The organism is Paenibacillus sp. MMS20-IR301, assembly GCF_032302195.1.
Taxonomy (GTDB): Bacteria; Bacillota; Bacilli; order Paenibacillales; family Paenibacillaceae; genus Paenibacillus_AQ.
On sequence record NZ_CP135275.1, the window covers coordinates 2306860 to 2363584 of the forward strand.

A 56725-nucleotide genomic window follows, 5' to 3' on the forward strand; every position below is an offset into this window, starting at 1 on the left:
GCCGTCCGCCTGGATGGCAATCAGCGGCTCATTCCGCAACGGGTTCGATCTGGATGAATGGACGGCCCGCGACAATGAGGGGACTGAATATGAAGTTTTCCGCTGGGGCTCTTACCGGGACGGGGACCCTGTAACCTTCGGGCAGCGTGATGAGAATACCGACCTTGTGTATCTGATTGTTGACGGCATGACTTCGGTACCCGGGGAGCTGACGCTCATCCGTACGGTTACGGAGATGAACTTTACAGATGTGGACTGGAGATTTGAGCTGCCGCGGGGAAATGCAACTTCGCAATAATATTCGCGTCTATTTTCTACAACAGGGATTTAATCCCAGACACAGGAAATGGAGTGAATCTATGAACCGCAGCATCAGGTTAACCCTACTATTGCTTCTCTGCATAATTGTACTCGGCGGCTGCAATTCACAACAGAACGCTTCACCTGTCCCTTCCGCTTCGCCTGCTGCCCAGGATTCCTATGATTCTTTCCTTGGTGTCCGGCTGATCGGGAAGCAGGGGAACATTATTCAGGAATGGGCTGCAGATAACATTAACCTGTTTCAACCTGTGCAGACCGGTCACGGGCAGGAGGCTCAGCTGTTTATCTATCGCATGGCTAATGAGCAGCCTGAGCTTCTGCTGGAGGATGGAACGCTTATGTCATGGCCGGCACCGGATTGGACAGGCGCAGAGACCGGCTATGGCAATGATTATGGAAATAACGTACTCTATGCAGACAGGCTGCTGAATGATGAAATATTTGCAGTCAATGGAAACCGGACTTTATACCTTGTCAATATAAAAAGCGGAGCAGCCCAAAAGCTGTACTCAGCTGAGCGGCCGATTTACGGGATGTCTGCTTCACCGGATAACAGTATGGCCGCCCTGCTGGTTGCTTCAGAGCCGTACATCGGCCCTAACGCCGATCTGATTGTACTGGACCGAAAGGGAAATTCATTAGTCAATATTCAAAAGGCCAGTGTCCAAAGCCACAGCGACGGATTTCTGTTCATCTATCCCATGGCCTGGAAGGACCCTGTAACACTCGCCGTTCCGGCGGGCGGATACGAGCAGTATGGTAATGGCGGTGTGAATCTGGTGAATATACAGACCCGTCAGATGGAGTTCCGGGAGAAACCAGCGCTCTCTCCTGACCTGCTGCACCTCTTTGAGGAAGCTGCCGGACAGGTAAAATTCCCGGCTGAGCTGCATTTCCTGCCTGAGCCGGGAGAGCATCCTGTATATTATGCGGTTCAGGGCAATCACTCGGATATCTGGCTGCTTAATCAGCAGACAAGGCAAGCAGTGAAGCTCGGAAGCGGACGCCTGCTGAAATGGACCGGTGACGGAAATCTGCTTGTAGGTAAAACAACCATGGATGTAATGGAGTTCTATATTGGAACAGATCCGTTTTGACGCGATACCGTCTCCCCTTTGACCAATTCCGGAACAAGCTTCAGGCTTCTGCCGGGTCCGCCGTTCATCACTTCTACCAGCAGTTCAGCCGCGCGGGTTCCAATCGCTTCATAATTATGGCGTATGGTCGTGAGGGGAGGATTGGTGTACGCGGTGAAAAAAGCTCCGTCATACCCGATTACCGAGAGATCGCGGGGCACCGTCAGCCCTTTGCGGCCAAGCTCCATAATAGCCCCCATAGCCATAAGATCATTGGCGCAGCATACAGCCGTGATCCCGGGTTCTCTGTTCAGCAGAGTAAGGATTGCGCCGGCCCCGCTGCTGCCGCTGAAATCTCCGGCTTCCACGAATGAAGCGCCATGCTCCGCCCCTGTGCCGGAAAGTACGGCTTCCCTGAAGCCCCGGTACCGCTCTTTACAGATAAACAAGTGCTCCGGCCCGTTAATATAACCGATATTCCGGTGCCCCTGTTCCGCCAGGTAAGCGCCGGCCATCCGGCCGCCCTCAAGATCATCAGAAGCCACCAGCGAACAATGCGCTCCCAGCGCAGAGCTCATATTGACTGCCGGAATCTGCAGCCTAAGCACCTCCTTGATAACAGGATGCTCTTCCGCGAACGGCGGCATAAATACACAGCCCTGCAGATTGCGCATTCTGATCCAATTGGACAGGCTGCCCGGTTCATAATCCCGGAAGGGTACCGAGAATATCAAAATATCCTTCTGATACAGGCGTAAGGCTTTTCTAAATGCTGCGAAAATATCTTCAAACTCCCTGTTCGATTCGCCTTCAATCTCCGGCATGAACACACCGACAAGATTGCTTTTGCGGGTTACCAGCTGCTTAGCCCCGAGGTTCGGAACGTAACCCAGCTCTGCTGCCGTTTCCTGAACCCGGGCTATTGTTTTGGGATGCACTCCATAGCTGCCGTTCAATGCCCTGGATACCGTGCTGACCGACAGTCCCAGTCTGGCAGCGATATCCTCCAGCTTCATTTCCATCTCAGCTCATCCTTTCCTTGCTTCTGCCAGAATCCGTCCGGCCTTGACCTTTGTGAGTCCTTCCGCCGGATGCTTGACTCCGGTTTCCAGTTCAAGCTTTTGTAAGGCGTCCAGCTGAGTCCCAGTAACCGGCTGGGCCTGAATCAGAGCATCCAGGTTGTCATGGGCTATTTTACGGGCAAGCTCCGGGTCCTCCAGCAAATCAATGAACTGGTACATTGCTTCAACCGCCTTCTTCTCACTTTCAAGCCCATAACCCGAGTCTGTACTCAGCATGAACCGGTCCGGATATTTCTTCACCACCGGGATGAAGCCTTCCGGGTTGTCTTTAATCATGGTGAACCCGGCAAAGAAATCCGCATACAAATTAGGATGTGCCGCTAACAGCCGGTCAATCTCCTTCGGAGAATTATAGGCATTGATATGTGCAAAAATAAATACCGTATCCGGGTGCTCAGCAAGCGCCTGCTCCAGCTTCTCGACAGGCTTGCCGCTTGGCGGATCAATATGCAGCAGCAGCGGCGCTTTATATTCGGCTGCCAGATCATAAATCTGCGGCAGGTAGCCGTCCATCGGATCATTTGCCTTCCAGGCTACTTTAGACACCACCGGTGATACAGTAGAAGCTGCCGCGATCTCTCCGAGGCCAAAGAAGCCCTTCTCCAGATTCTCTTTCACAACTGACAGGCTGCCTGGATCATGCAGATCAAAGCCTGAGAAGTATGGAATGAACAAGTCCGGGCGCTGCTGATACGCACTCCATGAAATCCGGTCCGTCATGACCGCACTGGGCTCTGAGACATCTCCGAACAGTACCACCTGCTGCACGTTATAGGTTTTCCAGGTAGACAGCATCCCCAGGTATCTCACTCCGCTGGCATCATGATTATGTGCATCAATCAGCCCGAGTCCGCTATACTTGGCCGCCAAAGCGGCAAGCTCATCTGGCTTGGGGGTGGCAGGCTTCGCCGTTTCGCCCGTTCCTTCATTCCCCGCTGTTACACTTTGTACCGCTTCCGGGGAATGTACAGCCTGAGTCTGAACAGCTGCCGCCCCTTCCTGTGTAGAATCATTCCCTGCAAAAAAGAATGCCAGTCCCCCTAATACAATCACAATGCCGGCGAGTCCAACGATCCATCTTCTGTGCTTGCGCATCGAATACAGCCCTCTCTGTTTCGGAAACGTTCCCGATATTTGGAACAAGTATAATATTTTCCAAATAACCTGTAAATACATTTTCGGAAACGTTTCCGACTTTGACAGAAAGAAAAGCTTCGGCAGTTAAGCAGGGTACGGATGCGGCCGCTCCGGACAGGCCTCCGGAATTTGCATTACAGCAAGATACCGGAGCACAGCCGTCCAGATCAAACGCATGGAATTTACACAGCTTATGGACGCTGCCCGTAAGCTTTGCCCTCTTTTACCGTCTGTACCTGATACATATTTACTGTTGTGCTGAGGATATACGCCGGCTTTTCCTGTCCTCTGCTGTTCTTGTGACCCTGGACATGCGCATCGCTCTTCTCCCAGTTCTTCCACGCCTCCTCCGATTCCCAGCGGATCAGAATGAGTACCTCCTCCTGGTCTTTGGCCTTCTTATTGACCATGACACTGAGATCGATCAGGCCGTCCATCTCCTCAATCGCCCCAGGCTTACTGAAGCGTTCTACTACGGTGGCGCTGTTGCCCTGCTCAACGATAATTGATCTGGTTTGAATGTACATATGCTCATTTCCTCCCGGGAACGCTGCTATACAGGCTTTGCAGGCTGTTATAGCAAGCTTAGATTTATTAACCCTATTCTAATTGATAATCGTTATCATTTCCAGCGGGACTGTTAGATAAAGTTTGATTATAACCGAGTTCTCGCTAGGACCTCAGCCGCGTAAGAGGTTACAGTATTAACAGCAGACTATCAAACTATGGAAAGCAGGCAGAAGATGAAGACAGAACTGGGACTTACAAATGCGGATGAAGCTTATATAATCAAAAATATGTACCCGCTCTATCTGCATGATTTATCCGGGCATTACGGGCTTACAGCAGGGCATATCCCGAACCGGCATGGCATATTTGAAGATGATCCGGAGTGCCGCACACTGGCGGAACAGTATGAAGCCCAGAATATATGGTGGGACAAGCCGGGGGTGCTGTACCCTTTTCTGATCCGGGCCGATGAGCATCCTGCAGGATTTGTGCTGATCGCTACGCCGCCGCATTGTGCCCAGGGTATACAATATTTCGTTAATGATTTCTTTGTGCTGCAGCCCTTCCGGGGCACAGGCACCGCAGAGCAGGCTGCTATTCAGGTATTTGACAGGTTCCGGGGCGAATGGGAGCTGTTCACGAATCCGGCAGATAAGAATATAACCGCACAGGCCTTCTGGAGAAAAACTTTAACCCGCTACACGCGGGGCAGATTTGCAGAGAGAACCGGGGAGACGTTCGACGGACATAAGCTGGCTTTCCGGTTTAATAATATGGAAGAACAAGCCGGACAGTGTTAGAGGTAAAAAGCTGACCGCCTGTATCTGGGGCTGTCAGCTTTTTTTAGTATAGAGCTGCTGCTCACTCCGGCCAAACCGGAATGCTCAGTTCATATTTCTCTTTGCCGTTATCGTTTCTCATTATAAGCTTAATAGACTCCGGCTGATCCAGCAGATTGCTGGCGAATCTGCGTTCATATCCCTCGTAGTTCCCGAGACCCGTCGACATCTTCAGCTGTACGGTTCCGTCCTTGGTAACGGACTGAAGCTCATCCCCGGTGGCGGCAAGGAATGTCTTCTGCCGGTTCTGCCAGGTTACATCGGACTCATTCTTGATTACAACTTCCGACCGGATCAGCAGAGGGGAGATTTCCACCTTCGCCAGGGTCATTTCTATCCCGTCCAGAATGAAGTCTTCCTTCGGCTCAACAATGATTGTCGGCTGCTGCTTGAACTTCGGGTCCAGCTTGAAGCTGATATGGAGTCTGGGCGAATAATGCATATCCTTGGCAATGGTCCCGGTCTTCGGGTCCTTCAGCTTGCCGGGATCTACCGACGAGATCTGGAAGTCTGCCTCAAGCTTGCCCGGGAACGGCTTATTCCGGTCCAGGCTGATGACGCCGCGGCCGTAATAGATACGGTTCTCCTCGGGTCCGGTCCGCTCATCATGGGCACCGATCTGGTCTTCGCTGTCCAGATAAAATCCGGTGCTGAGATCCTTAATCCTTGCACTGCTAATATTGTAGATTTCCTGTCCTGCAGTGACCTTGGCTGTGTACAACAGGATGATCCGGTTCTCATCCGCCATAACCGCATTCAGCGTAATCTGGTAGCCTTCAGCCCCGGCACTCTGATTAATCATCTGCACATAATTATGCCGGATGGCCGAATCCAGTGTCGGCGCTTCATGATCAAACGGATAGAGCCGTTTGAACATCTCCAGCCCGCCCCAATTGACTGCTGCACGCGGGGCTTCAGGCTGCGGAGCGGAATCCTGAAGAAGCGGGAGGAAAAACAGGATCACCGCAACCAGCGCAGCTGCAGCCAGCCCGACGAAAGAGCCCCGTTGTAATCTTCTCCGCCAGCTTTCCCAGCCTCCCTGTTCTATGCCCGACTGAACCGCCCGCCTGATGGCCAGACTGCCGGTGTCCGCCTCTGCTTCTCCGTGAATACGCGCTGCATCTGCCAGCAGCAGCTGCTCTTCCCTGCTATTGTTCATCCCACTCACCCCGGTTCTTCATGATTGCCCGCAGCTGCTTCAGTCCTTTGTGCTGCCAGGTTTTGATTGTCCCCTCCGGCTTCTTCAGCAGCAGAGCGATTTCACTTAGAGTCATGTCGTTATAATATTTCAGCAGCAGCACATGACGGTATTTCAGCTTCACCTGTGAGAGCACCCACTGCATTTCCATCGTATGAGTGCTGTTATGAATAACGGGCTCCATCATGTGCTCGGCTGCAGTCGGTACCGTTCGCTTCCTTCTGCGCTGCTCGTCAATGCAGACATAGATCAGGATCCGGATCAGCCACGTCTTGAATGCCAGCGGGTCCTTCAGCGTCTTCCGTTTCATCCAGGCCCGGTAGGAGGTTTCCTGCAAAGCTTCAAGCGCGTCGTTACGGTTCCCCAGGTAGCTGTAGGCAATATGGTACAACTGGTCGCTGTAACCCATTACCGCCTCGGCAAAATCCGCTTCTTCGTATGGTACCGCAGCCGTCAGCCGTTTCATTTCTGCCCCGGACATCGTCATCTCTCCCTCTCCTCTCCATCATGATTACATGAATTAGACGGAGAGCTGATCCAAACAGTTTTAGGTGGCAGCACAAAATTCAAATTAACTCCACCAAGCAGAGCTTTAGTTCTGGTGCCAGTGACGTATCTTAGCAAAAAAAGCCGCAGCCCCCCCGGCTGACCGGGAAGCTTGCGGCCTTTCCTGCAAGCGGCAGCCAGAACGCTGCCGCTTGATTATGCTAATCTTCTGTCCGCTAGTTTCCGGCCTCTGTCTCTACAGAACCCAGTTCCCCTGGCGGAACACCGGCTCGATAGTCCCGCCCTCCAGCTCACCGTCGATATCCAGCTCGGCTGAGCCGACCATGAAATCGACATGTGTAAGGCTGACATTGGCGCCTCTGGCCAGCAGCTCTTCGCTGGTCATGGATGTCCCGCCTTCAATATTCACCGGGTAGGCACTACCCAAAGCGAAATGGCAGGAGGCATTCTCGTCGATACCTGTGTTATAGAATACCCTGTTCAGCCTGGAGATTGGGGAGTCGTGCGGCACAAGGGCTACTTCTCCCAGATACGCGGCACCTTCATCGGTATCCAGCAGCGTGGTCAGATGCTCCCGGCCGGATTCGGCATCATAAGCCGTAACCTTGCCGTCAGTGAAGGTAATTGTAATTCCGTCCACCAGCCGGCCGTTCAGGTTAAGCGGAAGCGTGCTTGTCACCGTTCCGTTTACACCTGTGCGGTGCGGCATGGTGTAGATTTCTTCCGTAGGCATATTGGCTACAAAATATATCCCGGCCGCATTCTCCCCGCCGCCGCCGCGCCACAGATGGCCTTCCGGCAGCTCCACCCGCAGATCTGTACCCGGCGCACGGTAATGCAGGCTCTTGTAGCGTTTCGCATTCATCCGGTCCTGGCTCACCTTCAGCTCACTGATATGCTCCCGCCAAGCGGCGACCGGATCTTCACTGCCTACACGGTTCATCTGGAATACCGCTTCCCACATAGCCTCAATCCGGCGCTCTTCCGGCAGATCTGCGAACACCTTGTCCGCCCAGGCGCGTGTCGGCGCCTTGATGAGCGACCAGCTGATTCTGCTGTTGCGGGTATAGTTCTGATATTTCCTGCGCGCCAGCGCTGCTGCCTTAACCGCAGTCGATACCTTGGCAGAATCAATCCCGCGCAGCAGCTCCGGGTCCGGAACCTTAATATGTAATATCGCTCCGCCCTCTTCGGCGAAGCCTTCCAGCATATCGGCATGCCACTGCGGATAATACCCGAAGGAATCTTCAGGAGCCTTCTCATAACGGATGCGTGTTACAGCTTCATCATCCCAGTCCACCAGCACATATTTGGCTCCTGCTTCATAGGCTTTGCCTACGATCAGCTGGGTAAGCTCTGCCGTCTCCAGCGGGGCATGAACCATCAGCACCTGTCCGGGCTGAACATTCACGCCAACCTTTACGACCAGTTCGGCATATTTCTCCAGCATTACAGCAAAATCACAATCCTTCATGTCTTCTCTTCCTCCGTATCTCTAATGTCTAGGGGCCCTGTAAACAAACTCCTCTGTTATTTTAACGCAAAATACAGCAGGTGGCGATGGTTTACCAGCCCTGCCTGTGTTAATTGACCGCTGTCCATGTTCCCGTATATACACCATTCTCATCACTGCGGATCATAATGCGCGCTTCGCTGATAACTGAACGGCTCCGGTAAACAGACACTGTAAGTTCACACCCGCTGCTGAACTGCGGCGCGGAAGCTTCTGTCAGCGGAGTCCAGTAGATGGTATCCCCCGGTGCAACGGTGACCTCTGTGCCCAAGCCGCGTACAGTATAGTCCGGCGGATTCCAGCCCACGAAACCGCCGCTGTCTGCACTCAGGCTAATCTCATCCGCCCCTTCAGCTGCTATAATCAGCGGAAATCCCGGAGACTTGCTGTCAGTAACGCGGTAGCTGTCATAGACAAATGTAACATTCGGCTGTACCTTCTCCGCCAGCTGCATGGCTGCATCCTTTGCTGCTCCGGCAGGAGCTCTAGAAGATATAAGTTCTACGGCAATCAGACAAAGTATGAGCAGTCCTGCCGCCATAACGGCCAGATACCGGGTCTGCTTCTTTCCGGCCGGGAATTTATCCATTATTCCATCCTCCATCATTATCAGGCTATTGAGGCTGCTGTATAGTAAGACGCGCCGCAAGCATGTTTGTTTCTTTTTTCCATGTACAAAAAGCTTTCCCGGGTTAACAGATTCCGGAAAAGCTTTATACTGGAGCAATCTGCTGCCGGCCCTGCTGTTATTGCTTATCCACCTGCAGCAGTGTTACCGGCTTAACGGTATACGTGTGGGCAATCTTCTCTTCAGCAATCACCTTCAGCTTAGCCAGGCTGGCCACCTTGGCCGGATCTGCCCTGGAGAGCAGCCGCCACAGCTCAGGATCAGACAATGTCTGATAGAGCTTGTCATCATCATATTCCTTGCGCTGCTGCGTCACCAGCTTCACCTTATAGCTGCCGATTACCGCCTCCGCCTGGCCCTGCCCGTTCAGATGATCCAGAATCTCCTGCCGCAGCCCGGCCAGCTCCTGCTCCTGCTCCTTCTGCTTTGCTTTGAGCTTATAATACTGCTTAACCTTCTTTTCCACTTCTGCTCACGCTCCTCTCCAGACATATGTATGCTGGAAAGAACGGCTAGAATGATTAAATCCATTGAGCAAGCTACTAAATAATTCTATAATGAAGTCGTTTCAAGCCAGAGGTGAAGAGGTGAATGACTCTGGTATGATAAGTATTCCGGTCCAATACATAAACCAGACAGCAGGTGTTTCATGTTCAAAACCTATCTTTTTCCAATATCCTATGCTTTCATGTCCTTTCCGTTTGCCGCACTGCTCTTTACACTGCCGTTCCTGATTGTACAATACCGCCGGTACGGATATATCAACAAAACCCGCGCGCTGGTACTGTATCTTCTGCTGCTGTATCTGCTGAATGCGTTCTTCCTGGTGTTGCTGCCAATGCCGGATTCACGCCATAATGCCCCGCCTTCCGGAAGCGTAATTCAGCCGGTCCCGCTGCAGTTCATCCAGGATATTCTGCGGAACACGCAGCTTACCCGTGATGACCCTGCCAGTTATTTTACGGTGCTGAGCCAAACGGATTTTCTGCTGGCGGCCTTTAATGTCCTACTAACAGTCCCCTTCGGACTGTTCCTCGGCTATTATTTCCGCACCCGCTGGGTCGTGTGTATTCTGCTTTCCTTCGTGCTGTCGCTGCTGTTCGAGATTACCCAGGTTACCGGTATTTACGGGTTCTTTGATCATCCATACCGGGTCTTTGACATCGATGACCTGATCACGAATACATTCGGCGGCATCGTCGGCTTCAGGATCGCCTTGTGGATCTCCGGGCTGCTGCCGCGGATTGAACAGCTGGACAGCCAAGAGGACTTATCCGCCAAAAAAGTAACCTATACCCGGCGCGGGATCGCCTGCCTGCTGGATGCGGTACTCTGGATCTCAGCAGTACTGCTCTTGAACCTGTTCTCCCTGAAGGTATCCTTCTGGGCAGTGAGCACGGCTTATTTCCTGCTCGTCCCCCTGCTTGCCAGAGGGCGGACCTTCGGCAAATGGATCGTCCGCATCCGGATTACCGCTGCTGACGGCGGACCGCCTAAGCTATGGAGGCTATGGGTCCGTTACGGGCTGCTGTACGGGGTGCTTGGCGGAATTAACTTTATAATGCTGGACACGGCGTTCGTGCTGAAGCTGGGACCAGCCTGGTCTACAGCAATACACAGCGCTGCCGCGGCGGCAGATCTGGTCTTCGCCATTCACTTTGTACTAAGGCTGTTCAGACGCGGCAAGCCGCTGTTCTACGAGCAATGGAGCAGAACGCGCACTGCCATTACCTGGCCGGAAGCCCTTCCGGCAGCCTCCGGGGAGCCTACATCAGCTTAATCATTAACGGCCGTTAACTTTAGAAAGGAGGCCATAGTTATGAATACTAATGAACCAGCTCAGCAGGCTTCTGTTCAGGATATACTGGATTGGATTATCGAAGCCGATATCGCTGCAATGCAGCATGAAATGAAACGGGGAAATCTGTCTTCGGAAGTGCTCGTTACAGTATATCTGGAACGGATCAGGCAATTGGACGGCCTGCTGCATGCCGTGCTGGAGCTAAACCCTGATGCACTTGCCGTGGCCCGGATGCTGGACCGGGAACGGGAATCTGGCGGATTACGCGGCCCGCTGCACGGTATCCCGGTGCTGGTCAAGGATAATATTGCCACAGCTGACAAACTGCATACCAGTGCGGGAGCCCTTGCTTTAGCCGAAGCCTACGCATCTGAAGATGCAGTTGTTATTACAAGACTGCGTGCAGCAGGTGCTGTAATTCTGGGCAAAACCAATATGACCGAATGGGCGAACTTCATGTCCGGCTCCATGTGGGCCGGATACAGCAGCCGCGGCGGGCTTGTGCTGAACCCCTACGGTCCAGGCGAATTATTCGTCGGCGGATCAAGCTCAGGCAGCGCTGCTGCCGTTGCCGCCAATCTCACAGCAGCTGCGCTCGGCACAGAAACCTCAGGTTCGATTATCAGCCCGGCGGCCCAGAACTCGCTTGTCGGCATCAAGCCGACCTGGGGGCTGGTCAGCCGGACAGGAATCATCCCGGGTATCGGCAGCCAGGATACTGCCGGACCGCTAAGCCGGACCGTCAAGGATGCCGCACTGCTGCTGGGTGTAATTGCCGGCTCCGGAGAACCGCTGCCGGCGGCTGCAGGCAGTGCAGCCGCCGCCGACTACTGTGTACATCTGCACAGCGGGTTTGTGCGGAGCAAACGCATAGGTATTCCGCGCTTTTATTACAGTGAACTGGATGATGAGGCCCTGCTGGTGATGGAGGCTGCCATAGCTGACCTGAAAGAGCTTGGAGCAGAGATCATTGATCACATTGAGCTTCCCGGGCAGCATGCGGAGTGGAACCCGGCAGTGCTGCAGTATGAGTTCAAGAGAGGGCTGAATGCGTATCTCGCCGGACTGCCTGAGTCCGCCCCTGTGCACTCCCTGCAGGAGCTGATTGACTTCAACCGGCAGCACAGCGGAACGGCGCTCAAATACGGGCAGGATACGCTGGAATGGCTGAATGTATCCGGGGACGGGATTACCGAAGAGGCTTATCTGGAGCAGCTTGCCCTCTCCCGTTCGCTGGCCGGTGCACAGGGGATCGATTATGCGCTGGAGCATTACGGATTGCACGCCATCCTGTTACCCGGATGTATGGGCGCTGACCTGGCGGCAAGAGCCGGTTATCCGCTGGTCACTGTTCCCGCCGGCTATACCGCTAACGGAATAATAGCTCCGGGCGGGTATGTCACGAAAGGTCCGCAGGGAATCACCTTCTGTGCTTCCGCGTTCAGCGAACCGCTGCTGCTCGGTATCGCCTATGACTTCGAGCAGGCAACCAGACACCGGGTTGCACCTGTCCTGGAGCCAGGCGGATTCGCTTCTGCCACCTGAACTAGGGTATAGTAGGTACAGTGGATTGAAGAATGATTCCAGGAGGCTACGAGCTATGTCACAGGATATTTGGATTAACCTGCCGGTCAAAGATGTTGAGCGGTCAACTGCCTTTTTCAATGCGCTTGGGTTTCAGGCGGTAAGCTTTGGTAACGAACGGGCCAAGCTTGACATCGGCCAGACAACGATATTGTTATTCCCGGAAACCACCTTTGAGAAATTCACAGGTGGAGCCATCGCAGATACCTCACATCATGCAGAAGTAATATTCTCACTTGGTGCGAAGAGCAGAGATGAGGTTAATGCAATCATTCAAAAAGTGGAGTTTGCCGGAGGCAGCATCTTTGGCCAGCCCGGGGAAACCGACGGCTGGATGTATGGTGCAGCCTTTGCCGACCCGGACGGCCACCGCTGGAACCTGCTGTACATGGATGAAAGCAAGATGCCGAAGCGCTGATCCAAACAGAAACCGAAAGCGAAGTTATCGTACGCAGCCTATACTTATATTTTCAAGAAGCCGGTCACCTGTTTAAGGTTACCGGCTTTTTTTATCTAATAATAATCGGAAATCAAAAAGCAGCTAAACTACTCTGAGGTCTGATCTTCCAGATGCAGCACGACCGGACAGTGATCACTGCCCAGCACACTGCAGGCAATCTCCGCATCCTTGAGACGCGGGGCTAACCGTTCAGAAGCCAGGAAATAGTCAATCCGCCAACCGACATTCTTCTCCCGGACCTTCGGCATATAAGACCACCAGCTGTAGGCACCTTCAAGCTCCGGATAGAAATATCTGAAGGTGTCCACGAAGCCCGCTTCCAGCAGTACAGTCATCTTCCCGCGCTCCTCATCGGTAAATCCGGAATTACCGCGGTTCGATCTGGCGTTCTTCAAGTCAATATCCTGATGAGCTACGTTCAAATCCCCGCAGACTATCACCGGCTTGACGGCATCCAGCTTGAGCAGATAAGCACGGAACTGGTCCTCCCATTCCATCCGGTAGTCCAGTCTTGACAGATCGCGTTTGGCATTCGGGGTATACACATTGACCAGGTAGAAATCAGCAAATTCCAGCGTTATAATCCTTCCCTCATCTTCGGTATCCTTATCCAGGCCATACCGTACAGACAGCGGCTTAATTCTGGTGAATACAGCCGTGCCGGAATAGCCCTTTTTAAGAGCATAGTTCCAGTACTGTGAATATTCCTCCCCATGGTCTAGCTCAATCTGCCCCTCCTGAAGCTTCGTTTCCTGCACACAAAAAATATCTGCGTCACTCTCCCGGAAATAATCATTAAATCCTTTAGTGACACATGCTCTCAGACCATTTACATTCCAGGACACCAGCTTCATCGTTGTCATTCTCCTTAACTCTACTAATATTAATTTCAGTGTAACATATTATTTGTCCTCCGGAACGCCTCCACATGATACAATGATTAAGCTTCACTGAACCGGCTCTGCGAGGAGCTGCGGCTAGGCAGTCTTCTGCTAAAGCTGTATATCTCTAATGAAAAATGCGAGGTTTCCTTAACGTTATGAGCACACCGAATCTGCTGCGCAGCTTTAACTTTCTGTACTTCGCCCTGCTGGCGATGTTCATCCCGTTCCTCCCGGTCTATCTGGACAGCCAGAACTTTAGTCCGGCACAGATCGGCCTTGTCATTGGCACCGGAGGCTTTATTACGATTATTGCCCAGCCGCTATGGGGCATGATCAGTGATAAAACGCGGACGATCCGCAATGTGCTTCTGCTTCTGCTGCTATGCTCAGCCGTCACCGGCTACCTCTTGTATAATTCGGGCAGCTATGTTCAGCTGATTCTGGTCGCCATGCTGCTGTACTTTTTCCTCATGCCGGTTGATCCGCTGACCGAGAGCCTTAATTTCCGCATTGCCGAGTCTTCGGGAATCAGCTACGGTTCCATCCGCACCTACGGGGCGCTGGGCTATGGAGTGATGTCGCTGCTGACCGGCTACTGCCTGCTCTATTTCGGCGCATTCGGCCTTGGGGTGCTGTTTGCCGGAACCAGCCTGCTCTGCTTCCTGCTCTGCTGGAGAATGCCGGACGCGCCGGTTACAGGCAAACCGGTCACGCTGGACAGCCTAAAACTATTCCTCAGCAACAAGGAAACGCTGCTGTTTCTGGTGCTCATCTTCATCAGCTCTGTTCCGGCAAGAATGAACGATACCTTCATCGGGGTGTATATTCTGGAGCTGGGCGGCAAATCCGCACTCGTCGGCCAGTCCTTTTTCATTGCGGCTATCAGTGAGATTGTTGTCTTCGCTTTAAGCTTCCGTTGGCTGAAAAAGGGGAAGGAGCTCATTATTATCACGTTCGCAGGAGCCTTCTACTTCCTCCGCTTCTTCCTCTCTGCCTGGATCAGTGACCCGCACCTGCTCACTTACCTGCAGGTTCTGCAGTTGCTGACCTTCCCGGTCTTCTATTCGGCAGCGATACAGTATCTGTACAGTATTGTTCCCGAAGAATGGCGGGCTACAGGCCAGACCGTACTCGCACTGTTATTCTTCGGAGTTTCCGGTATACTGGCCTCTTACGCAGGCGGGGCAATCTATCAGGCTTTTGGCGGCAGAGTGCTCTACCTGAGCATTGCCGCCATGTCTTTTGCCGGAATGCTCTTCGGGCTTCTCCTCTACCGCATCTATGGCAGACACACGAACAAGACCGGGCAGCCCGCAGAATCACAGCAGTAATACGCATAGAGTTCCAATAAGAAGAGCCTCCGCCCGGCAAAGGGAGAGGCTCTTTCTCTATGAATATCCAAGTGCTAACTATTGAAATGTGTTATTCTCCCAAGGCATTCGTTCTAGCAATCATAGTCTCACTGAATATAATATCCTATCAAACAAAGAAGGAGGTCATCACCATGGCTATCTTATTACCACAGCAATATTTCTCTCTGGCTGCCGGTGTCGGCAAATCTTATTACGAGAATCTGGCTGGCGGCATTAATGCTGCTGTTACCGTACAGAATGATTCTGCATTCCCTGTAGATCTCGTTCTCACCCGCGTTAACGCCCCGGTCGTCACTTACAGCATTCCCGCCTTCAACAGCTTGACGCTTTCCGTCAACCTGCTGCTGGTTGCTGCTCTGTTAGCTACACCTGCCGGACCTGTATTTGGCTATATTTCGATCGCAACCTCTGATTTCTAAATCTAATGTCAGAGTATCCCCCCTCATACTCTCTCATTATCATTCCCTTGTTCAACATCTCCGGCTGTTTGCGGCCGGGGATGTTTTTTGGTGCTCTGGGGGGAAGGGATCCGACTGTCAGGAAATTGTCTCTGATGCCGGCATGGGACCGGTATACGTAGACTGCGGGCGGAAGATCCGGTTACTCTCCGACTGCTCCAAAATATGTGCAGTCCAGCCGACAATTCTCCCTGCCGTAAATGTAGGTGTAAAAATCTCCGGTGCGAGATCCAAAGCCTTCAGAATTGCTGCAGCGTAGAACTCTACATTGGTGAACAGACGGCGTCCCGGCTTGTATTCCTCCAGCAGGGCAATTGCTGTAGCCTCGACATGAAGTGCAAGGTCGAACGCTTCATCCTTGCCGATCATCTCCAGAGTAGCAATCTGCAGAGCTTCTGCCCGCGGATCCTTAGTCTTATAGATCCGGTGCCCGAAGCCCATCAGCTTCGCCCCGTTATCCAGTGCACCACGCAGCCATGGCTCCGCACGGTCCTTCGTTCCGATCTCCTCCAGCATGGAAATCACTTCAAACGGTGCACCGCCATGCAGAGGCCCCTTCATCGCCCCGATCGCTCCGGCAACTGCCGCGCTGATATCCGATTCCGTCGAGAGTACCACCCGCCCGGCAAATGTTGAAGCATTCATCCCATGCTCCATGCAGAGAATCAGGTAGGCGCTGAGCGCCTTCACATGTGCTTCCTCCGGCAATTGTCCGGTCAGCAGATACAGGTAGTTCGCTGCATGGCCAAGCTCCGGAAGAGACTCCAGCGGCTTAAGCCCCTGCAGAGTGCGGTATCTGTATGCAATGATGGCCGGGAGAAGCGAGGTCAGCCGCACCGCCTGCTTCAGCGTCGGCGGCCAGGTGCTGTTCTCGGCATCACCAAGTGCGGCAACTGTGCTCTGCAGCACCAGCATCAGCGGTACAGTGGCAGGAATCAGCTCCAGCATCCTGCAGATATATTCAGGAATTGCTCTCTGCTGAGCCATCTCCAGCTTAAGCTGCGCCAGCTCTTCCGCATCCGGCAGATGCCCGTTCCAGAGCAGATACGCCACTTCTTCATAGCTTTTGCTTACCGCCAGCTCCTTCGCCCAATAACCGCGGTATACCAAATAGCCTTTCTCTCCATCCACCAGTCCGATATCTGTTTCTCCGGCAACTACGCCTTCAAGTCCTGTTACTTTAGCCATTGTTCTTTGCCCCTTTTTACGATCCCGCAGGAATTCATCTCATATAAGGAGTATAAACTTCAAACTCTATATTGCATATTTATAGTTTTTTATGAATCCATAAATAATATTTATCGCTACTGCAAATGTTGCTCCAGCAGCTGTTTCAGCTTGGACTCAGTGTTGGAATCTCCGGCCGGTGTGTAGATGCTGCAGCGCAGATCCGCAGCCCCCTGCACCTGGAGTGAAGTCAGATGGAACAGCATTTTACCTGCCTTGGCATGGCGGAATTCCAATACTACATCCGGTGCAGAGCTTACCCTGCTTTCCTCCCATAACTGATTGAATTCAGGATGCTGGCTTTTCATCCCGGCAATGAACTGATCGTACCAGCTGTCCTCCAGATATTGTCCGTAATAGGCACGGAATATTGACAGATACCCCCGGACAAACTGCTCCCAGTTCACAGCCAGCCGTCTGAACTCCTTGCGGACAAATAACAAAGAGATCATATTGCGCTGCTCGGGCGGCAGCTTGGCGAAATCAAGAAACACATGGGCCGCTGCTTCATTCCAGCCGACAATGGCACAGTGCCGGTCGGAGATCAGCGTCGGACAGGTCTTCAGCTCCTGCAGAATCTTCTGCAGGGCCGGATGGATAACCGGCTCCTCCTCCCGGGGATTGACTGCGTTTCCCGCCCCGCTCTCCAAAGCCAGCGCGAACAGGTAACTCCGTTCGTCCTTGGTGAGCTGCAGCGCCGCAGCAATGCAATCGAGCACAGACGGAGATACTTTGATATCACGGCCCTGCTCCAGCCAGGTATACCATGTATTGCTGACACCGGCCAGCTGTGCTACCTCCTCCCGCCGGAGTCCCGGTGTCCGTCTGCGTGTGCCCTCCGGCAGCCCCGCCGCCGCCGGGGAGATGGCCGCACGCCTTGATTTTAGAAATTCCGATAATGCCTGAAGCCTGATCTGATTGGACATGCTTGATCCCTGCCCTCCGGTCACTGAATGTACTATAGTGTTATTATGGTAGTAATTATACTAGTATAAACTGCAACTTGTAATAGGATAAATAAAATGAAAAAATAGCCTTATACAGCCTGTAACGCTGACAAACTTAAGCTTATGCTTCCGGGGCCAGTTTGTACGAAGCTGATTCGGGCTGTAACGCTGACAAACTTTTAGGAGGATCACTATGGAACGGGTAGTTATTACAGGAATGGGTGTTATTTCACCGCTTGGCAACACCGCAGATCAGTTCTGGAGCCGTCTGGCAGCAGGAGAATCCGGGATATCGCCGATCACTTCATTTGATACAGCACATTTCAAGACCAAGATTGCCGGCTCGGTTCAGGATTTCGATCCTGACGCAAGATTCGGCCGCAAGGAGGCGCGGCGGATGGACCGGTTCAGCCAGTTCGCACTGGCGGCCGCTGAAGAAGCCTGGACGCAGTCCGGCCTGAAGCTGGACAAGATGGACCGGGAGCGGCTGGGCGTCTATGTGGGCTCCGGAGTCGGAGGCATAGGTACGCTGATGGAGCAGGGAGATCTGCTGCGTTCGCGCGGGCCGGAGCGGGTCAGCCCTACGCTCATACCGATGCTGATCTCCAACATGGCCGCCGCCATGATCAGCATCAAGCTGGGAGCGTTTGGGCCGACGCTCTCCCCGGTCACCGCCTGCTCCATCGGGAACACGGCGATCGGGGAAGCGTTCCGCCTGATCCGCTACGGCGGGGCCGATGTTATTGTTGCCGGCGGGGCAGAAGCCGCAGTAACCGGGATTGCGCTGGCCAGCTTCGGCAATGCGACAGCATTGTCCACGCGCAATGCAGAGCCGCAGAAGGCCAGCCGGCCGTTTGACCAGGGCCGTGACGGATTCGTCATTGGCGAAGGCGGCGCGATTGTTATCCTGGAATCCCTCACGCATGCATTGCAGAGGGACGCGGTTATTTATGGCGAGGTAACCGGGTATGGCGCCAGCTCGGATGCCTACCATATGGTTGCCACCCATCCCGAAGGGCTTGGCGCTTATCAGGCGATGAAGCTGGCGCTTAAGGAAGCCGGCATTACGCCGGAGCAAGTGGATGTAATCAGCGCACATGCGACCAGCACCATCGTCGGAGACCGCTCGGAGACAGCGGCGATTAAGAAGCTGTTCGGCGAGGCGGCGTACCGTATCCCGGTAACGGCGAACAAGTCCATGACCGGTCACGCGCTGGGAGCAGCCGGCGGACTCGAAGCCATTGCCCTGCTCAAGAGCCTGCAGGAAGGGCTTATCCCGCCGACCATCAACCTGGAGCAGCAGGATGAACTATGCGATCTCGATTATGTGCCGAACGAGGCCCGCCGGGCGGAGCTTACAATCGGGATTTCCAACTCTTTTGGCTTCGGCGGCCATAATGCTGTTATTGTGCTGCAGAAATACGAAGACTGATCCAGAACAGGCCAGTCCCCGGCCAGGCTCGCTCGGTTACCCTCGCGGCGGCACATTGTATGCGGTTTTCCGCATACATTTGCCCGGCTTCACAACATAGAACAAACAGCGTGCTCCGGTTACCCTGGAGACACGCTGTTTGTCTGTTACCGCAGCTGAACCGCTGACGGTATATGAGCTTTGCTTTATTTTGCCGGGTGCAGCGTCTAGTCCCTAGTCAACCGGCTTGCCGGAGCTACTCCAGTCCTCATTGCGTCTTGTGCCGGATTACCTTACTTTTTCTCTGGTGACACATGGCTGCCCCAGACGGATATCCCCTCGCCCGACACTGCTGTGAAGGTCATTACATTGCTGGCGGTAGCCTCATTCCACTCACGCAGGAACACACCGCTGTAATCAGCCCCGCCGATAGTTAGCTGTGCCGTATGCTCATCTGAGAGGCTCCACGTTCCCGTCACCGCACCACTGATTGTCCCGTCAGCATTCAGCTCAATAATCTGGGATTCCACGATGTCAGCCGTGATCTCTTTGCCGTGGTTCACATATTTGTACTGGCCGGTTACGTCCTTGGCTGCATATTTGCCGATCTTCTCTCCGCTGTAGCGGTGAGGCGCCACAACCGGCCAGCCCCCGGCGTTCATGAACATCTGGTGCACCCGCACTTCATGCTGCTCGCCCAGGTACGGGAAACGGGTGTGGAAGATCAGATAATATTTGCCGCTCTTCTCATCATAGTAGGCTGAATTATGTCCGGGAGAGACATATCCATCGCCGCCCGAAGACAGCTCCTCATCTGTATTCACGAATTCGAAATTGCCCATCAGCTTCACGCCGTAAGGAGCATAAGCCGGATCATCAAACAACACTCCGGCAGTACCCTCTGCGTCTATCATCGCCTTGCCTTCAGCATCCTCAAATGGCCCATCCGGGTTCTTGGAACGCGCTACACGCATGTTATAGCCGCCATTCGCATCCAGACCGCCGAAGGACAGGAACAAATAGTAATAATCTGTCTCCGGACTGTACAGCATATACGGCGCTTCGATCCGCGCGTGGTTAGCGCCGAGCAGCTTCTTGCCGTAGCCCTGATCCGGAAGCGGGAAGCCGGTCGCCGGATCAAGCTCCAGAATGAAGATCCCCCCGGAATACGAGCCGTAGACCATCCACAGCTTGCCTTCCTTATCATAAAACACATCCGGATCAACCACATTCGGCTTCTGAGTGGCGTCATAGACCTCGCCGTCATCACCGATGCCGGCCATACCGGATTTCAGGATGATCCCTTTGTTCTTATAAGGACCTTCAACCTGATCCGCTACAGCGATACCCAGCGCTGACAGCGGCGAATCACCGCGGCAGGCATCGTAATACATATAGAATTTACCGTCTGCCAGCTGTATCACATCCGGTGCCCAAAGTGTATCCGATTGTGCCCAGCTCAATGTTTCGCTTAATTCTTCAGTCACATTCGGTATTAGGACGTTGTCATCACTCACACCGGATGAAATCTGTGTCCAGGACATCAGGTCCTTGGATTTGGCCGAAGCCAGATGTGATCCAAATACATAATACGTATCGTCAGCTTTAATGACCGAAGGATCATGCACAGACACATCTTCAAATACGGGCGGGCTGGTGCTGCTGTTACTGTTGCTGCAAGCGGACAGCAGGGCTAAGGATATCAGTGCGGTTAATGTTCTTTTTCTCATCTTAAGACCTCCTATGTATACCCTTACATTTTGCAGGGCAGGAGGCAAATAGTCAATACTTTTATTTATATATATAAATATTGTTTTAGGTTTATATGAAGTTAATCGTCATGCTCATGTGGACACAAGTACAGCAAGCCAAAATTGCGCATGCGCCTGAAGCACTGCATACTGCGTATCAACCATCTTCCTTTTCACCCGCTGAATTCAAACTGCCAAGCAAAAAAGCGCCAAGCCGGTAACGGCCTGACGCTAATCTTATCATTATGCACAATATTCCTGCTGGTCATTCCAGTCTTAATAGTCGCTGCTGTTCTCGACCAGAACCGGCTCCGGATAGGCATTGCTGAGGACGCGGCGTCTCTTCTGAACGACATCCGGCGGCTCAACCGCAGGTGCCATCGGATGCATCAGCCATGACTTCACGAGATGGGAATCAGATACCTTGTACATAGGAGGCTCTTTCTCCATATCGATTGCCATTGCATAAGAGCTGCGCAGTGCGAAGGCATCGCCCTTAGGCGGCTTAATCAGGTCCGGAGGCGTTCCCGGGATCGCTGTCAGAAGTGATCCTTTGCTCTCAAGGCTTGGCATGGAAGCCAGCAGACCCCAGGTATACGGATGTCTCGGATCGTAGAAGATCTCTTCCGCAGTACCCATTTCAACAATCTGCCCGGCATACATAACAGCTACACGGTCAGCCATTCTCGCCACAACCCCGAGGTCATGGGTGATGAAAATGATCGCTGTGTCAATCTTCTTCTGCAGGTCCTTCATCAGATCGAGGATCTGTGCCTGAATAGTAACGTCAAGCGCAGTTGTCGGCTCATCGGCAATCAGCAGCTTAGGGTTAGCTGCAAGCGCCATTGCAATTACGACACGCTGGCGCATCCCGCCGCTGAATTCATGCGGATACTGCTGGAAACGGCGTTCAGGTGACGGAATTCCCACCAGTGTAAGCAGCTCAATAGCGCGCTTGTAAGCATTCTCTTTGGTGATCTCTTCATGCTTGAACAGTACTTCGGTAATCTGCTTACCGACCTTCATCATCGGATTCAGGGAAGTCATCGGGTCCTGGAAAATCATGCCGATTTCTTTACCGCGGATTTTTTGCATTTGCTTCTCATTCTTGCCGATCAGATCCTGGCCATCGAACAGAATCTGTCCACGCTTATATTCGCCCGCAGGCTGGGGAACCAGCTTCATGACGGCTTGTGAGGTTACGCTCTTACCGGAACCGGATTCACCCACAATTGCCAGAGTCTCCCCTTTATTTACATGAAAGCTGACACCACGGATCGCCTGGACTTCTCCTCCGCGTGTTCTGAATGATATAGCTAGGTCTTTTACCTCTAAAAGGCGCTCCATATCCTGTCACCCTCTCTGTTTCTTTTCAAATTATGATAACGATTCTCAGCAGCTGAAAAACACGCAATAAGTATTATTTTATCTATGTTTGGGGGCTTACGTCAAGATTTTTCTGAAAACGCCATCGTATGTAAACATCCTTCTCAGCGGTGCTATTCCCTTGCCCTCTTCTTCATCAGCCCCCACACAACCAGCGGTGTCACAAGAAGCATGAGCAGCAGTGCCCAGCCAATGTCAGCTTTACTTACAATATGGTCATTCAGCAGTCGGTAAAAGGCATACATTGAGTACGGCAGCGCAATAAGCACTGCAGTCACAACACCAGGGGTATAGCGCTTCAGATAAACACTTTGTGCCAGATGTGTGAAGACATGCAGCAGAAACACGGCAAGCACCGCTAAATAGAGCAAATAATACTCTGCAAAAACCGCCGCAAAGGTTACACCCACTATAAAAATATACACGAACAGTACATCTATAGCAAAATTCCGGGTGGTTGTGTTGAGCAAAGGCGCGAACCGGTTCCGTAACGACGGTGAAAGTTCCTTCTCCACAGCAGCTCCGTACTTGCGCTTCCAGGTCTCAACCGTAATAATCTCTTCGAAATCATGGAACATGAACAGTATAGGCAGCAGCCATAACAAGCTTATCTTATCAATATGTACATTGAGCCAGTTCAACATGTATCCTTCCGCCCTCTCTGCCGGGTCCGCCCGCTGTCATCACTATGCAGGCTGCCCCCAGCGGCTTTACTCCTTGCCTGCAAACCAATCATTGCCCGGGTTTGCGGACTCAGCTGCTGCTTCAGTTCATTATAAGGCTACCCCGAAATCTTCTCCATGAAAAAATACTCACTCTGAATAAGAGTTTTGCTGTTATCATAGGCATATAGCCTCTTCTTCATCATAACTAATGATGCGGTATATAATTATTCCTGTTAATCTGCCATTACCGAAAGCGAGGTTAAATCGACATGATCATCAAACCGAGAGTACGCGGCTTTATCTGTACAACAGCACATCCTGCCGGCTGCGCGCAGCAGGTGCAGCAGCAAGTCAGCTATGTGCAGTCCCTGCCGCCGTTTACCGGCCCGCGGAATGTGCTGGTCATCGGCGCTTCTACGGGTTACGGGCTTGCCGCCAGAATCGCTGCAGCCTTCGGGGCAGGAGCTGCCACTATAGGCGTCTACAGGCCCAGCGCGGCCACTGAGACGCGGACTGCTTCCGCAGGGTGGTACAATTCTGCAGCCTTCGAGGAGATAGCCCATGCAGCCGGCCTGCGTTCTTACAGTGTATGCGGAGATGCATTCACTGCCGAAACGAAAGAACGTACGGCAGAGCTGATCGCACGCGAACTTGGCCAGGTTGATCTTGTGATCTACAGTGTTGCCGCCCCGCGGAGAACCGACCCGGCAACAGGCGAGGTTTATCATTCCGCGCTCAAGCCGATCGGCTGCAGCTATACCAATACAACAGTGAACTTCCATACCGGAGAGCTAAGCACTGTGACCATTGAGCCGGCCAGCGAAGAAGAAATTGCAGGTACGGTGAAGGTCATGGGCGGAGAAGACTGGGAGCTGTGGATTGAAGCGCTCCACAGCTCAGGTGTCCTGTCCCCTGATGCAGTCACAGTCGCTTTCTCTTATATCGGCTCAGAGCTCACCAGAGCCGTCTACCGCGACGGCACCATCGGCCGTGCCAAAGATCACCTGGAAGCCACAGCAGTGCAGCTTGATGCACGGTTGTCGGCTACCGGAGGACGGGCCTATGTAGCGGTAAGCAAAGGACTTGTTACCCAGTCCAGCTCGGCTATACCGGTTGTTCCGCTCTACATCTCCGCCCTCTATAAGGTTATGAAGGATCAGGGGCTGCACGAAGGCTGTATCGAACAAGCCTGCCGCCTGTACAGCGACTTCCTTTATAACCCCGGAGGGACACCGGTAGACGCGCAGGGACGGATCAGGATTGATGACCGCGAGATGGACCCTGCGGTGCAGCGTGAAGTTGAGCGGATCTGGCCACTGCTGACAAGTGACAACGTCTATGAATATACCGATCTGCATGGCTACAGACGCGAGTTCTTTGAACTGTTCGGCTTTGAATCCCCGGGTGTTGATTACGGGGCTGACTCGGACCCGGTTGTCGAAGTCCGGAACAGATACTGACAGCCATTAAGACTTACATGCTGCCCTAACAAGCAGGAGGCCGGATTCTCCGAAGAGAACCGGCCTCCTGCTTGTTTATTGTCATGTCAGCAACTGCACCTGCAGCAATGCTCCCGTACAGCAGACTTGAAGAGATACAGGTAACTCAAGAATGTGTGATTGCCGAGAGCTGTCTCCAGGTCTCTGAGAGATTGTCCTTCACCCAGCGCATGTGGTTCTCATCCGTGTACTGGCGCGGATAACACTCAACAACCATGATGAGATCCAGATAAAGATCATATAGCTTGATCCGCAGCAACTCATCCGGGCTGTCAAACTTGGTGCCATACCCTTCATAGAAGGCCTGCGAGTTCTCGAAATGCCGGAAATAATTCTCCATCAGCACATCGCCCCATAGCGCCCGTTCCCAGTCAATGATAGATACGATTACTCCATCCTGCACAAACAGGTTGCCGTTCCACAAATCCCAGTGTATCAGACGCGGCTCTGTCACCTCATCCAGTGCTGGCAGGCAATGCTCCAGCACCAGCTCTATTTCCGGCAGGGAAGCCGGTAATGGAGCACCCAGCCTCAGAGCATCCTGAAGCACATTCTGCAGCATCGAGCGGAAGACATCCCTCCACGGCTGCCCGGCTGACGCAGAAGCTTCTGCAAACAGGCCGAAGGCAGGTCCAGTGATCTCGTTAATCTGCCGCTGATACCGTCCAAGCTCATACTCAATCGAGAATTGCTGGTCCGCTGACAGGCTGTCCTTCACATCGCTGTAGGGCCTTCCTTCAATCTTCTCCATGAAGAAATAAGGGCAGGCAATGAGCGCGCAGCTCTCATCATAGAAATAGACCTCAGGCACAGGAATTCCGCCCGCAGCCCGCACCAGCCGGAGAGCTTCCACTTCAGCACGCATAATATCCTTCTCGTAGCTCAAGATTTCCGTCTCCAGAGCAGGTGCCACCTTAAGAATAACCGACCGGCCGTCACTTAGTTCCAGATCATAGGCTGTGTTAAAAAAACCTCCGGTCAGTTCCCTGCTGGATATAATCACAGCATCTGTACCAAATGCAACGGCTGTCAGAAGACTCTGCTGCTGTTCATCTAACCGGACCTTGGAGAAGCTCTCCACGGGTTAGACCCACCACATCTCGGAAAGCGGTTCTTCAATAAGCACCTGGCGGAGATTGTCTACCGCTTTGGAGAAGCCTTCCTCAATGGACATCAGACCGTCTTCATGCTCAATGCTGACCACATAGTCATAACCCACAAGGCGAAGGGCACTGATAATATCTGCCCAGACCTTCACATCATGACCATAGCCTACGGAGCGGAACTGCCAGGCACGGTCAAGCATATTCGTATAAGACTGCATATCCGTCAGACCATGCTTATTGACATTAACCGGATCAATCACCGTATCCTTTGCATGGAAGTGATGGATAGCTCCTGCACGCCCGAGAATATGAACAGCCTGAACCGGATCAATCCCCTGCCACCACATATGGCTCGGGTCGAGATTCGCGCCAATGGCATCTCCGGCAGCTTCTCTTAGTCTCAGCAGGGTGGCTGGTGTGTGTACAGAGAAACCCCCGTGCAGTTCAAGGCCGATCTTGACCCCATGCTCTGTAGCGAATGCAGCCTGCTCGGTCCAGTAAGGGATGACTTTGTTCTCCCATTGCCAGTCCAGAATTTCCTGATAATCATTCGGCCAAGGAGCTACCGGCCAGTTCGGATATTTCGCGCCTTCATGGTCGCCCGGGCAGCCGGAGAAGGTATTCACCACCGGAACACCCAGCTTCTGTGCCAGCTTGACGGTATTCACGAAATCTTCATGATCCTTCAGTGCCAGTTCCTTCTGCGGATGCAGCGGATTGCCGTGACAGCTGAGCGCACTGATGATCAGGCCGCGGGATTCAATCTGCTGTTTGAATTCCTGCAGTGCCGCTTCGTCCTCCAGCAGCTGCTTAGGGTTGCAATGACTGTTGCCGGGATACCCTCCTGTGCCGATCTCGACAGCCTTAAGGCCTTTGGATACCACATAATCCAGCGCCTCCTCCAGCTTGCGGCCGCCGAACAATACCATAAATACTCCAAGTTTCATTGATACTGCCACCTCTCCTTCGTCAGTTCTCAGAATCTATTATACTCCGTATATATCGAAATTCTTAATCGTCTCATTCTTCTCTGCCGCTTCAAAGATCGCTTCAATCAGAACAAGCACACGCAGCACTTCAGCATTCTTGACAATCGGCGCTGCCTTGCCTTCGATGACCGCAGCCAGATTGTCATAGAAGCTGGAGGACAGCTCTGAGGCTGCCGGCAGGTCTTCCGTAATCGTCGAGCCTTCCGACGGCGGAGCCATCGTCTTGGTTAAGCCTACACCTGCGCGGATAGGGGTAGGTTCTATTTTCTCGGATGCCTTGTTGCGGGCAACGATTCTCCCTCTCAAAGACCAGTCCTCAATAATAGCAGTCCCCTCAAGTCCCTTTACATACCATCTTGGCAGCGTGATGAAGTTGGTCGTGCCCACTTCAACGATAGCCTTGATGCCATTCTCGAACTGCAGCACGGCTTCAAAGCCGTCATCCACCTCGTTGCCCAGAATGAAGCTCAGGCTGCTGCTGACGCTCGCCACCTTGCTGTCAATCATGAACAGCAGCTGATCCAGCAGGTGAACGCCCCAGTCCAGCAGCATCCCGCCGCCCTGTTCCTTCACATGGCGCCAGTCACCGGGAATGCCGTTGGCACCATGCACCCGGGATTCAATCTGGAAGAGGGATCCAATCGTTTCTTTCTCATACATCTCCTTGATTACACGGAAATCCTCATCCCAGCGTCTGTTCTGATGCACCATCAGCACGCACCCGGCAGCATCTGCCGCAGCCTGCATCTCGGTGAATTCGGCTGAAGACATGGCCACCGGCTTCTCACAGACCACATGCTTGCCTGCCTGGAACGCCTGAACCGCAATGTCCTTATGCACATCATTCGGCGTGGCAATCAGAATAATGTCCACTGCCGGATCTGCCAGCGCTTCCTCATAGCTGGAATAAGCATTGTAACCTGCTTCGGCAGCAAAATTGCGCCGGTCTTCAAGCAGATCAAAGGCTCCGCCTACTACCACACGGTCGCTCTCTTTAATTAATTGTGCGTGATAGCTGCCCATTCCGCCGTAACCAACGATAACTGCTGTATGTTTGTTTGAACTCATGGATTCCACTCCTGTTTCTCTATTAGTCGCGTGAACCGGAAAGGCGCTTAGTTATCCGAGCTTCCGTCAAAATAAACTGCGCGTCCGGTACGTGCTGATTCATACACCGCTTCAAGAATCTGTGTTACAACGAAAGCCTGCTCCGGCAATACAACCGGATCCTTGTCTTCTCTTACCGCTTCGAGCCACAGGCGGGCTTCACGGTCTGCTTCACTCTCGGCACCGCCGCTATAGAAGGCAACTCCGCCGGAGCCAAGGTCAACCTTGGTTTCATAGAGGCGGCCGGCACGTTCGCCGTTCAGGCGCAGGCCGTCTTTCATGTCGGCTCCGCCTTCAGTACCGGCAAGCAGTGTCTTCGCTTCGCCGAATTCTGCCACATTCAGCGCCCAGCTGGCTTCAAGGACAATTGTAGCACCGTTCTCCATAGTAATGAAACCGAAAGCGGAATCTTCAACCTTGAATTGTTCCGGATCCCATGGACCGAAGGCATTGGCAGCGTTCTTTCTTTGTCCCAGCTTGTGGAAGGAAGAGCCTACAACCATACGCGGCTTGTAGTTATCCATCAGCCAGAGCGTCAGATCCAGTGCATGTGTACCGATATCGATCAGCGGTCCGCCGCCCTGCTTCTCTTCATCCAGGAATACGCCCCAAGTGGGAACAGCACGGCGGCGAAGCGCAATCGCCTTGCCGTAATAGATATCGCCAAGCTCGCCGCTCTCGCACAGCCCCTTCAAATATTCGCTGTCCGCACGGAAACGGTTCTGGTAAGCGATGGACAATTTCTTGCCGGTGCGCTTTGCAGCTTCCAGCATTTCCTTGGCCTGTGCAGTGGTCTTGGCCATAGGCTTCTCACAGAGTACATGGTTGCCGGCTTCCAGAGCCGCAACTGTAATCTCGGAGTGGCTGTCATTCGGGGTGCAGACATGCACAATATCAAATCCGCCGGCAGCCAGCATCTCACGATAATCTGTGTATACTACGGCACCTTCCGCACCGTATTTCTCGGCGGCTTCCTGGGCGCGTTCTTCTACGATGTCACAGAATGCCACCATTTCAGCATCCGCCTGACGGGAAAGACTTGGCATATGTTTGCCATTTGCGATACCACCGCAACCGATAATAGCAATTTTAAGTTTGTTAGACATGAATATTTCCTCCTTGTGCTTCGTATGTTTTGATCCAGTTCAAGCTGTCTGTAACACTGGCGAGCGGGTCACGGCTGCAGAAATCCTGCTCAACGACTGCCCACTCCACACCGGCAGCCGCTGCGGCTTCAATAATCGCCGGCAGGTTCACTTCACCTTCACCCAGCACTACGGTTTCCGGTGAGCCGTCTACATGTTTCTTCACATCCTTAAGATGGATGATCGGCAGACGTCCTGCATATTTGTTGATATATTCCACCGGATCATATCCGGCAAAGTGCACCCAGCAGGTATCCAGCTCCACCTGAAGCTGTTCTGCAGGGGCTGCTTCGAAGATGTAGTCAAATGCCGGACGGCCGTCAACCTTCTCCGTGAATTCAAAGTCATGATTATGATAAGCAAGCACGGCACCGCCGGCCTTGCATTTCTCGCCGATCAATCGCAGATTAGCAGCAGCTTCTTCCCAGTTGCGCTGTTCTTCTGTCAGATAAGGAACGATCAGGTTCTTGTTGCCGATCTCCAGGTTAAAGCTGATTTCCTGCTCCGTATCATTCAGCATCACATCATACGGACGGTGTGCCCCGAGAGCAACGAGCCCGGTTTCTGCAAGCAATGCCTTCACCTGCTCTGCCGTACGGCCGAAAAAGTGGAAGAATTCCACTCCGCTGTACCCCAGCTCTGCAACCTTGCGCAGGGTTCCTTCAAAGTCCTGCTCGAGCTCTTCTCTCAGCGTGTACAGCTGAAGCCCAACTTTCAACATAATTGTCTCACTCCTAAGTATGACCCAGATCGAACCCGATCTTGCCGCCACCGCACATGATTTGCGCTCATGTCAGGCAATGCACCTGAACAAACGGGCTGCAAACATAGGATGCATTATAGCGGACTTCCATCCCTCCACCGCATCCAGCGCCTGCCTATGTAACGATTAGAGCCGCAATACGGCCTCCCCTATGTCATTTATATGTTTTTTGCTTAGCTCCATGGTAATATGAAAGCGTATATAATAAAATGAATAATATGATTAAAACATGAACAATCTGCTTATCATTTAAACTGCCAGGAGGACTCATGACAACTAACGCAGCCTGTTACATTCTAACCGCAGGTTTCTCCTTCCACCACAAGCCGTTTCATATGTCACGCAGTGACGGCGTCCAGTATTATTTGCTGCGCCTGCAAACTGAAGGACGAAGCAGAACTATGGTCGGCGATACCCTTACTACCGTCGAGAGCGGCAATCTGATGCTGTTCGCACCAACCGATCCTTACTACTTAAGCATTGACAAGGAAGTTTATCCGCTCGGCAAGCCGCGGGTCGAGAGCGGCGATTATCATATTTTTTGCGGCGGTCCGTGGATTGAGGAGTGGTGGAAGCTCAAGCAGCGTCCGGCTGTGCTCCGGCTGCCGCTCAGCGATCATATTCTCGGCCTGTTCCGCCAGCTGGTGCTGGAGCAGCGCCGCCTATCGGATTCTTCACCAGACATCTCCGCTTGTTATCTGCAGATTCTCTGTATGGAAATTGACAGGCTGATGACCGAGCAGCCGGTGATTTCCCCCAAGGCTTATCTTGCATACCGGATGAAGCAATATGTTGAGGAGCATGCCTCTTATGCCTTCCGCCTGGAGGATGTGGCCAGCCATGTAGATATCTCCGTGTCCCGGGCTGTACATCTGTTCAAGGAGGCCTTCGGCACAACGATTGTCAAATATGTAAATGATGTCAGGCTCGATATGGCACGGGAAAAGATTACGTTCAGCCCGATGCCGCTGGAGCATGTCTCCGAGACCTGCGGGTTCGCCAACTACACCTATTTCCACCGTGTCTTCCGCAGCCGCTTCGGGATGTCCCCCAAGCAGTACCGCATACACAGCAGGGCACAAGCCTGAGCCTCAGGCAGCCGGCAGATATGCAAAAGGAGCGCCATCCTGAAAGATCCGCTCCTTGTGTTTGATCTTATTCAATTGCTCCCGCTTGCCTGGTGTCTTCCGTACATGCTGGGAAATTGCGCCGTAATCCCCGTTGACCCTGCGGTTTCGTTCAGCACACCAGGTGCCGGAGCGTTCTGCCTGAAGCAGAACTTTTTGTGTCCGAGTACGTGCCATAAGCGACAACACTCCATTTCCATATACATATTCAGCGCCTCACGGCACTGTCAGCTTCATTGTATCATAGCGGCCCTGCTGCTGCCCGGTATAATCAACTATAGGCGTTTATTACCAGGCGGGAGCTTGCAACGTCAACAGTGTATTCAGGCTTCCGGCTTGCAGGATTACGGCCTGTTACAGTATTCTTGATGGGCAAGGAACTGGCGGCAGGCAAAGGATAAATCATTCTCTGCGCACAGCAGAATCAGGAGGAGAAATGTATGAAATACGATGTGCTGTATGACGGAGCCTTCGCTATGCTGAAGGTAGTGCTCGATCCGGGCGAAAGTGTCAAGGCCGAAATGGGGGCAATGGTCGCTATGTCTCCGAATGTGGAGCTGCGCGGAACAGTCGACGGCGGGCTTATGCGCGGGCTCGGCCGGATGCTGAGCGGGGAGAAGTTCTTCTTCCAGGAGCTTACAGCAACGCGCGGGCAGAGCGAGGTGCTGCTGTCACCGGGGGCGATCGGGGATATCCAGGCGATCGAGCTGGACGGATCGTACAAGCTGCTTGTGCAAAAGGACGGCTTCCTGGCCGGAACCCACGGCATTCAGGTCAATACGAAGATGCAGAATCTGACTCGCGGCCTGTTCTCCGGCGAAGGCTTCTTCATCGTTGAGATCAGCGGCAAAGGCACGGTCTTCCTCTCTTCCTTCGGGGCGATTCACGCGATTAATCTCGGGCCGGGCGAAGAGATGATCATTGACAACGGTCACCTCGTAGCCTGGCCGGATTACATGAATTATAAGGTGGAAAAAGCCGCCTCCGGCTGGCTGAACAGCTTAACCAGCGGTGAAGCCCTGGTCTGCCGGTTCCGCGGCGAAGGCGTAATTCTGGTTCAGACCCGGAATCCCGGAAGCTTCGGAACATGGATTAAATCCTTCGTGCCGACAAGGCAATAACAGCGGCAGCACCATGCTGGCCGCAGCTAAGCAACTATTCATGCCATAAGCTTGTCCAAATGGCCGGCAATCAAAGAAATCATATCTTCCGGCGTCACCAGTTCCGGATGAATCACACTATGTACAACCAGTCCGTCCACTAAAGCATGCAGCCGTTTGATTTCCTGCTGCAGATCGAGATCCTTCCTTAACAGATTCACTGCATCAAGATACTCCAGCATCTGGCAGAATCCGCTGTACAGTCCATGGTGCACTTCCCGTTTCAGCGCCTGTATGGCGGGGTCTGCTGCTGCGCGTCCGACAAAAGCCAGCCAGACCTCCGCTTCCGCCCTCCTTTCTTCATCAATCGGCATTAATTCATGGATCAGCCTTTCCACATCCTGACGGGGATTCCCCGTAGATTCAAAGGCCCCGGTCCTCCGGTACACTTTCTCGCTCACAAGTCTCATTGAGAAGGCAAGCAGTTCAAATTGGCTGGCAAAATAATGCCGCAGCGATCCCAGCGACATCCCTGCCTCCCTGGCAACATTCCGCACAGAAACAGCCTCGAGCCCATCGCGCCGGATGATCCTCCAAGCTGCCTCCGCCAGATGATTACGGCGTTCATCATGATCGACTATTTTTGGCATAACGACATTATAGCATGGTCCTCCCCTGCAATTCCCTGCTCCATTAGTCGCATAATATTCCCCACAAAGTGAGGCCATTACATAGAAGCTGACTCAGGTACTTTGCGGGGACCCCAAAAATTCACAATCCTTAGCTATAAAAAAGACGCGGGCTGATCATCAGCCCAGCGTCAGTAGCTACATCCCAGCAGCCTAAGATACTGCCCGGCATTCCCGTTCTCCCTTGCAGCCGTTCCCCTTACAGGTGTTGTATGTGCCTTTGAAATCAAGCCGGTGATCCGTCACACTGAAGCCGTATTCACGGGCCAGCCGCGCTTCCAGCTCCAGCAGCCAGTCCTCCTTAATCTCCTCCAGCTTGCCGCAGACATTGCAAATCAGGTGATGATGCATATGCTCATGATCGTCATCGCGCAGATCGTACCGGGCCACGCCGTCACCGAAATTCATTTTCTCAACAATATGAAGTTCACACAGCAGCTCCAGCGTCCGGTATACGGTCGCCAGTCCCAGATGCGGATAACTGCGTTTAACCAGCATGTATACCTCTTCAACACTTAAGTGATCCTTCTCGTTATCCAGCAGCACCTGCACTATGGCCTCGCGCTGAGGTGTAAGCTTATAATTCTGTGCCGCAAACTGCTGGCTTATATTAGCTACTCGGTTCACCCGGGCTCCCACCTTTTACGGAAGTAATTCTATCTCCGCAGAGTATTAGTAATCGTTACGATATAAGCATAACAAACTTGTCAAGCAATGAAAAGGCCTGACACCACTATGACAACAAGAGATTATTCCGGAGGAGTTCATTTGTGCCTAAGCCGGATTGTACGCTTCCCCATATCTTATATAGACTAAATCTCTTGAAAGTGAGGATGATCCGGATGGCGAAAGTTAGACCTAAGCAGACAGGGCAGCTTGTAACAGGCCGTGTGCTGCGCAGAGTTGCCGCGTCCATGCTGCCGTTCTACCGGAAAATAGCCGGAGACCGCAGGTTCGCCGCAGAATGGACAACTGCCGTAATCTCCGCAGACCTGGATCTGATGGGCAGACTGCTCGCCACGATTCCCGCCCTGGCCGGAGCAGAAAATTACGGAACGAACGGTATCGGCTACTTCATCTCCTTCCCCTTCCCGCTGCCGGTTGCCTTCTATACCAACGGAACTACGATTCCTCCGGGAACGGTGCAGTTCACCTTTAATACAAACGCCCACCGCAGCATTGCCAAGTCCGTAATCCCCCTGTACCGTGAGCTTGCGGTCAGCAGCCGCTTTGCCGAGAGCCTTGCTGCGGCTATCCGCAGGAAGAACAGCCGTGCAGTGACGGCAATGATACGCAGCAGGGTTACAGCTGACTCGCTTAAATCGGTTACGATTGAAGAAAACGGCGTGGCCTTGCTGTTCAGAACCCGGTTCAGCAAATATCCGTACCGCAACCTGTTTTTTCAGGAAATGATGTGAAGACTGCAACCTTTACGGCATCCGGAGCGTCAAAGTAGGCAAGCAGAAGCGGTATCTCCTCCTCTTAGGGACGGTTCCCGCTTCCGGACGGCCAAGCGGCCCAACCTACACATCCGAGGTGGAATTCAAATGAAGATCAAAAAGAGCGCAATTACAGCGGTTACAGCGGCAGCGCTGCTCTCCTTCTCGCTCGGCGGGCAGAGCTTTGCAGCGGCGGGCACATTCAAGGATATCAGCAACGTAACAGGCAAGGATAAAATCAGCTCGCTTAAGGAGTAAGGACTGATTAAAGGCATCTCGGACACCCAGTTCCTCCCCTCCTCCAAGGTTACTGTGGCTCAGGGAATACAGTTCATCTCGGGCGGACTCCAGCTCAGCCTTGCTGCTATTGACTTCAACAAGGCCCCTGTGGCCAGTTCCATTTTCTCCAAGGTAAAGGATAACAGCTGGTATGCTGAAGCCTTCATCAATGCGCACTATAACGGTGTAGAGATTCCTGCGGATATTGACCCGGCGAAGCCGATTACCAAAGAGCTGTTCACGAACCTCCTGATTCAGGCCGTAGAGAAGGCCGGGAATCTGCCGATGATCAATATTGTCCCGGCTGACATTACGGATGCCGACGCGCTGAATCCTTCCTACCAGGGCAGTGTTCAGCGGTCGCTGAAGTACAAGATCAATACGCTGGATGAGAGCGGCAAATTCAATCCGAAGAGCGAGCTTACACGTGCTGAAGCAGCCGTAATGCTCTACAACGCGCTTGAATATCTGAATTCCCCTGCGACATAACTGCAACAAAGACAGCCCGGAATTCCCCTTCCGGGCTGTCTTTCTATGCATCATTGCCTGTGTCCTTCAGCTCACTCTTCACCGCTGAGCCGGTTCAGGAACTGCAGTGCACGCGGATTACGCGTCTGCTCAAGCACCTGCTGCGGAGTTCCCTGCTCCAGAATGACCCCGTTATCCATCAGAATAATCCGGTCAGCCACATCAGCCGCGAATTTCATCTCATGGGTGACAATAACCATCGTCATCCCTTCACGGGCCAGCTGCCTGATTACTTTCAGCACCTCACCGACCAGCTCCGGATCAAGCGCCGAGGTCGGTTCATCGAACAGCAGCACCTCAGGCTCCATAGCCATTGCCCGGGCAATGGCTACCCGCTGCTGCTGGCCGCCGGACAGCTGGTGCGGATACGTATCCGCCTTGTCAGCCAGTCCCACCTTCTCCAGCAGCGCGAGCGCCTTCGCCCGCGCTTCCTCCTTGGACCGCTTCTGCACCGTCACCTGTCCCTCCATTACATTGCCGAGGGCCGTCATATGCGGAAACAGGTTGTAGGACTGGAAGACCATTCCAGTCTGCTGGCGCAGGGCCAGCAAGGAACGCTGCGGGATTTTGACGCCCGGAGTGAATTCAAGCCGGATTTTATTTACGGTCAGCCGGCCCTTGTCAGGAAGCTCCAGCAGGTTGAAGCAGCGCAGCAGCGTTGTTTTCCCGGAGCCGGAAGGTCCGATTATCACCATCACCTGGCCATGCTCGACCGTGAGATCAACACCCTTCAGAACCTCCAGCGGCCCGAAGGATTTATGCAGTTGCCGTATTTCAATCATAGGTCTTCCTCCTTAACCGGCCGAATAACGGTCCAGCCGTTTCTCCAGGTATTTCTGCAGCACCGACAACACCGAACAGAACAGCAGATAGAACAGCCCGGCTTCACAATAGAGCAGCAGCGGTTCGTAGGTTGTGGCTGTGATCTGCTGTGCTTTTCTGAACATCTCCACGTAAGTGATGCTGGCGGCAAGTGAGGTGTCCTTCACAAGACTGATGAAAGAGTTCGATAAGGGCGGTACCGAAACACGGGCAGCCTGAGGCAGAATTACGCGCCGCAGCGCCTGCCCCCGGCTCATGCCGACGGAGAACGCAGCCTCCCATTGACCTTTATGTATGGACAGAATAGCCGCCCGGACAATCTCCGACGAATAGGCTCCGACACTTAGGGTGAAGCCGATAACGGCTGCAATGAACGGATCAAGCACAATCCCGACTGACGGAAGGCCATAGAAAATAATAAACAGCTGCAGCAGCAGCGGTGTTCCACGGATCACCCAGACGTAGAAGCCGGCGATCAGCTTCGGAATCCTCCAGGAGGATAAGCGGACCAAGGCTGTAATTACAGCCAGTGTAAGCCCGAGTACAAAGGAGACCAGCGTCAGCGGAATGGTAAAAGCCACCCCGGCTTTGAACAGAGGCAGCAGTGAATCGAGGAATATTTGTATTTTACGGTCATCCATCTCTCTGACACCCTTCCCGGACAAGCAGGACGGAGACTTCCGGCTCCGCCCCTGTCCATAAGTTACCTGAGCTTATTTCGATACGTCAGCTCCAAAATATTTCTCGGAGATCTTCAGGTACGTTCCGTCACTGTGAATTGCTGCCAGCGCTTCGTTCACTGCCTGAACCAGTTCGTCATTGCCCTTCAGGAAGACAGCTGCACTATGCGAGCCTTCAGCAATCTCATCCACCTGCTTGATCTTGATATCCGGCTTCTGCTTCTTCAGATCCAGGAACGACAAGCCGTCATTAACGGTTGCATCAATCCGTCCGGAGGTCAGCAGATCAATCGCCTGGTTAAAGCCTTCGGTAGATACAATTTCCGCACCGTTGTCGATAGCAATCTGCCCAAGGTTGCTGGTCAGGGACTGGCCGGCTTTCTTGCCTTTCAGATCAGCAAAGGTCTTGATATCCTGGTTGTCTTCAGGTACGATCAGCACCGCTTTGGATACGATATACGGGTCAGAGAAATCGTATTTCTCTTTGCGCTCATCCGTAATGGAAACTTCATTGAAAATGGTATCGAACCGCCCCGCATCCATCCCGGCAAATATGCCGTCCCATTGGGTTTCGATGAACTCCGGTTCCACGCCCAGACGTTTCGTCACTTCTTCAGCAATCTCTACGTCAAAGCCGGTCAGCTTGCCGTTCGCATCATGGAACGTGAACGGAGCATAAGTACCCTCGGTTCCGATCCGCAGCTTGCCGCTGGCCTTAACAGCCTCCAGGCTATTCTGCTCTGCCGGTGCCGCATTATTACCGGCAGCTGCCGTAGGCTCTGCTGCATTCCCCCCGGTTGCTGCACTATTATTATTGTTGCTGCCGCAAGCCGCAACCGCCACCATGGTCAGGAGCAGTACAAGTGTCAGGCTTAATTTCTTCATTAGATTAATCCCCTCTCATCTTTTCTCTTTAGGTCCCGGATGTTCCGGCAAAATGAATAGTAACATCGCCTTACTGCACGCGTCAATACTTTTTCCGATTATTTTTATCGGATTTATATTATTTTGTATTTTTGATAGTTTAGCTTACCCAAATTCCCGGTTATACATCAGCGGACGGGCAGATAATCTGCACGGAGAACCGGGAAATGGCACTGCTGAATATGCAAAACAGCGATCCTCCGGGTAACTGGAGAATCGCTGCTGTATTAAGCGGTTAGCACGCTGCTTCTAGCCGTGCATGATTTCAGGCACCGGCTTGTCCCGGCTGCTTCCGGCTTTGCGTCCCCGGCGCAGCAGCAGTCCGAGCACCGCGCCGCCCAAAGCAACAAAGATCATAATATGGAAGGTATCTGCGAACCCTTGAGCCAGGACAGTCTGCTTAGCCATTGTAAGAGCTTCCTGCGAGGCACTGGCAGTGTTCTGTCCGGCTGCCGCTTCCTGCATCTCCGCTCCGCGCGCTGCAGTTCTGGAGGTTAGAATGGTAACAAGTGTCGACACCGCCAGAGAATTAATGACCTGCTGCATGGAATTCGTGAGCGAGGTTACGCGGTTGACCAGATGGACGGGCGCTTTATTGAGCAGATGGGTGTTCATCGGCATCATCATAAGCCCCATCCCGGCACCGCACATGATTAGCGGAAGAATAAGCTCCCGGCTCTGGGTCGTCAGATCTACATGGGAATACTGGAAAAGCGCCCCGGAGACCAGACTCAGGCCGCAGACGACGAGCCAGCGAACCCCGATCCGGTCGAACAGAATCCCGGCAACCGGCATCATCAGTCCCGAGGCAACGGCCTGCGGCAGCAGCGCCAGACCGGTATCGAAGGCGCCGAACCCGCGCGCCTGCTGGAGAAATTGCGGCAGCAGAAATAACGCGCCGTATAAACCAAACTGGGCAATCCACTGGACGATAATGCCGGTGGTGAAATCAACCGACCGCAGAATCCGCAGCTCCAGGAGCGGGGTCCGGGAACGCAGCTCGGCAATCACAAAGGCAATTAATGCAGCTGCTCCAAGCGCCAAACCGGCCAGTGTCTTGTCTGAAGTCCAGCTGGCAGCGCCTTGACTGACCCCGTAAGTAAGTGAGGCAAAGGCCAGAGGCCCAAGAATCATCCCGAGCTTATCCATTCCGGGGACGCTTGTCCGTTTGGTACCCGGCAGCTTGCGCAATCCGATCAGCACACATATAATGCCAATCGGGATGTTGATCAGGAAGATCCAGCGCCAGGAATGGTACTCCACCAGCCAGCCGGACAACACCGGCCCGATGGCCGGAGCGAACAATACCGGAATTCCCATAATGCCCATCACAACACCGACCTTGCTCTTTGGTGCCAGCCTGTACACATAGGCCATGCCTACCGGGAGCACACAGCCCCCGCCCAGCCCTTGCAGAACACGGAAAGCAATCAGCCATTCTGCACTGCCGGGGGTTGCACACAGAATCGAGCCGGCTGTAAATACAATGACTGCAGTCAGGAAAACCGTCTTCGCCCCGAACCGGTCAGACAGCCAGCCCGACAAGGGAATCACTGAGGCCTGTGCAAGCATATATCCCGTAACAATCCACTGCAGGGTATGCAGATCGGTGTTGAAATCCACTACCAGTCTGGACAATGCCACATTCATTGCAGTACTGTCCAGCACAACCATAAATACACCGAAGATAATCGCCAACAGCGGAACTAGAATGCCGGACAGCCGGAATTCCTCATTCTCCCTTAAGGTCTGATCCATATTTCTGCTCCTCCTGGTCTGTCCGCAGGCTGCGTTGACCGGCGGACAGGTTTGTCTATATAATTGAGATAATCGAGCCATCGGACAACTGTCCGCACTTGCATTTCATAGTCTACGGACAATTGTCCGCTATGTCAATTCATTTTCTTTCGTTTCTGCAAATAGTGCAAAATAGTGCAAATAGAATATCTGTTACTGAAAGGTGATTTCATGAAAATAAACAAACCTGAAACCGGGCTTATGTCAAAAGCAAATACAGAAACTATTACGCCTTCTGTAAAAGAATCCGCTGATCCCTACGTGCAGCGGATTCTGGAAGCTGCCCGCCAGCTGTTCACCGAAAGCGGACTTGAGGCCGTCAGTATGCACCGTATCGCCAAGCGGGCCGGGATCGGCCAAGGCTCCCTCTACCGGCGTTACACGGATAAGGGGGAAATCTGTTCAGCCCTGCTGCTCGACAGCACGGAGCGGTTTCTCTCCGGGATGGAGCAGCAGCTTGCAGCCGGCACAGGCGGGTCATCTTCACTGGCCCGTCTGCAGAGCAGCATTGAGCAGGTAGTAGATTTCATTGAGCAGTATGCTGAGCTGCTGAACATGATCAAATCCGAGTTCACCGGCAAGAAGCAGCTTACCCAGTTTGAGCATCCTTTTTTCCAGCGGCTTGGGCTGATTATGGCTGAGCTGCTGCAGCGTGCATCTGCAGGCGGCGAGATTATCGGGATCGATCCCCGCTTCGCTGCCACCGCCCTCATCTCGGTCCTCAGCCCCGATCTGTATCTCTATGAACAGAAGCGCCACGGCTCTTCCAAGCAGGATATTTCCCGCGGAATTGTCACCCTGTTCGTAACAGGCTTGGCCGGGCGCTGAACAGCAAGGTCTTTACAAGCGGGGAAATTATGGTATATTAAGTAGCAATTACGAATTCAATAGCACCTGTTATTTCACTAGGGGAGTCGGCCGACTGAGACGGAGCTTAAGCTCCGGACCCTTGGAACCTGATCTGGATCATACCAGCGGAGGGAAGTGGAGCAGAATGTATATGCAGTTCCGCATCCGTGCGCAGCTTACTGTACCTTCAAGGCCCATTCATTTCCTCCGGAAATGGATGGGTCTTTCTTGTATTCGTAACGCTATTTCACTTAACCGGGAGGCCAGCTTCAACAGACTATGATTAACATTCATAACTTGTCTTATTCCTTTGATTCTGCACCGGGGAATCCGGTATTCGCCGGCCTCTCAATGAATATCCGACGCGGTGAATTCATCTCTGTCGTCGGCGCCAGCGGCTGCGGCAAAAGCACATTGTTCAAAATTATCGCCGGTCTTCTTGAGCCCGGCGGCGGTGTGCTGTCGCTGCGCGGCATACCTTCTTCTGCCCGGCAGCGGCTTGGTGAGGTAGGCTACATGCCGCAGCAGGATCTCCTGCTGCCCTGGCGGACGGTGCTGGGCAACTGCCTGCTGCCCTGGGAGCTGAACCGCAGCTGTTCCAGGGAAGAAGCTGCCGGCAGGATCCGGGACATGCTGCACCGCTTCGGCCTGGCAGAGGCCGGGAATTGTTATCCGCATGAGCTGTCAGGCGGAATGCGCCAGCGGGCCGCTATGCTGCGCACCCTCGCAGCCGGCAATGAACTGCTGCTGCTGGATGAGCCATTCGGCGCGCTGGATGCCATAACCAAACGCGGACTTCAGCGCTGGCTGCTGGAGTTATGGTCGGAGCTTAACAGGACCGTGCTGTTCATCACCCATGATCTGGAGGAAGCGCTGCTGCTCAGCGACCGGATCTATCTGATGAACGCAGGCGGCGGGGTAGAAGAATTCATCACCAATCTTCCCCGCCCCAGGCCGCATAGCCTGAATTATGAACCGCAGTTTACAGCAATGCGGCAGGAACTGGAGCTGAAGCTGAATGACAGCCAGCTTGCTTAAGAGACTGATAAGGAATTACGCCCCGGCGCTCCTGCTCTCGCTGCTGATTCTCACAGCCTGGGAGATTATAGCCCGCCTGGGGCTAACCCCCTCCTTCATCCTCCCGTCCCCGTCTGCAATCTGGACGGCACTGGCTACAGACCGCAGACTGCTGCTGACGGTTCATCTGCCCGCCACACTGCTTGAGGTTCTGGCCGGCTTCAGCCTGTCAGTAGTCTGCGGCAGCCTGCTGGGTACAGGCATGCATCTGTTCAGACCGCTGGCCAAAGCGCTGTATCCGCTGCTCGTCATCAGCCAGACGCTCCCGCTGATTGCCCTTTCTCCATTGTTCATTATGTGGTTCGGGTACACCTTGTGGAGTAAAGTAGCTATAGTCTTCCTTACGGCATTCTTCCCGGTAGTCGTCGGTACCTATGACGGGCTGGGCAAGAATACGCAGAGCTACAGGGAGCTGATGCTGACGCTAGGCGCGAACCGCCGGCAGATTCTTTGCAAAGTATCCGTTCCGCTGGCACTGCCCTCTTTCTTCTCCGGGCTGAAGCTGTCCGTTGTGTACTCGGTCATCGGCGCTACACTCGGGGAATGGCTCGGAGGCAGCCGGGGTCTGGGTTACTTCAGCCGGAGAATGGCCGGCAATCTGCAGAGTGCCGAGATGTTCGCTGCTATTGTTATACTGTCCGCACTTGGTATTGCAATGTTTCTCTGCATTGCCGGTCTGGAAACGATATTACTGAAGAAAAGAGGCCGTTATTCATGAATTCCCCTGTCATTTCCGGAAAGAAAGCCTGGCTGCCCTATATCCTGCTACTCTCTGTTCTGCTGGTTCTGCCGGGCTGTTCCGGCAATACCCCTCCGGCGGCTTCCGGCTCCACTGCTCCCGAAGCCGGACCCCCACGCAAATTGACCCTGATGCTCGACTGGTATCCGAACGCCGTCCACAGTTTTTTGTATGCGGCACAGAGTCAGGGCTATTTCGCGGAAGAAGGGCTTGAGGTCGAGATCCGGATGCCTGCAGACAGCAATGACGCCTTGAAGCTGGTGGCAGCCGGACAAGTCGACCTTGCTCTCAGCTATCAGCCGCAGGTCCTGATGGCCAGAGGGGAGCAGATTCCCGTGAAATCTGTCGCCGCTCTGGTAAGACACCCGCTGAATCATCTCATGGTTGCCACAGGCAGCGGGATTACCCGGCCTAAGGAGCTAGCCGGCAGACAAGCCGGCTATTCTTCCATTCCGCTCTATGAGGCCATGCTGAACACAATGGTCAAGCACGACGGCGGCGATCCGTCATCCCTGAAGCTGGTTGATGTCGGATTCGAGCTGGTTCCGGCCCTGTCTACAGGCCGTGTTGACGGAATCATGGGCGGCTTCATAAATCATGAGCAGCTGATTCTGGAGCAGGAGGGGGATCCTGTCCGCTCCTTCAATCCCGTAGATTACGGGGTTCCGGATTATTATGAGCTGGTGCTGGTTGCCAGTGAACAAGGGCTGCAGGACTCGCAGGGCTATTTCCAAAGCTTCGTAAATGCCATGCGCAAAGGCCAGCAATTCGTTCAGGCCCAGCCGGAGCAGGCGCTGAAGCTGCTGCTGGCGCATCAGGATGACACCGCACCGCTTGATCCGGCAATAGAGCAGCGCAGCCTGGAGATTCTGCTGCCGCTGATGGACTCCGGAAGCCTGCCTTTCGGCCATCAGGATACATCTTCGTGGGAGAATGTCCGCAAGTGGCTGAGCGATAACGGTCTGCTGGCGGCGGATGTGGACAGCGCAGATGCATTTATTAATTTCTAGTGGTGGTTTTGCGGAGTCATTCAAGGAAGCTTATGCTATCAAACTCAAAGCACATGCTTACGAAGCCAGTTTGCGGAGTCATTCAAGGAAGCTTATGCTATCAAACTCAAAGCCAATGCTTACGAAGCCAGTTTGCGGAGTCATTCAAGGAAGCTTATGCTATCAAACTTATAGGAGGAATAATCATGTCATTTATAACGAAGGTACGGCAGGCGAATCCGCTTGTACATAATATTACGAATATCGTGGTGGCCAACTTCACCGCGAACGGGCTGCTGGCGCTGGGGGCTTCCCCCTTCATGGCGGATGCACCGGAAGAGGTAGCAGATGTAGCTGCAATGTCCGGCGCCGTCGTGCTGAATATCGGCACGCTGAATGAAGCTGCCATCGCAGCGATGATCACTGCCGGGCAGGCTGCGAACCGGCACAAGGTGCCGCTTGTCCTCGATCCGGTCGGTGCCGGAGCTACGCCATACCGTACGGAAGTGACTGCAAAACTGCTGGAGGTGCTGCAGCTTACCGCTCTGCGCGGCAATGTGGCTGAAGTAGCCAATGTGGCCGGAGAGCAGTGGAGCAGCAAAGGTGTGGATGCCGGGGAAGGCGAAGGCGACGTAATCGCTTTGGCGGTCAAGGCTGCGCGGAAGCTGAACTGCGTAGTCATTATTACCGGCAAAGAAGATATCATCTCGGACGGTACCCGTACCTATATCGCCAGTAACGGACATTCCATCCTGACCAAGGTTACAGGAACCGGCTGTCTGCTCAGTGCTGTGGTCGGGGCTTTTCTGGCCGTAAGCGGCGGGGATGCCCTTGAGGCTGCTGCCGAAGCCCTCTCCTTCTACGGGGTTGCTGCCGAACTTGCTGCTGAAGCGGCAGAAGGCCAGGGTCCCGGCAGCTTCCAGACCGGCTTCCTTAATCAGCTGGCCCTGGTGACACCGGAGATCTACAGCAGCCGGTCACGCCTGCAGCTGCTCGTACAATGAACCTTGTAACTACAAAGGAGCTTACCCGATGACAAATACCCGCACAGCATTGACGATTGCCGGCTCCGACAGCGGCGGCGGCGCAGGCATTCAGGCCGATCTGAAGACCTTTCAGGAGCTCGGCGTATACGGAATGTCCGCGCTTACTGCAGTCACCGCCCAGAACACCCTCGGAGTTCAAGCGGTATACCCGCTCAGCCCTGAAGCCGTCGGGACGCAGTTGGACTCAGTCGGCAGTGATCTGCCGCCGGATGCCGTGAAGACCGGCATGCTGTTCAGCAGTGAGATCATCATTACAGCAGCCCGGAAGGTACAAGAATACGGCTGGCAGGACCGGCTGGTCATTGATCCGGTAATGGTCGCCAAGGGCGGGTCTCCGCTGCTGCTGCAGGAAGCTGTGCAGGCCCTGATCGCTTCCCTGCTTCCTCTGGCACAGGTGCTGACCCCTAACCTTCCTGAAGCTGAGATTCTGACCGGGATGAAGATCGGCAAGATGAATGACAGGGAACAGGCAGCACGGCTGCTGTATCAGATGGGACCGCAATATATCGTTCTGAAGGGCGGACATGCTCCGGAAGGCAGTGAGGTGGTCGATCTGCTCTATGACGGCCGGGAATTCCAGTATATGACCAGCCCGCGGATCGAGACCCGGCATACGCATGGAACCGGCTGTACTTATTCGGCTGCACTGACGGCCGGGCTGGCGCTGGGCTATAATATGCAGCAGGCTGTTCATACTGCCAAGGCCTTTATCCAGGCGGCTATCGAAGACAGCCTGAATCTCGGGGCCGGCCACGGCCCGACCAATCATTTTGCTTACGGCAAGCGCCGCAGCTTAAGGGGGGACCAGCCATGAGCCGGATTAGCCGGGAGGACATGCGCAGCCTCCTGCAGGTCTATTTCATTGCCGGCAGCGTGAACTGCCGCCGGTCTCCGGCCGATACCCTGTCAGCAGCGGCAGCCGGAGGCATTACCCTGTTCCAGTTCCGCGAGAAAGGTGCAGGAGCACTTACCGGCTCTGCACGGCTCGAGCTGGGTGCGCAGCTCCGGCACATCTGCCGCGGGCACTCCATCCCGTTCATCGTGAACGATGATCTGGAGCTGGCGTTGGCCCTGGATGCGGACGGCGTCCATGCCGGCCAGGATGATCTGCCCGCTGCCGAGATCCGCCAGCGGCTTGGCGGGCAGAAGATCATCGGCGTATCCGCCCATAATCTTGCGGAAGCGCAGCAGGCTATTGCTGACGGAGCTGATTATCTCGGAATCGGTCCGGTGTATCCCACTTCCTCCAAGGAAGATGCGGAAGCCGTTCAAGGGACCGCTGTCATTGAACAGCTCCGCAGCAGCGGCCTTCAGATTCCGCTTGTCGGCATCGGCGGTATCACCCTGGACAATGCTTTGCCGGTGCTCAAGGCTGGAGCGGACGGAATTTCCGTCATCTCCGCTATTGCCGGGGCAGCAGATATCGCTGCCGCTGCCGGTAACTTCAGGCGTCTTATGACTTAAGTTACCGGCAGCGCCGCAGAGTAACCTGATCAAGCTTTGCCCGTTTCTACAAGCACCCGCAGCAGGCGTGAAGCGCCGTTACTGCGGGTGCTTTTTGTGAATCCAGAAGAATCTCCCGGTCTTAACATTTACTTCCGGAAGATTCAGGCGTATAATCGTCAGGGCTTTAATCCGCGCCTGAGCGGCCGGAGAGCCATTATGAATACCCACTTCAGATAAAGCTGGTGATGTATAATGTCCAGAGGTTTCGGTCCTATGGGGTTCGGCGGGCCCGGGCACGGCAAATTAAAATTCGATGATGATGAAGCACAGCCGGAAATCTCCAAGGCACTGCTGCTGCGGATCATCCGGTACTTCCTGCCTTACTGGAAGATGACCCTGCTCGTGATGCTCGTGCTGGGCATTTCGGCTGTGCTCGGGCTGCTTCCGCCGATTCTGATCCAGCAGATTATTGACCGTGCGCTCCCTGACAAGAATCTGCAGCTGCTGGTCCTGCTTGTACTTGCCTCGCTTGCTACCACCGTAGTGTCAGGCCTGCTGGGTGTACTGCAGAATTATTTGAACTCTTTTATCTCGCAAAATATTGTCCATGATATGAAAAACCAGATGTACCGCCATCTGCAGAGCATGCCGCTGTCCTTCTTCTCGGGTGTCAGACAAGGCGAGGTCATCACCCGTATGACCAGTGATATCTCCGGTATTCAAGGAGTATTTAACAGCACGATTGTTAATTTTGCCAGCAATCTGTTCATTCTCGTCTCTACGGCAGCAACCTTATTCTTCATGAACTGGAAGCTCGCCCTGCTGGGTGTGCTTGTGATTCCCCTCTTCATCGTGCCGACCCGCAAAATGGGCAATGTACGCTGGAAGCTCGCCAAGGAAACCCAGGAGAAAATCTCCGAGCAGAATCAGATCATCCAGGAAACGCTCAGTCTCAGCGGCTATATGCTTATGAAGCTGTTCACCAGGGAAGAAGCGGAGCTGTCCGCCTTCAGAACAGTCAATGCCCAGGCTACACGCCTGCAGATCCGGGAATCGATGGCCGGCCGCTGGTTTATGATGGTGCTCACCACCTTCACCAGTATCGGTCCGCTGCTGATTTACTTGTACGGGGGCTACTTATTCATTCAGGGAGAGCTGACGATCGGGGCTATTATTACCTTTGTCGCATTGCTGGGCAGACTATACGGGCCCGTACTGCAAATGACCAATCTGTATGTGGATGTGAAGCGTTCAGTGGCGCTGTTTGAGCGGATTTTTGACTATTTCGATATGGACCCGCTGATTACCGATCAGCCGCTGGCACTGCCGGGCAATGCCGATGGGGCGGACATCGTCTTCGATCATGCAGAATTCGCTTACCAGCCGGGTAAACCGGCTCTGCGGGGAATTTCGTTCACGGCGGCCGCCGGATCACTGACTGCGCTTGTCGGGCCCAGCGGAGCGGGCAAAACCACCATCACCAACCTCATTCCGCGGCTCTATGAGCTGGATTCAGGTGCCATCCGCATCGGCGGCACGGATATCCGGGAGTTCACGCTGCAATCGCTGCGCTCGCAGATCGGTCTGGTCACCCAGGATACTTATCTGTTCAACGGAACCATTCGGGACAATCTGCTCTATGCCAGTGCCGGAGCAACTGAACCTGAAATAATTGCCGCCTGCGAGGCTGCGTACATCCATGATTTCATTATGAAGCTGCCTGACGGGTACGACACCATGGTCGGCAACCGGGGAATCAAGCTGTCCGGCGGGGAGAAGCAGCGGATCTCCATCGCCCGTGTGCTGCTGAAGAATCCGCCCGTTATTATTATGGATGAGGCTACCTCTTCGCTGGATACTGTGTCCGAGTATTATATCCAGCAAGCAATGCACAAGCTTCTGCAGGGCAAGACCAGTATCGTCATCGCCCACCGCCTTTCGACCATTATGGCTGCCGATACGATTCTGGTTATTCAGGACGGGGCTATCGTGGAGTCAGGACCGCATGAATCGCTGCTGGCGGAGCACGGCGTGTACAGGGACTTGTATAATAAGCAGTTTCTGGCCAACGGGCCGGCTACCTGAGTTCCGCTACGTACGGTTACAGAGCAAGTCCGGCAATTTTGTCAAAAAAAAGGGACACCCGGCAGCTGTGAACCAGCTGACCGGGTGTCCCTTTCGTGCTATGAGCAAGGCAACCTCACACCTTAACTCTATTATCTCCACAGATTACTTCGAAGTCCGCAGCGGCTTCAGCTTCCCCATCCATCCGGCAATTTCTCCGGCAGTCCCGCTGTTCTGCAGAAGCTTCTTGTACTCGTCGACAAAACCCCCGTCTCCGGCACGCTGCCCGGCCCATTCGTAGAACTCTTCAAACCGCGAGAGGGCAACACTACGCTGGCCCAGAACCAGATATGCACTCAGCAGGCTCTCGAACGTTGTCTCTGAGGGATTATTCTTATAATCCAGCTCCTTCAACTGCAGCTGTTCTTCCGCATATTGCTCCGTACGGGGGATGTCCGGTACATACTGTGTTCCTTGCAGCTCATACACAGCATATAGCGCTGGCCCGAGCGGAGTCTGCCCGAAATACGGGCTGGCCACCAGATCCTCCTCACCGTCCTGATCGGTATCCTCATACTGCAGCAGCACATTATCATTGACCGTCACCTGCATGGCACCGTCAATTTCCTCCACCACGATGAAGGCAGCTTCAGGACGGTTATCCGCCAGTTCAAACAGGAAGGAGGCCCGGTTATTCTGAATCAGCGCTTCTGCCCACAGTTCATCTTCCTCACTCCAGATGTACCCGCCTTGGGTGGAAATGTCAGCCCGCTTGCTGTCAAAGACAATGTCCCCGTTCTTCACAATCGCAAACTGCGTAAAAGCGAAATCCCCCTTATTCCAGTAATATACTTCGTAGACCTGCCCATTCAACTGAACCGCATCCATATGTACGAATCCTGAATACTTGTCTGCAATCTCCGGTGAAACCTCCGGTAATTCTTCTTCCAATCCTTCAGCGGCCGGCACATTAACGCTGTTATTCTCCTGTCCCCCGGCTGGTACAGCCGTCGCTTCCGAAGATACTGCTGTCCCTGACGGCTGTACAGCTTCCGTCTCTCTTTTGCCTGTTCCTGAGCATCCCGCTATAACCGCTAACGCTAAAAGTAAGCTTAATATTCGCATTTGATCCTCCTGAAGATTTTGTTCACACCTCACCCGGCTGCTCTTCCAGTCTCCTGTGCAGCTCCGCCAGCTCGTCACCGGTAAGATGCCTCCATTGCCCTTGCGCCAGCCCCTCGAGTGTAAGATGCATAATCCGCACACGCTCCAGCCGGAGCACACGGTATCCCAGCGCTTTGCACATCCGGCGGATCTGCAGATTCAGTCCCTGGGTTAAAATAATCGCAAACTCCTTATCCGAGATCCTGCGTGTGAAGCACGGCTTGGTCCGGGTATCAAGAATCTCTACACCTTCAGACATCTCCTGCAGAAAATCATCCGTCACCGGCTTATCTACAGTAACATGATATTCCTTCTCATGCCCATGCTCGGAACGCATGATCCGGTTAACAATAGCTCCATCATTGGTCATAAGCAGCAGGCCCTCCGACTGCTTGTCCAGCCGTCCTACGGCAAAGATCCGCGACTTGTAACCCACGAAATCAACAACATTCCCTTCCACCTGCGGGGCAGCAGTACAGGTAATTCCCGCCGGTTTGTTGAGTGCCAGATAGACCCGGTCTCCGCGGTCCGGACTTAATATAGTCCCGTCAACCGCTACAGTATCCCCGGGCTCAACCGTGGCCCCCGCTCCGATGACAGCCCCGTTAATGGTGATCCGGCCCGCCGCAATCAGGCGGCTTGCCTCCCTGCGCGGGTACACACCCGTTTCACTGATATATTTGTCAATTCGCATCTGTCGTCCTGCTTTCCTGCTGCAAATAATAAAGAACACCTGATTCCTGTACAAATCAGATGTTGCTGTATTGATGTATGGGACATGGCTGCCTTATTTGCCGCCTCCGGTTTTGTTCACGCTGCCGCCTTTGGCTGCACCTGTACCTGCCCCTGCTCCGGCACCTTTAGTCCCCCGGCTGCCGGGTGGTCCGCTCTTTGCCGGTTTTACAGGCTTCGCTGTTTTGTTCCAGCGGGTCCAGCCCTTGCTTCCGGTACCTCTGCCTGTACCGCCGCCTTTGCTCTTTGCCACAATATCACTCCGTCATGTATTCAGTTATCGTCATGCATTATTCTATCTTACCATTAAACCTGTCCCAATGTCAGGTAAAACCGCAAACAACCTGCACAGGAAATACCCGGCAGGCTGTGTTACGGCAGTAATATATAGGGCTCGCAATCCTTATTTAGGCTGAATATAGCCCTCTGCTTTGAGCAGCTCGGCAATCAGAACCGCTCCGCCCGCAGCACCTCTGACAGTGTTGTGGGACAGGCTGACGAACTTGTAGTCATACAGTGAATCTTCACGGAGCCGGCCCGCGGAAATCCCCATGCCATGCTCAATATCACGGTCCAAGCGGGTCTGCGGACGGTTCTCTTCCTCGAAATAAGTGATGAACTGCTTAGGCGCACTCGGCAGCCCCAGCTGTTGCGGGCGTCCCTGGAAGCTGTTCCAGCGTTCCAGAATCTCTTCCTTGGAAGGCTTCTGTTCAAAAGAGGCGAATACCGCGGCCATATGGCCGTCAGCTACAGGTACACGGATACACTGTGTTGTGATTACCGGCTGCTCGCTTTTGACAATCCCCTCATCCGTTACCTTGCCCCAAATCCGCAGCGGCTCCTGCTCACTCTTCTCTTCTTCACCGCCGATGAACGGAATGACGTTATCCACCATATCCGGCCAATCGGCAAAGGTCTTGCCTGCTCCGGAAATCGCCTGGTAAGTCGTCACTACAACCCGCGAAGGCTTGAAGTCATGCAGCGCATGCAGAGTAGGCATGTAGCTCTGAATGGAGCAGTTCGGCTTAACCGCGATGAATCCGGTTTCTGTTCCGAGACGTTTACGCTGCTGGGCAATAACCTCAAGATGCTCCGGATTAATCTCAGGAATGACCATTGGAACGTCCGGGGTCCAGCGGTGCGCCGAGTTGTTGGAGATAACCGGAGTTCCGGTGCGCGCGTAAGCTTCTTCCAGTGCCTTGATTTCTTCTTTCTTCATATCAACTGCACAGAAGATCAGATCGACATCCGCTGACACTTCCTCCACCTTGGAGGCATCCTGTACCATGATGCTCTTAACAGCTTCAGGCATAGGGGTGGCCAGCTTCCATCTGCCCTGCACGGACTCTTCGTACGTCTTGCCTGCGGAATTCGCGCTTGCCGCAATCGCCGTTACCTGAAACCAGGGATGATTCTCGAGTAGTGCAATGAAACGCTGGCCGACCATACCGGTGCCGCCAACAATACCCGCTCTCAACTTACTTGACATAAGAAATTCATTTCCTTTCAGGCAGCGCCTAGCGATAGGTGCTTTTTAATAACCGATTATAAATGATATATGCATGTTACACAATATGTGATTGTAAAGTAAGTGTTTCCTGTTCGCCAGAAATTACCGTGACATCCCCAGCCTTTTCGCCAGCTCACTAAGATCCTGGCCCTTCAGTGCGCCTTCGACCAGAACCGGCAGAAGTGCCGGAGTACAGGCAAAGCACGGGGTTCCGTCCCGGGTAAGCTGGGCAGCCAGCCGCTCATCGTAGGAAGGCTTGCCTTCATCGGAGAGCGCCAGCAGCGTCATCGTCCGCACGCCTGATTCGCGCAGGTCCCGCATCCGCCGGACCAGCCCGGCCTGGTTGCCGTTCTCATACAGATCAGACACGATGATGAACAGCGTCTTCTTCGGCTCTTCGATGAACTGCTCACAGTATTTCACCGACTTGTGAATATCCGTACCGCCACCCAGCTGAATACCGAACAGCATATCTACGGGATCATTCGCACATTGCTCAGTCAGGTCAACCACCTCGGTGTCAAAAGCTACCACACGGGTGCTCAGCGCCGGGATGCTGGCGAAGATGGAGCCGATTACGGATGCCCAGATGACCGAGCTGGCCATCGATCCGCTCTGGTCAATATCGACGATTACCGTCCATTCCTTGCTGCGGCGGGCCCGGTCGAAGTAAAAGAACCGCTCCGGGATGATCATCCGCCGTTCTCCGTCATAATGCTTCAGGTTGCGCTCAATCGTCCGTTTCCAGTCCAGTCCGCTCAGGGAAGGCAAGGGGGAATGCTGCCGCTTGTTCAGCGCTCCGGTCACCGCCCGGCGGATATCCGTCTCCAGCAGCTTGACCAGCTCATCCACGAGTGCCTGGACCAGCATCCTGGCCGTTTCCTTGGTTTTCTCAGGAATTTTGCCCTTAAGCGCGAGCAGCGTTCCGACCAGCTGAATATCCGGCTTCACCGCCGCCAGCAGCTCCGGCTCGAACAGCAGCTGCTTCCAGCCCCTGCGCTCCATCGCATCATTCTGGATCACCGAAACTACATCCTCCGGGAAAAAGCTGCGCACATCCCCAAGCCACTTGGACAGATTAATCGCGGCATGCCCGGAGCCGGAGCCCCTGCCCTTAACGCTTGAGCCTGATTGCCCGTTAGCTCCGCCGGAGCCGCTCTCATTATAGATGGCAGCCAGTGCCGCATCCATAATCAGCTCCTCCTCGCTCAGCATCTGGCCGCCGCCCGGCCCGTAGCCCTGCAGCGCGGTTTCCGCTTCCTGCCCCAGAATCAGCCGCCAGCGGGATAAGGCTGCACCGGGTCCGTTATTCGTTATATGGTCTGCCATCTACAGGTCACCGAAGTCAAAATCATTCAGGTCATCCAGCATTTTGGCTTCCTCCTCCTTCAGCTCACCTGTCAGAATCTCTGCCGCCTGCTCAGTATTCACGCCCCATAGCTCACCCAGCAGCTCGGAGATCATTGTCTTCTCCCGGGAGGAGAAGGTACTGAACGCCCGGCGCAGGAACACCAGGGCACGCTTGAATTCCTCATCATCCAGGGCATTAATATAATCATTCAGCTGCTCCCACAGGCTCATGCGGGACAGCAGCCCGTAACGGTTGCGCATTGACAGCCCTTCGAACCAGCCCGCACCAAGGTCAGCGGGAATCCCGGGCGACAGGCGGCGGGAGACTTCCGCCGCCACCTCTTCGGCCGAGACCGCTGCCCGTTCCATAAGGATCGCGCAGGCGAATCCGGACAGCCGGGCATTGCGGTCATCCCGCTGGGCCAGCTGCAGCAGCTCCTGCAGCCACAGGGTAGTGTCCGCAATTTCATCATGTTCGAGCGAGATGCCGTTCAGCTCGTTCATCGCGCTGATCATCGGCCCGGCTGCTTCATCGTTGCATCCGCTCGCATCCAGCAGGAACAGGCAGCCGCGCCGGAACAGCTCCTCCAGCAGCGGCACAAGCGGGGCGGTATCGACCCTGCGGATATCGCCGAAGCCGATAATCGCTGCCAGCTCGCGTGCAGCCTCTGCAATCGCGACGACATCGCGGCTGTCCACCGCCAGGCTCTGCAGCACCCGGGTGCTCTCCTCCATCTGCGCGGTCATCGCACACTGGCAGGCAATGCGGATCAGGGCCGAAGCCTCGGTAATCGAGTGGCATTCCAGCAGCTTCTCCCGCAGCACATACGCTGCGGCGGTTTCGATGGTCTCCCCGAGCAGAGTGGATTCCACGACCTGAATCTCCACCTCCGGTGACCACTGGATAACCCAATGCTCCCCCCAGGTCGCCCCCTTCTGCCCGCTTGGCACATTGCGGGCGAAGCTGATGCCGAGCAGTACCAGCCGGTGGAACAGCACGGAGCGGTGCAGGTCCAGATACGCCGCCTCACTGCTTGACACCCGGCGGTTCTCCCGGAGATCCAGCGCCAGGTCACTGGCTACGGTGGTCTTATACTTCTCCAGCTTGTAGCGCTTCAGCAGCCGGTTCAGGTCATCCTGAATCGGCGTCTGGCTGACGCCTTCAGCCAGGCTGCCGATGGCTGTGCCGACATCGGCCCGGGCCAGCGGCTCCGCTATAACGCCCAGGTCGCCGTGACCGAGCAGCGTCTGCGCGGCATCATGCAGGTCGCGCAGTGTAGGAGCGCTGCCGCCATGCAGCGCTGCCAGTGACTCGGCCAGCCGGACCGCTTCAATCACTTCAGCAGTTGAGCGGTGTGTTCCGGCGCTGCGGACATACCGCGCCACTGAGGACAGATAGAGATGCGGCAGCTCCGCTGCCCGTCCGGACTCCAGCAGCTCCCACATCATCTGATAGTAATGCGGAGCGGCGTTACCCGCACCGTAGCCGGACATGGTGGAGAGCTTATAGTACGAATATGGCATCAGCGTCAGCTTCGTGCTGCGGGAAGGCAGTGCTGCCAGCTCTTCGTCGCTCATACCAGATGCAAGATCCTCCAGTGCGGCCGCATGATAGGCGCCGCAGATCACAGCGATCTTCTCCGGCTGATGGCCTTCAGCAATCTTCCGCTGAATCTGCCGCCGCATATAAGCTTCGCGCAGGGCATTGTAGGCATACTCACGCGGCTGGTCCGAGCGCTCCCTGATTTCCGACAGCTCGCGCATCCGGGCAGAGAATTCCAGGATAGCTGCCCGGTAGGACCCGCTGCTGGTGTTATGCTCATAATTCCGCTCCCAGTACATCTCGTAATCATGCTCTCCGGCGAGCTGCGCTATCCGGGTATAGACTGATTCAGGCGCCTGCATCTCCTCAACGTCCGGCTCCCCCTGCTCTCCGGCTGCCGGCTTCAGCTCCGGACGGCTTCCGCCATCCTGCCGCAGGGCATCCTGCAGACCAAGGGTGACAGAGGAAGGCAGATCAATGAATTCCGCCTCCGCCCCGTGCTCCTTCGCCCACTGCATGCCCTGGAATTCCGGGGAATACACGGCGAACGGCCATAATACCGTCCGCACGGGCAGGTCTTCGGTAAAGGCCAGGATGGCAACCGGCGGCTTCGTTACATCGTGGGTCAGATGCCGGATCTCGCCGGTCGCATCACTGGGGCCTTCAATCAGCACAGCGGTCGGCTGAAGCTCATTCAGATAGTCCAGCACATGCTTCGCACCGCCCGGAGACAGATGCCGCACTCCGAATATATTCACGCCGGCAGCTGCCGCCCGGCTCACTCGTTCATCTCCTTACAGGCCTGATAGAGCCCGCGCCAGTCTGCACCTTTTTTCTTCATTACATTGTCGAGATATTCCTTCCAGACCAGCTTATCCTTATCGTCATCCTTGACAATGGCTCCCTGGAGCCCCGCTGCCAGATCCCCGTCAGTCAGTGCCCCGTTGCCAAAGCTGGCAGCCAGCGCCATGCTGTTCGTCAGCAGGGAGATCGCCTCCGCTGTGGAGATAACACCCGCCGGCGTCTTGACCTTCTCCTTCTTGTCGAGCGTCATGCCGCTGCGCAGCTCCCGGAAGATGGTAACCACCTTCAGCAGCGCTTCATCTGCCGGAACGGCAGCCTGCAGCTCATAGGAGGCAGCGATTTCGGCAACCCGCTTCTTCACAATGGACAGCTCCGTCTCCAGGTCAGACGGTGCAGGCAGCACGATAATATTGAAACGCCGCTTAAGCGCCGCTGACATCTCATTCACTCCGCGGTCCCGCGTATTGGCGGTGGCAATAATTGAGAACCCCTTGCGGGCGCTGGTCTCCTTGCCAAGCTCCGGTACAGAAATGGTCTTCTCCGAGAGAATGGAGATCAGCGCGTCCTGCACCTCCGAGGCGCAGCGGGAAATCTCTTCGAACCGGGCGATGCCGCCGTCCTCCATCGCCCGCATAATCGGACTCTTCACCAGCGCCTCCGGCGTCGGCCCGTTCGCAAGGAGCATGGCATAGTTCCAGGAATAACGCACATGCTCCTCACTTGTTCCGGCTGTTCCCTGCACAACCATTCCCGAATTGCCATAGATGGCGGCGGCCAGATTCTCCGACAGCCAGGATTTGGCCGTCCCCGGCTCACCGATCAGCAGCAGTGCCCGGTCCGTGACCAGCGTGGCGACAGCCATTTCAATCAGCCGGGTATTGCCGATATATTTCGGGGTAATCACGGTCTTGCCCGCCATGCCCCCCGCAATGAAGGTTAACACCGAGCGCGGCGACATCTGCCATCCTGCCGGAATCCGTCCTGTATCCTCTTTACGGAGGGCCTCAAGCTCCTCCCGGTACAGAACCTCAGCGGGCAAACGCATATAATCCTGAAGCTGACCTTGTTCCATTGACATGTATACCTCTCCTTATCTTACAGATCTATGGTCTAACTGCTGCAGTGAACTGCGGTTCCTATTGCTGCTGCGTATTCCGTAAGCGGTTCAGGATGTATTCCAGCTGCTGCCGGCAATCATATCTGAATTTGGGAAGAATGGCTTCCAGCCTGCTTACATAACCGGAAGGGAAACGCTCCATCAGGCTGAACAAATAGAAATCAAAGACATATAAATTAAAGGTCTTCGTATTCTCCAGCTCTTGCATAAGCAGTTCAAGGCGTTCCGGCTCCGCTGCCCCGGCACGCTCCAGCCCGACGAATAAGTAAGGGATATATTCATTTCTAAGCCGCCCCTGCAGCTCCTGCAGCTTGCCGAGCAGATAACTGCGGGCGCCCGGATGATCCCGCCGGGCAAAGGCACATACCAGATACACGGCATCATGCTGGATGAACCAGTCCAGCCACCGGGAGTCCCATGAAGCGGCAAGCTCAGCTTCCGGACGCAGCTCCTTGACATATTGGCCCCATAATCTCGCAGGCTCCCACGGTGCCTCATAAGTGGAGTGCCGGGTATACATAACCTGCTCCTCAATACTATGGATCAGCAGCTGGGAGCGCTGCGCGGCATCCTTGACATCCTTTTTCACCAAGGATTTCAGCTTATCCATAAACGTTCCGCCAAAGCGGTTAAACAGCTCCTTCGGCGTCATGGTCTGCTGGGCGGCACGGAAGAAATTCGGCAGGAAGCGGACGCTCAGCTTCTCCAGCGCTTCCAGCTCCTCCAGGGCCGCTCCGTCCGGCGTCCCCTCTTTATAGAGAGCCGCCTCTTCAATGAACGGGAACCAGCCCAGCGATGAGAACCGGGGGGATTCCCGGATTACATAGCTGTAGATTTCATCAAGCCGGGTGGTCCGCACCCGGCGCAGCGCGGTTACGAACGGGGAAATATCATTCCAGGCCGCATCCGTCAGCTTCTTGTCGGCATTGTCCCGGGGAGCATTCTGCAGCTCCTCCATGAACAGGTCCGAGAGCCTGGCGGATACTTCCGGGGAAGGGCCGGCTGCCAGCACCCAGGCCACCATCTCACGGTCTTTCTTCTTCCGGAACGCCTCAACCAGCCGGTCTGCGCCCTCCGGTGAACCGCCTGCTGCCAGTGCGGAATAAGCCGCTTCACGGATGCCCTTCTTCTTGTCCGCAGACCACTCCAGCAGTGCAGGCGTGTACTGCTCATGACCTGCAAGCCACTTCATGGCTGCCTTCCTTACTTCTTCACTGCCGCTTTCTGCGGCAGTAAAAATCTTCTCCAGGTAAGCTTCGCCGCCTACCTTGCCAATGACCTCAAGCTTGCGGACTTCAGCGCGCCCGCCCGCCGGATCAAAGCTCTCAAGCAGGTACACGGCAATCTCCGGTCCGTAAGAGGGCAGAATATCCGTCATCGCGAAATCAGCGAGCTCTGAATACGGGTCATTCAAGGCGGACACTGCCAGCGGCAGCAGCCGCAGATCCTGAAATACGCCCGCTTTGAAGGCGTCAATGACGAGCTCATACCTGCCGCTTCCGGTGGTACCCAGTGCCTGCTGCACCGCAGCCAGCTTCCGGTA

The 56725-nt window shown here is 54.3% G+C and carries 55 protein-coding genes, 1 pseudogene and 1 riboswitch (2 of these 57 running past the window's edge); of the genes and pseudogenes, 22 read left to right on the top strand and 34 right to left on the bottom strand.

The genetic code is table 11. The annotated features are described in order from the left end of the window. Together LOS79_RS10200 and LOS79_RS10205 are read left to right on the top strand one after the other, a co-directional pair. Nucleotides 1-298, top strand: partial view of a DUF4179 domain-containing protein gene (locus LOS79_RS10200; protein ID WP_315418973.1) — the end only. It extends 1289 nt beyond the left edge of the window; the window shows 298 of its 1587 coding nt (coding positions 1290-1587); its start codon lies beyond the left edge, outside the window; it ends in the stop codon at nucleotides 296-298. A gap of 61 nt (nucleotides 299-359) precedes the next feature. Then, complete coding sequence (locus LOS79_RS10205) at nucleotides 360-1418, top strand: hypothetical protein (RefSeq protein WP_315418975.1); 1059 nt, start codon at nucleotides 360-362, stop codon at nucleotides 1416-1418. Here the strand turns inward: LOS79_RS10205 and LOS79_RS10210 are convergent. The 3 genes from LOS79_RS10210 to LOS79_RS10220 form a co-directional block, all read right to left on the bottom strand. Beyond that, nucleotides 1394-2419, bottom strand: a complete 1026-nt coding sequence (locus LOS79_RS10210; protein WP_315418977.1) for a LacI family DNA-binding transcriptional regulator — start codon at nucleotides 2417-2419, stop codon at nucleotides 1394-1396. The genes LOS79_RS10205 and LOS79_RS10210 overlap by 25 nt on opposite strands. 6 nt (nucleotides 2420-2425) lie before the next feature. After that, a complete protein-coding gene (locus LOS79_RS10215) occupies nucleotides 2426-3574 on the bottom strand; it encodes an amidohydrolase family protein (RefSeq protein WP_315418979.1) in 1149 nt (382 codons plus the stop codon). Between the two features lie 233 nt (nucleotides 3575-3807). Next, nucleotides 3808-4143, bottom strand: coding sequence for an antibiotic biosynthesis monooxygenase (locus LOS79_RS10220; protein ID WP_315418981.1), 336 nt, complete (start codon nucleotides 4141-4143; stop codon nucleotides 3808-3810). A 216-nt stretch (nucleotides 4144-4359) separates the two neighbouring features. On the opposite strand from LOS79_RS10220, the gene LOS79_RS10225 reads away from it, so the two are divergent. After that, complete coding sequence (locus LOS79_RS10225; RefSeq protein ID WP_315418984.1) at nucleotides 4360-4926, top strand: GNAT family N-acetyltransferase; 567 nt, start codon at nucleotides 4360-4362, stop codon at nucleotides 4924-4926. Nucleotides 4927-4987: 61 nt separating this feature from the next. Here the strand turns inward: LOS79_RS10225 and LOS79_RS10230 are convergent, their stop codons facing one another. The 5 genes from LOS79_RS10230 to LOS79_RS10250 all read right to left on the bottom strand — a co-directional run bounded on the left by LOS79_RS10230 (nucleotide 4988) and on the right by LOS79_RS10250 (nucleotide 9277). Continuing rightward, complete coding sequence (locus LOS79_RS10230) at nucleotides 4988-6124, bottom strand: DUF4179 domain-containing protein (RefSeq protein WP_315418986.1); 1137 nt, start codon at nucleotides 6122-6124, stop codon at nucleotides 4988-4990. Further along, nucleotides 6114-6650 (bottom strand): sigma-70 family RNA polymerase sigma factor, encoded by a 537-nt coding sequence (locus tag LOS79_RS10235; protein ID WP_315418988.1) that lies wholly within the window; start codon nucleotides 6648-6650, stop codon nucleotides 6114-6116. The genes LOS79_RS10230 and LOS79_RS10235 overlap by 11 nt, the downstream gene beginning before the upstream one ends. Before the next feature lie 255 nt (nucleotides 6651-6905). Then, the gene (locus tag LOS79_RS10240) at nucleotides 6906-8144 is read right to left on the bottom strand and encodes an aminopeptidase (protein WP_315418991.1); all 1239 of its coding nucleotides are present in this window, start codon (nucleotides 8142-8144) and stop codon (nucleotides 6906-6908) included. Nucleotides 8145-8253: 109 nt separating this feature from the next. After that, the gene (locus LOS79_RS10245; protein ID WP_315418993.1) at nucleotides 8254-8772 is read right to left on the bottom strand and encodes a hypothetical protein; all 519 of its coding nucleotides are present in this window, start codon (nucleotides 8770-8772) and stop codon (nucleotides 8254-8256) included. A 157-nt stretch (nucleotides 8773-8929) separates the two neighbouring features. Then, complete coding sequence (locus LOS79_RS10250; protein ID WP_315418994.1) at nucleotides 8930-9277, bottom strand: hypothetical protein; 348 nt, start codon at nucleotides 9275-9277, stop codon at nucleotides 8930-8932. 183 nt (nucleotides 9278-9460) lie between these two features. Here LOS79_RS10250 and LOS79_RS10255 point away from each other — a divergent pair, with 183 nt between their 5' ends. The 3 genes from LOS79_RS10255 to LOS79_RS10265 are packed head-to-tail and all read left to right on the top strand — an operon-like array spanning nucleotide 9461 to nucleotide 12614. After that, nucleotides 9461-10591 carry a VanZ family protein gene (locus tag LOS79_RS10255; protein ID WP_315418997.1) on the top strand — a complete coding sequence of 377 codons (1131 nt, stop codon included), beginning with the start codon at nucleotides 9461-9463 and terminating at the stop codon, nucleotides 10589-10591. Between the two features lie 39 nt (nucleotides 10592-10630). Then, on the top strand, nucleotides 10631-12157 hold the full coding sequence (locus tag LOS79_RS10260) for an amidase family protein (protein ID WP_315418999.1): 1527 nt from the start codon (nucleotides 10631-10633) through the stop codon (nucleotides 12155-12157). 55 nt (nucleotides 12158-12212) lie between these two features. Then, the gene (locus LOS79_RS10265) at nucleotides 12213-12614 is read left to right on the top strand and encodes a VOC family protein (RefSeq protein ID WP_315419002.1); all 402 of its coding nucleotides are present in this window, start codon (nucleotides 12213-12215) and stop codon (nucleotides 12612-12614) included. A gap of 128 nt (nucleotides 12615-12742) precedes the next feature. Here the strand turns inward: LOS79_RS10265 and LOS79_RS10270 are convergent, their stop codons facing one another. Continuing rightward, entirely contained in the window at nucleotides 12743-13510 is a 768-nt protein-coding gene (locus tag LOS79_RS10270) for an exodeoxyribonuclease III (RefSeq protein WP_315422128.1), read from the bottom strand. Nucleotides 13511-13695: 185 nt separating this feature from the next. On the opposite strand from LOS79_RS10270, the gene LOS79_RS10275 reads away from it, so the two are divergent. After that, on the top strand, nucleotides 13696-14871 hold the full coding sequence (locus tag LOS79_RS10275) for an MFS transporter (protein ID WP_315419004.1): 1176 nt from the start codon (nucleotides 13696-13698) through the stop codon (nucleotides 14869-14871). A 173-nt stretch (nucleotides 14872-15044) separates the two neighbouring features. Beyond that, entirely contained in the window at nucleotides 15045-15332 is a 288-nt protein-coding gene (locus tag LOS79_RS10280) for a hypothetical protein (RefSeq protein WP_315419007.1), read from the top strand. Between the two features lie 117 nt (nucleotides 15333-15449). On the opposite strand, the gene LOS79_RS10285 is transcribed toward LOS79_RS10280, so the two are convergent. Together LOS79_RS10285 and LOS79_RS10290 are read right to left on the bottom strand one after the other, a co-directional pair. Next, a complete protein-coding gene (locus tag LOS79_RS10285) occupies nucleotides 15450-16559 on the bottom strand; it encodes a citrate synthase/methylcitrate synthase (RefSeq protein WP_315419010.1) in 1110 nt (369 codons plus the stop codon). Nucleotides 16560-16675: 116 nt separating this feature from the next. Continuing rightward, on the bottom strand, nucleotides 16676-17524 hold the full coding sequence (locus LOS79_RS10290; protein WP_315419012.1) for a helix-turn-helix transcriptional regulator: 849 nt from the start codon (nucleotides 17522-17524) through the stop codon (nucleotides 16676-16678). Between the two features lie 214 nt (nucleotides 17525-17738). On the opposite strand from LOS79_RS10290, the gene fabF reads away from it, so the two are divergent. Continuing rightward, nucleotides 17739-18977: a beta-ketoacyl-ACP synthase II gene (fabF, locus tag LOS79_RS10295; RefSeq protein WP_315419015.1), complete on the top strand. Its 1239-nt coding sequence runs from the start codon at nucleotides 17739-17741 to the stop codon at nucleotides 18975-18977. Between the two features lie 272 nt (nucleotides 18978-19249). Here the strand turns inward: fabF and LOS79_RS10300 are convergent, their stop codons facing one another. The 3 genes from LOS79_RS10300 to LOS79_RS10310 all read right to left on the bottom strand — a co-directional run bounded on the left by LOS79_RS10300 (nucleotide 19250) and on the right by LOS79_RS10310 (nucleotide 22737). Continuing rightward, nucleotides 19250-20686 (bottom strand): arabinan endo-1,5-alpha-L-arabinosidase AbnB, encoded by a 1437-nt coding sequence (locus LOS79_RS10300; RefSeq protein WP_315419018.1) that lies wholly within the window; start codon nucleotides 20684-20686, stop codon nucleotides 19250-19252. 297 nt (nucleotides 20687-20983) lie between these two features. Further along, entirely contained in the window at nucleotides 20984-22054 is a 1071-nt protein-coding gene (locus LOS79_RS10305; protein ID WP_315419019.1) for an ABC transporter ATP-binding protein, read from the bottom strand. A gap of 152 nt (nucleotides 22055-22206) precedes the next feature. Beyond that, entirely contained in the window at nucleotides 22207-22737 is a 531-nt protein-coding gene (locus LOS79_RS10310) for an HXXEE domain-containing protein (protein ID WP_315419023.1), read from the bottom strand. 290 nt (nucleotides 22738-23027) lie between these two features. On the opposite strand from LOS79_RS10310, the gene fabV reads away from it, so the two are divergent. Then, nucleotides 23028-24218 (top strand): enoyl-ACP reductase FabV, encoded by a 1191-nt coding sequence (fabV, locus tag LOS79_RS10315; protein ID WP_315419026.1) that lies wholly within the window; start codon nucleotides 23028-23030, stop codon nucleotides 24216-24218. Between the two features lie 145 nt (nucleotides 24219-24363). On the opposite strand, the gene LOS79_RS10320 is transcribed toward fabV, so the two are convergent. Genes LOS79_RS10320 through LOS79_RS10340 form a run of 5 tightly spaced genes read right to left on the bottom strand, consistent with a single transcriptional unit; the run spans nucleotide 24364 to nucleotide 29325 of the window. Next, the gene (locus LOS79_RS10320; RefSeq protein WP_315419028.1) at nucleotides 24364-25338 is read right to left on the bottom strand and encodes a phosphotransferase family protein; all 975 of its coding nucleotides are present in this window, start codon (nucleotides 25336-25338) and stop codon (nucleotides 24364-24366) included. A 3-nt stretch (nucleotides 25339-25341) separates the two neighbouring features. Continuing rightward, nucleotides 25342-26310, bottom strand: a complete 969-nt coding sequence (locus LOS79_RS10325) for a sugar phosphate isomerase/epimerase family protein (RefSeq protein WP_315419030.1) — start codon at nucleotides 26308-26310, stop codon at nucleotides 25342-25344. 39 nt (nucleotides 26311-26349) lie between these two features. After that, entirely contained in the window at nucleotides 26350-27420 is a 1071-nt protein-coding gene (locus tag LOS79_RS10330) for a Gfo/Idh/MocA family protein (protein WP_315419034.1), read from the bottom strand. Nucleotides 27421-27467: 47 nt separating this feature from the next. Next, a complete protein-coding gene (locus LOS79_RS10335) occupies nucleotides 27468-28565 on the bottom strand; it encodes a Gfo/Idh/MocA family protein (RefSeq protein ID WP_315419037.1) in 1098 nt (365 codons plus the stop codon). Further along, a complete protein-coding gene (locus tag LOS79_RS10340) occupies nucleotides 28558-29325 on the bottom strand; it encodes a sugar phosphate isomerase/epimerase family protein (RefSeq protein ID WP_315419040.1) in 768 nt (255 codons plus the stop codon). The genes LOS79_RS10335 and LOS79_RS10340 overlap by 8 nt, the downstream gene beginning before the upstream one ends. A gap of 311 nt (nucleotides 29326-29636) precedes the next feature. Here LOS79_RS10340 and LOS79_RS10345 point away from each other — a divergent pair, with 311 nt between their 5' ends. Continuing rightward, complete coding sequence (locus LOS79_RS10345; RefSeq protein ID WP_315419043.1) at nucleotides 29637-30455, top strand: helix-turn-helix domain-containing protein; 819 nt, start codon at nucleotides 29637-29639, stop codon at nucleotides 30453-30455. Between the two features lie 3 nt (nucleotides 30456-30458). Here LOS79_RS10345 and LOS79_RS10350 read toward each other — a convergent pair whose 3' ends face one another. Continuing rightward, nucleotides 30459-30671, bottom strand: a complete 213-nt coding sequence (locus LOS79_RS10350) for a hypothetical protein (RefSeq protein WP_315419047.1) — start codon at nucleotides 30669-30671, stop codon at nucleotides 30459-30461. A 263-nt stretch (nucleotides 30672-30934) separates the two neighbouring features. Here LOS79_RS10350 and LOS79_RS10355 point away from each other — a divergent pair, with 263 nt between their 5' ends. Beyond that, nucleotides 30935-31615 (top strand): TIGR00266 family protein, encoded by a 681-nt coding sequence (locus tag LOS79_RS10355; RefSeq protein WP_315419049.1) that lies wholly within the window; start codon nucleotides 30935-30937, stop codon nucleotides 31613-31615. Between the two features lie 38 nt (nucleotides 31616-31653). Here LOS79_RS10355 and LOS79_RS10360 read toward each other — a convergent pair whose 3' ends face one another. Both LOS79_RS10360 and LOS79_RS10365 read right to left on the bottom strand, forming a co-directional pair. Beyond that, nucleotides 31654-32244: a TetR/AcrR family transcriptional regulator gene (locus LOS79_RS10360; protein ID WP_315419052.1), complete on the bottom strand. Its 591-nt coding sequence runs from the start codon at nucleotides 32242-32244 to the stop codon at nucleotides 31654-31656. Nucleotides 32245-32436: 192 nt separating this feature from the next. Next, on the bottom strand, nucleotides 32437-32910 hold the full coding sequence (locus tag LOS79_RS10365; protein WP_315419054.1) for a ferric iron uptake transcriptional regulator: 474 nt from the start codon (nucleotides 32908-32910) through the stop codon (nucleotides 32437-32439). Between the two features lie 215 nt (nucleotides 32911-33125). Between LOS79_RS10365 and LOS79_RS10370 the strand changes: the two genes are divergently transcribed. Together LOS79_RS10370 and LOS79_RS10375 are read left to right on the top strand one after the other, a co-directional pair. Continuing rightward, nucleotides 33126-33701, top strand: a complete 576-nt coding sequence (locus tag LOS79_RS10370) for a hypothetical protein (protein ID WP_315419056.1) — start codon at nucleotides 33126-33128, stop codon at nucleotides 33699-33701. Nucleotides 33702-33830: 129 nt separating this feature from the next. Continuing rightward, nucleotides 33831-34490, top strand: a pseudogene (locus tag LOS79_RS10375) (S-layer homology domain-containing protein). Nucleotides 34491-34561: 71 nt separating this feature from the next. On the opposite strand, the gene LOS79_RS10380 reads toward LOS79_RS10375, so the two are convergent. From LOS79_RS10380 to LOS79_RS10395, 4 genes are all read right to left on the bottom strand, one after another. After that, entirely contained in the window at nucleotides 34562-35311 is a 750-nt protein-coding gene (locus LOS79_RS10380) for an amino acid ABC transporter ATP-binding protein (protein ID WP_315419058.1), read from the bottom strand. Nucleotides 35312-35323: 12 nt separating this feature from the next. Beyond that, nucleotides 35324-35992, bottom strand: coding sequence for an amino acid ABC transporter permease (locus LOS79_RS10385; protein WP_315419060.1), 669 nt, complete (start codon nucleotides 35990-35992; stop codon nucleotides 35324-35326). 72 nt (nucleotides 35993-36064) lie between these two features. Next, complete coding sequence (locus LOS79_RS10390) at nucleotides 36065-36916, bottom strand: amino acid ABC transporter substrate-binding protein (RefSeq protein ID WP_315419063.1); 852 nt, start codon at nucleotides 36914-36916, stop codon at nucleotides 36065-36067. Nucleotides 36917-37204: 288 nt separating this feature from the next. Beyond that, nucleotides 37205-38713, bottom strand: coding sequence for a DHA2 family efflux MFS transporter permease subunit (locus tag LOS79_RS10395; protein WP_315419065.1), 1509 nt, complete (start codon nucleotides 38711-38713; stop codon nucleotides 37205-37207). A gap of 240 nt (nucleotides 38714-38953) precedes the next feature. Here LOS79_RS10395 and LOS79_RS10400 point away from each other — a divergent pair, with 240 nt between their 5' ends. From LOS79_RS10400 to LOS79_RS10435, 8 genes are all read left to right on the top strand, one after another. Continuing rightward, the gene (locus LOS79_RS10400) at nucleotides 38954-39580 is read left to right on the top strand and encodes a TetR/AcrR family transcriptional regulator (protein WP_315419067.1); all 627 of its coding nucleotides are present in this window, start codon (nucleotides 38954-38956) and stop codon (nucleotides 39578-39580) included. A gap of 69 nt (nucleotides 39581-39649) precedes the next feature. Next, nucleotides 39650-39752, top strand: a riboswitch (TPP riboswitch). A gap of 200 nt (nucleotides 39753-39952) precedes the next feature. Beyond that, on the top strand, nucleotides 39953-40639 hold the full coding sequence (locus LOS79_RS10405) for an ABC transporter ATP-binding protein (protein WP_315419070.1): 687 nt from the start codon (nucleotides 39953-39955) through the stop codon (nucleotides 40637-40639). Beyond that, on the top strand, nucleotides 40620-41396 hold the full coding sequence (locus LOS79_RS10410; RefSeq protein WP_315419072.1) for an ABC transporter permease: 777 nt from the start codon (nucleotides 40620-40622) through the stop codon (nucleotides 41394-41396). Before LOS79_RS10405 ends, LOS79_RS10410 begins: the two co-directional genes overlap by 20 nt. Further along, nucleotides 41393-42427, top strand: a complete 1035-nt coding sequence (locus LOS79_RS10415) for an ABC transporter substrate-binding protein (protein WP_315419074.1) — start codon at nucleotides 41393-41395, stop codon at nucleotides 42425-42427. The genes LOS79_RS10410 and LOS79_RS10415 overlap by 4 nt, the downstream gene beginning before the upstream one ends. 185 nt (nucleotides 42428-42612) lie before the next feature. Continuing rightward, complete coding sequence (thiM, locus tag LOS79_RS10420; protein ID WP_315419076.1) at nucleotides 42613-43410, top strand: hydroxyethylthiazole kinase; 798 nt, start codon at nucleotides 42613-42615, stop codon at nucleotides 43408-43410. Between the two features lie 28 nt (nucleotides 43411-43438). Next, entirely contained in the window at nucleotides 43439-44266 is an 828-nt protein-coding gene (gene thiD, locus LOS79_RS10425) for a bifunctional hydroxymethylpyrimidine kinase/phosphomethylpyrimidine kinase (RefSeq protein WP_315419078.1), read from the top strand. Beyond that, complete coding sequence (thiE, locus tag LOS79_RS10430) at nucleotides 44263-44916, top strand: thiamine phosphate synthase (protein WP_315419080.1); 654 nt, start codon at nucleotides 44263-44265, stop codon at nucleotides 44914-44916. Before thiD ends, thiE begins: the two co-directional genes overlap by 4 nt. A 234-nt stretch (nucleotides 44917-45150) precedes the next feature. Then, a complete protein-coding gene (locus tag LOS79_RS10435; protein WP_315419082.1) occupies nucleotides 45151-46983 on the top strand; it encodes an ABC transporter ATP-binding protein in 1833 nt (610 codons plus the stop codon). Between the two features lie 144 nt (nucleotides 46984-47127). Here the strand turns inward: LOS79_RS10435 and LOS79_RS10440 are convergent, their stop codons facing one another. The 8 genes from LOS79_RS10440 to LOS79_RS10475 all read right to left on the bottom strand — a co-directional run. Then, entirely contained in the window at nucleotides 47128-48087 is a 960-nt protein-coding gene (locus LOS79_RS10440) for a hypothetical protein (RefSeq protein WP_315419085.1), read from the bottom strand. A gap of 22 nt (nucleotides 48088-48109) precedes the next feature. Continuing rightward, the gene (locus tag LOS79_RS10445; RefSeq protein WP_315419087.1) at nucleotides 48110-48820 is read right to left on the bottom strand and encodes a pseudouridine synthase; all 711 of its coding nucleotides are present in this window, start codon (nucleotides 48818-48820) and stop codon (nucleotides 48110-48112) included. 93 nt (nucleotides 48821-48913) lie between these two features. Continuing rightward, nucleotides 48914-49114 (bottom strand): DUF3934 family protein, encoded by a 201-nt coding sequence (locus LOS79_RS10450; protein WP_315422131.1) that lies wholly within the window; start codon nucleotides 49112-49114, stop codon nucleotides 48914-48916. A gap of 147 nt (nucleotides 49115-49261) precedes the next feature. Then, nucleotides 49262-50347 (bottom strand): aspartate-semialdehyde dehydrogenase, encoded by a 1086-nt coding sequence (gene asd, locus LOS79_RS10455; protein ID WP_315419090.1) that lies wholly within the window; start codon nucleotides 50345-50347, stop codon nucleotides 49262-49264. A gap of 123 nt (nucleotides 50348-50470) precedes the next feature. After that, complete coding sequence (locus LOS79_RS10460) at nucleotides 50471-51697, bottom strand: VWA domain-containing protein (protein ID WP_315419092.1); 1227 nt, start codon at nucleotides 51695-51697, stop codon at nucleotides 50471-50473. Then, nucleotides 51698-54043, bottom strand: a complete 2346-nt coding sequence (locus LOS79_RS10465; protein ID WP_315419094.1) for a DUF5682 family protein — start codon at nucleotides 54041-54043, stop codon at nucleotides 51698-51700. Continuing rightward, complete coding sequence (locus LOS79_RS10470) at nucleotides 54040-55143, bottom strand: AAA family ATPase (protein WP_315419096.1); 1104 nt, start codon at nucleotides 55141-55143, stop codon at nucleotides 54040-54042. Before LOS79_RS10470 ends, LOS79_RS10465 begins: the two co-directional genes overlap by 4 nt. A 58-nt stretch (nucleotides 55144-55201) precedes the next feature. Next, nucleotides 55202-56725, bottom strand: partial view of a HEAT repeat domain-containing protein gene (locus LOS79_RS10475; protein WP_315419098.1) — the 3' portion only. Its footprint extends 327 nt past the window's final position; the window shows 1524 of its 1851 coding nt (coding positions 328-1851); the start codon falls outside the window, past its right edge; its stop codon occupies nucleotides 55202-55204.

Coding starts and splice junctions, on each gene's coding strand:
- LOS79_RS10205 (WP_315418975.1), top strand. CDS start 360: ATGAACCGCAGCATCAGGTTAACCCTACTATTGCTTCTCTGCATAATT.
- LOS79_RS10210 (WP_315418977.1), bottom strand. CDS start 2,419: ATGGAAATGAAGCTGGAGGATATCGCTGCCAGACTGGGACTGTCGGTC.
- LOS79_RS10215 (WP_315418979.1), bottom strand. CDS start 3,574: ATGCGCAAGCACAGAAGATGGATCGTTGGACTCGCCGGCATTGTGATT.
- LOS79_RS10220 (WP_315418981.1), bottom strand. CDS start 4,143: ATGTACATTCAAACCAGATCAATTATCGTTGAGCAGGGCAACAGCGCC.
- LOS79_RS10225 (WP_315418984.1), top strand. CDS start 4,360: ATGAAGACAGAACTGGGACTTACAAATGCGGATGAAGCTTATATAATC.
- LOS79_RS10230 (WP_315418986.1), bottom strand. CDS start 6,124: ATGAACAATAGCAGGGAAGAGCAGCTGCTGCTGGCAGATGCAGCGCGT.
- LOS79_RS10235 (WP_315418988.1), bottom strand. CDS start 6,650: ATGACGATGTCCGGGGCAGAAATGAAACGGCTGACGGCTGCGGTACCA.
- LOS79_RS10240 (WP_315418991.1), bottom strand. CDS start 8,144: ATGAAGGATTGTGATTTTGCTGTAATGCTGGAGAAATATGCCGAACTG.
- LOS79_RS10245 (WP_315418993.1), bottom strand. CDS start 8,772: ATGGATAAATTCCCGGCCGGAAAGAAGCAGACCCGGTATCTGGCCGTT.
- LOS79_RS10255 (WP_315418997.1), top strand. CDS start 9,461: ATGTTCAAAACCTATCTTTTTCCAATATCCTATGCTTTCATGTCCTTT.
- LOS79_RS10260 (WP_315418999.1), top strand. CDS start 10,631: ATGAATACTAATGAACCAGCTCAGCAGGCTTCTGTTCAGGATATACTG.
- LOS79_RS10265 (WP_315419002.1), top strand. CDS start 12,213: ATGTCACAGGATATTTGGATTAACCTGCCGGTCAAAGATGTTGAGCGG.
- LOS79_RS10270 (WP_315422128.1), bottom strand. CDS start 13,510: ATGAAGCTGGTGTCCTGGAATGTAAATGGTCTGAGAGCATGTGTCACT.
- LOS79_RS10275 (WP_315419004.1), top strand. CDS start 13,696: ATGAGCACACCGAATCTGCTGCGCAGCTTTAACTTTCTGTACTTCGCC.
- LOS79_RS10280 (WP_315419007.1), top strand. CDS start 15,045: ATGGCTATCTTATTACCACAGCAATATTTCTCTCTGGCTGCCGGTGTC.
- LOS79_RS10285 (WP_315419010.1), bottom strand. CDS start 16,559: ATGGCTAAAGTAACAGGACTTGAAGGCGTAGTTGCCGGAGAAACAGAT.
- LOS79_RS10290 (WP_315419012.1), bottom strand. CDS start 17,524: ATGTCCAATCAGATCAGGCTTCAGGCATTATCGGAATTTCTAAAATCA.
- fabF (WP_315419015.1), top strand. CDS start 17,739: ATGGAACGGGTAGTTATTACAGGAATGGGTGTTATTTCACCGCTTGGC.
- LOS79_RS10300 (WP_315419018.1), bottom strand. CDS start 20,686: ATGAGAAAAAGAACATTAACCGCACTGATATCCTTAGCCCTGCTGTCC.
- LOS79_RS10305 (WP_315419019.1), bottom strand. CDS start 22,054: ATGGAGCGCCTTTTAGAGGTAAAAGACCTAGCTATATCATTCAGAACA.
- LOS79_RS10310 (WP_315419023.1), bottom strand. CDS start 22,737: ATGTTGAACTGGCTCAATGTACATATTGATAAGATAAGCTTGTTATGG.
- fabV (WP_315419026.1), top strand. CDS start 23,028: ATGATCATCAAACCGAGAGTACGCGGCTTTATCTGTACAACAGCACAT.
- LOS79_RS10325 (WP_315419030.1), bottom strand. CDS start 26,310: ATGAAACTTGGAGTATTTATGGTATTGTTCGGCGGCCGCAAGCTGGAG.
- LOS79_RS10330 (WP_315419034.1), bottom strand. CDS start 27,420: ATGAGTTCAAACAAACATACAGCAGTTATCGTTGGTTACGGCGGAATG.
- LOS79_RS10335 (WP_315419037.1), bottom strand. CDS start 28,565: ATGTCTAACAAACTTAAAATTGCTATTATCGGTTGCGGTGGTATCGCA.
- LOS79_RS10340 (WP_315419040.1), bottom strand. CDS start 29,325: ATGTTGAAAGTTGGGCTTCAGCTGTACACGCTGAGAGAAGAGCTCGAG.
- LOS79_RS10345 (WP_315419043.1), top strand. CDS start 29,637: ATGACAACTAACGCAGCCTGTTACATTCTAACCGCAGGTTTCTCCTTC.
- LOS79_RS10350 (WP_315419047.1), bottom strand. CDS start 30,671: ATGGCACGTACTCGGACACAAAAAGTTCTGCTTCAGGCAGAACGCTCC.
- LOS79_RS10355 (WP_315419049.1), top strand. CDS start 30,935: ATGAAATACGATGTGCTGTATGACGGAGCCTTCGCTATGCTGAAGGTA.
- LOS79_RS10360 (WP_315419052.1), bottom strand. CDS start 32,244: ATGCCAAAAATAGTCGATCATGATGAACGCCGTAATCATCTGGCGGAG.
- LOS79_RS10370 (WP_315419056.1), top strand. CDS start 33,126: ATGGCGAAAGTTAGACCTAAGCAGACAGGGCAGCTTGTAACAGGCCGT.
- LOS79_RS10380 (WP_315419058.1), bottom strand. CDS start 35,311: ATGATTGAAATACGGCAACTGCATAAATCCTTCGGGCCGCTGGAGGTT.
- LOS79_RS10385 (WP_315419060.1), bottom strand. CDS start 35,992: ATGGATGACCGTAAAATACAAATATTCCTCGATTCACTGCTGCCTCTG.
- LOS79_RS10390 (WP_315419063.1), bottom strand. CDS start 36,916: ATGAAGAAATTAAGCCTGACACTTGTACTGCTCCTGACCATGGTGGCG.
- LOS79_RS10395 (WP_315419065.1), bottom strand. CDS start 38,713: ATGGATCAGACCTTAAGGGAGAATGAGGAATTCCGGCTGTCCGGCATT.
- LOS79_RS10400 (WP_315419067.1), top strand. CDS start 38,954: ATGTCAAAAGCAAATACAGAAACTATTACGCCTTCTGTAAAAGAATCC.
- LOS79_RS10405 (WP_315419070.1), top strand. CDS start 39,953: ATGAATATCCGACGCGGTGAATTCATCTCTGTCGTCGGCGCCAGCGGC.
- LOS79_RS10410 (WP_315419072.1), top strand. CDS start 40,620: ATGACAGCCAGCTTGCTTAAGAGACTGATAAGGAATTACGCCCCGGCG.
- LOS79_RS10415 (WP_315419074.1), top strand. CDS start 41,393: ATGAATTCCCCTGTCATTTCCGGAAAGAAAGCCTGGCTGCCCTATATC.
- thiM (WP_315419076.1), top strand. CDS start 42,613: ATGTCATTTATAACGAAGGTACGGCAGGCGAATCCGCTTGTACATAAT.
- thiD (WP_315419078.1), top strand. CDS start 43,439: ATGACAAATACCCGCACAGCATTGACGATTGCCGGCTCCGACAGCGGC.
- thiE (WP_315419080.1), top strand. CDS start 44,263: ATGAGCCGGATTAGCCGGGAGGACATGCGCAGCCTCCTGCAGGTCTAT.
- LOS79_RS10435 (WP_315419082.1), top strand. CDS start 45,151: ATGTCCAGAGGTTTCGGTCCTATGGGGTTCGGCGGGCCCGGGCACGGC.
- LOS79_RS10440 (WP_315419085.1), bottom strand. CDS start 48,087: ATGCGAATATTAAGCTTACTTTTAGCGTTAGCGGTTATAGCGGGATGC.
- LOS79_RS10445 (WP_315419087.1), bottom strand. CDS start 48,820: ATGCGAATTGACAAATATATCAGTGAAACGGGTGTGTACCCGCGCAGG.
- asd (WP_315419090.1), bottom strand. CDS start 50,347: ATGTCAAGTAAGTTGAGAGCGGGTATTGTTGGCGGCACCGGTATGGTC.
- LOS79_RS10460 (WP_315419092.1), bottom strand. CDS start 51,697: ATGGCAGACCATATAACGAATAACGGACCCGGTGCAGCCTTATCCCGC.
- LOS79_RS10470 (WP_315419096.1), bottom strand. CDS start 55,143: ATGTCAATGGAACAAGGTCAGCTTCAGGATTATATGCGTTTGCCCGCT.